23 protein-coding genes and 1 pseudogene (1 of these 24 cut by a window edge) are annotated in these 47,046 nt (G+C 34.6%); 14 read left to right on the top strand and 10 right to left on the bottom strand.

What is annotated here, in order from left to right; all coding sequences use genetic code 11:
* From ABI657_RS03375 to ABI657_RS03350, 6 genes and pseudogenes are all read right to left on the bottom strand, one after another.
* Positions 1-197, bottom strand: a pseudogene (locus ABI657_RS03375) (F0F1 ATP synthase subunit beta); the annotation flags it as partial.
* Positions 198-432: 235 nt separating this feature from the next.
* Entirely contained in the window at positions 433-1,890 is a 1,458-nt protein-coding gene (locus ABI657_RS03370) for a G-D-S-L family lipolytic protein (protein ID WP_348095825.1), read from the bottom strand.
* Between the two features lie 89 nt (positions 1,891-1,979).
* Positions 1,980-4,784 carry a carboxypeptidase-like regulatory domain-containing protein gene (locus ABI657_RS03365; RefSeq protein WP_348095824.1) on the bottom strand — a complete coding sequence of 935 codons (2,805 nt, stop codon included), beginning with the start codon at positions 4,782-4,784 and terminating at the stop codon, positions 1,980-1,982.
* A 297-nt stretch (positions 4,785-5,081) separates the two neighbouring features.
* The gene (gene glmS / locus ABI657_RS03360) at positions 5,082-6,932 is read right to left on the bottom strand and encodes a glutamine--fructose-6-phosphate transaminase (isomerizing) (protein ID WP_348095823.1); all 1,851 of its coding nucleotides are present in this window, start codon (positions 6,930-6,932) and stop codon (positions 5,082-5,084) included.
* A 4-nt stretch (positions 6,933-6,936) separates the two neighbouring features.
* Positions 6,937-8,613, bottom strand: coding sequence for a DUF4270 domain-containing protein (locus ABI657_RS03355; RefSeq protein WP_348095822.1), 1,677 nt, complete (start codon positions 8,611-8,613; stop codon positions 6,937-6,939).
* 19 nt (positions 8,614-8,632) lie between these two features.
* Entirely contained in the window at positions 8,633-9,439 is an 807-nt protein-coding gene (locus tag ABI657_RS03350; RefSeq protein WP_348095821.1) for a glycogen/starch synthase, read from the bottom strand.
* Between the two features lie 78 nt (positions 9,440-9,517).
* On the opposite strand from ABI657_RS03350, the gene panC reads away from it, so the two are divergent.
* The 5 genes from panC (at position 9,518) to ABI657_RS03325 (ending at position 15,458) form a co-directional block, all read left to right on the top strand.
* A complete protein-coding gene (gene panC / locus ABI657_RS03345) occupies positions 9,518-10,396 on the top strand; it encodes a pantoate--beta-alanine ligase (protein ID WP_348095820.1) in 879 nt (292 codons plus the stop codon).
* Between the two features lie 14 nt (positions 10,397-10,410).
* A complete protein-coding gene (gene panD, locus ABI657_RS03340; protein ID WP_348095819.1) occupies positions 10,411-10,761 on the top strand; it encodes an aspartate 1-decarboxylase in 351 nt (116 codons plus the stop codon).
* Positions 10,762-10,958: 197 nt separating this feature from the next.
* Positions 10,959-12,113 carry an alpha/beta hydrolase-fold protein gene (locus ABI657_RS03335; RefSeq protein ID WP_348095818.1) on the top strand — a complete coding sequence of 385 codons (1,155 nt, stop codon included), beginning with the start codon at positions 10,959-10,961 and terminating at the stop codon, positions 12,111-12,113.
* A complete protein-coding gene (gene radA / locus ABI657_RS03330; RefSeq protein ID WP_348095817.1) occupies positions 12,113-13,474 on the top strand; it encodes a DNA repair protein RadA in 1,362 nt (453 codons plus the stop codon). Before ABI657_RS03335 ends, radA begins: the two co-directional genes overlap by 1 nt.
* A 19-nt stretch (positions 13,475-13,493) precedes the next feature.
* Positions 13,494-15,458 carry a biosynthetic peptidoglycan transglycosylase gene (locus tag ABI657_RS03325; RefSeq protein ID WP_348095816.1) on the top strand — a complete coding sequence of 655 codons (1,965 nt, stop codon included), beginning with the start codon at positions 13,494-13,496 and terminating at the stop codon, positions 15,456-15,458.
* A gap of 207 nt (positions 15,459-15,665) precedes the next feature.
* On the opposite strand, the gene ABI657_RS03320 is transcribed toward ABI657_RS03325, so the two are convergent.
* The gene (locus ABI657_RS03320; protein ID WP_348095815.1) at positions 15,666-16,415 is read right to left on the bottom strand and encodes a LytTR family DNA-binding domain-containing protein; all 750 of its coding nucleotides are present in this window, start codon (positions 16,413-16,415) and stop codon (positions 15,666-15,668) included.
* On the bottom strand, positions 16,412-18,226 hold the full coding sequence (locus ABI657_RS03315; RefSeq protein WP_348095814.1) for a histidine kinase: 1,815 nt from the start codon (positions 18,224-18,226) through the stop codon (positions 16,412-16,414). The genes ABI657_RS03320 and ABI657_RS03315 overlap by 4 nt, the downstream gene beginning before the upstream one ends.
* A gap of 188 nt (positions 18,227-18,414) precedes the next feature.
* Between ABI657_RS03315 and ABI657_RS03310 the strand changes: the two genes are divergently transcribed.
* Together ABI657_RS03310 and ABI657_RS03305 are read left to right on the top strand one after the other, a co-directional pair.
* A complete protein-coding gene (locus ABI657_RS03310) occupies positions 18,415-19,575 on the top strand; it encodes a vWA domain-containing protein (RefSeq protein ID WP_348095813.1) in 1,161 nt (386 codons plus the stop codon).
* 25 nt (positions 19,576-19,600) lie between these two features.
* Entirely contained in the window at positions 19,601-20,224 is a 624-nt protein-coding gene (locus ABI657_RS03305; protein WP_348095812.1) for a murein L,D-transpeptidase catalytic domain-containing protein, read from the top strand.
* Positions 20,225-20,292: 68 nt separating this feature from the next.
* Here ABI657_RS03305 and ABI657_RS03300 read toward each other — a convergent pair whose 3' ends face one another.
* Complete coding sequence (locus ABI657_RS03300; protein WP_348095811.1) at positions 20,293-21,330, bottom strand: aldo/keto reductase; 1,038 nt, start codon at positions 21,328-21,330, stop codon at positions 20,293-20,295.
* 472 nt (positions 21,331-21,802) lie between these two features.
* Here ABI657_RS03300 and ABI657_RS03295 point away from each other — a divergent pair, with 472 nt between their 5' ends.
* Positions 21,803-26,029, top strand: a complete 4,227-nt coding sequence (locus ABI657_RS03295; RefSeq protein WP_348095810.1) for a T9SS sorting signal type C domain-containing protein — start codon at positions 21,803-21,805, stop codon at positions 26,027-26,029.
* Positions 26,030-26,080: 51 nt separating this feature from the next.
* Here ABI657_RS03295 and ABI657_RS03290 read toward each other — a convergent pair whose 3' ends face one another.
* Complete coding sequence (locus tag ABI657_RS03290) at positions 26,081-26,539, bottom strand: regulatory protein RecX (RefSeq protein ID WP_348095809.1); 459 nt, start codon at positions 26,537-26,539, stop codon at positions 26,081-26,083.
* Between the two features lie 289 nt (positions 26,540-26,828).
* Between ABI657_RS03290 and ABI657_RS03285 the strand changes: the two genes are divergently transcribed.
* From ABI657_RS03285 to ABI657_RS03260, 6 genes are all read left to right on the top strand, one after another.
* Positions 26,829-27,500 carry a hypothetical protein gene (locus ABI657_RS03285; RefSeq protein WP_348095808.1) on the top strand — a complete coding sequence of 224 codons (672 nt, stop codon included), beginning with the start codon at positions 26,829-26,831 and terminating at the stop codon, positions 27,498-27,500.
* A 446-nt stretch (positions 27,501-27,946) separates the two neighbouring features.
* Entirely contained in the window at positions 27,947-28,810 is an 864-nt protein-coding gene (locus tag ABI657_RS03280) for a T9SS sorting signal type C domain-containing protein (RefSeq protein WP_348095807.1), read from the top strand.
* A 189-nt stretch (positions 28,811-28,999) separates the two neighbouring features.
* A complete protein-coding gene (locus tag ABI657_RS03275) occupies positions 29,000-33,907 on the top strand; it encodes a LamG-like jellyroll fold domain-containing protein (RefSeq protein WP_348095806.1) in 4,908 nt (1,635 codons plus the stop codon).
* A gap of 454 nt (positions 33,908-34,361) precedes the next feature.
* Positions 34,362-40,883 carry a T9SS sorting signal type C domain-containing protein gene (locus ABI657_RS03270; protein ID WP_348095805.1) on the top strand — a complete coding sequence of 2,174 codons (6,522 nt, stop codon included), beginning with the start codon at positions 34,362-34,364 and terminating at the stop codon, positions 40,881-40,883.
* A gap of 389 nt (positions 40,884-41,272) precedes the next feature.
* On the top strand, positions 41,273-44,377 hold the full coding sequence (locus tag ABI657_RS03265; RefSeq protein ID WP_348095804.1) for a T9SS sorting signal type C domain-containing protein: 3,105 nt from the start codon (positions 41,273-41,275) through the stop codon (positions 44,375-44,377).
* A gap of 175 nt (positions 44,378-44,552) precedes the next feature.
* Positions 44,553-47,046, top strand: partial view of a calcium-binding protein gene (locus ABI657_RS03260; protein WP_348095803.1) — the 5' portion only. Its footprint extends 1,361 nt past the window's final position; 2,494 of the gene's 3,855 nt are visible here — the first part of the coding sequence; the start codon lies at positions 44,553-44,555; the stop codon falls past the right edge of the window.

Raw genomic sequence — 47,046 nt, 5'->3', positions numbered from 1 at the left:
TCTGTAGAGTCCATAGAAATGGTACGAACAGTGTTTTCACCAATGTGAGATTGCACTTCTAGAACTAACAATGTTCCGTCTTTTTTAGTGATTTCTAGTGAATCATAAATTTTTGGAAGTTCAACATCCTTACCGTTGAAAACTACGTCAACTACTGGTCCAATGATTTGAGCAACTTTTCCTATTACTTTTGACATTACTTATGTGTTTATTAAATAGCTATTTAGGTTTAACGAAAATACCTCTTTTTTCAGAGCGCAAAGATAAATTTTTAATATATAAAATCAATATTTTTTTTATAAAAAATACCATGTTTTTGTTTGATTCATAAAAGAAATGGTTCAAATAACTAAAAATATAAATTTAGGTGGAATAAAAAAACCACTGCGTTATAATAACGAGTGGCTTTCTATTAAAAAAAACTGGCTTTATTTATAATGTTGCCGGATACTGAATTGGATAAATTCCCAAATCTACATTACGTAAAGTTGATCCGTATTTTGTATTGATAGCATCTATAAATTTATTAGCAATCAACGCATAACCTCTTGGACTAGGATGCACGCCATCTAATGAAAAAGCACCTCCAACTGCAAAAGAACTTGTTAAGTGGAAATTACCATAACGAACTCCCCCGTTAGCAACTTGTGTCAATAAAGCATTTGCATCTACAAAAGCCAATCCTTTTGCATCAGCAATACCTTTTATAATTGTATTGTAACCATCAGTAGCTGTTTTTAGTTCAGCAACTTCGTTTTTAGACAATACCCATCTATCTTGTAAAGGAAATTGAGTTCCATTTCCTGCAGCTAAATGCACTTGGGCAGGAACACCTTGAGAACTTAACACTACATAATCCATTGCTGTAGTTTGTCTTAATTTTATTAATGCAGGACTTACTGCAGTAATATCAGTAAGGTATTCATCAATAATTACCACTGCATTTTTACCTGCTACAAAATTTATAGTTCTTTGTAATCTTTCTGCTTCTGTAATTAATCCTGCATTCTTTGCAGCTAATAAACCGCCATTATAACCAGCATAAGCTGAATTTAAAGCAGTAACCTGAGCGGCTGCTAATGGCACTGGGTTGAATCCAACAGTTGTAAAAAACGGAATAGTATTTACGTAAGGTATGTTAGCAACAACCCCTTTTGCACCAGCAGAGGTTAATGTATTTACTAAAGCCGTATAAGTTCCATCAAATCCAACCCCGGCAGCACCAGAAATTGGCGTTATAGGATTTGTTCCATCTCCACCTGTAGTTGCATAACCCAATACATCATTATTTCCTATCCATAAAGAAAAGAATGTAGGCGTTTGTGACATTGCATAAGCCAAAACAGATGTTGTTCCATTTGGTGCAAAACGAATATAATATGGATTGGCAGTTCCCGTTGCTAAACCAGCAGCACTACCATAGGTTGGTGACAATAAGTGAAAACTTTTTGCTCCGGGAACACCTACATTGTTGTAAGGTCCAGCTGCAACAACAGCAGGGTTAAAAACCTCAGTCGTTGGAACTCCCGAGACTGGAACCGGGCCTACTCCATTAAAAGTTAATCTAGGACCAAATGCTGGATTTGTAGCGCCTCCAAATAACAATCCTCCTATGTTATCATTCATGTAAGGAATTTTAAAATCTCCTCCACCAGCTAATTTGAATTGGGCAGCAATAATATTTGTATAAGAGCCTTCTTGTCCTTTTTTGAAAAGTGCATTGTCACTAAAGCCTGCTGTAAGTGAATTCCCCAAAGAAACAAATTTAGAAAAATCTGCAGTTCCAGAAGTAACGGGAACTTCTACAGGAGTATTATTGTCTTCATCATTATTACAAGCTGCCATAATGGTTAATGAAACCAATAAAAGCCATTTTATATTTTTTTTCATGTTTGTACTTTTAAAATTATTACTTCTTTCCATTTGTTTTTTCTATTGAATAGAATAAAACTCTGCCTCATCAATTATTAGCTGCTTAATTATGGATTAATTGTCCACGAAGCAAACAACATTTGTCCAATTGCTCCAGCTCCAATAACCTGAAGATAATCATCTCCAAAAAGATTTGTAGCACCAACTTTAAGAACTGATTTTAATTTTGGAAAAGCATAATTTACCTGTGCATCCAAAACGGTGTTTTCAGGAATCATACCATCCCCAAAAGAAGATTGCCATAAATATTCTGTATTCCATCTTACATTCACATTGAAACCTAAGTTTTTAGTTAATTTTGAATTACCTAAAGACGCTTTAATTCTATGTTTTGGGGTGTTAAAACCAGCGATGAAACTTGGGTCTTCAGATTGATCAAAATCAAACTGCGCATAGTTGTAATTCGCTCCTAATTCAAAATCTTTATATACTTTTTTGCTTAAACCAACTCCAAAACCTAAAGAAGAAACTTTTGCAGTAGTATTGGTATAAACCTGATATACTCTTCTGTCTCCAAATGCCAATGCCTGATAAGTTTGTTGTACTGCAGGATTTGTAGCATCTGTACCTACTTTTCCGTAGTAAGGTGATATTACTCTGGAGGTATTCATAAAGTCATTATAAATATTATAATAACCATTTAAATCTATTGATAAATCGTTTTGAACTACAGAACGATACCCAACTTCAAAAGCCTGTACTTGCTCTGGTTTTACCAGTCCTATATTGGCTACCTGTAAGTCTGCTGGATTTGCTGACGCAGCGAATGCCTGAACAGAAGCCACAGTATATGCATTGCCATATGCATTTTGCCCTGACATATTTATTGTTGCCGGTTGTCCCGCTATTGTTTGCCCCGCAGCACTTACATTGACTACTTCTTGAAAACGATCTAAATTTTCAGGAGCCGAACCAATTAAAGCAAAAGGGCCTAAATCTAAACCAATATATTGATCTTGTGTCGTTGGGTTACGGAAACCGGTTTGATAAGATAATCTGAAATTATGTCTTTTGCTTTCTCCACCTGAATAAACAAAAGAAACTCTTGGGGAAATATTACCATCAAAATTTTGGCTTTTATCATAACGTACAGATCCTGTAAATTTCAATCTGTCGTCCATGAATTTTTTAGTTAATTGACCATAAGCTCCATATTCCTTGTAATCAATTGGCCCGTCATAATCTGTAAAAATAGTTCCCTGTGAATCCATTATGTACTTTCTCCATGACCCACCCACCTGAATTTCAGCAAATTCAATGATGTCTTTAAAATTATAATTCACATCAGAATGATATAATTTAGACTGATCTATAAATTTAGCTCCCTGAGTTAAATCAGGATTAGCTGTAACAGCTGCAAGAGCTTGATTGAATTGTGCAGAGCCCGGTTCGAATCTTGGTTGTCCGGTTGGTGCAGTTGCAAATTGAGGTAGTGGTACTAAAACAGCCGGTAATTGATTATAATCTGCATAATTTCTGGCGATCAAAGCTGATTCATTTGCATTTGTTCCCATAACAGCTCCTGATAACTGATACGCTGTTGCATAATTTGTAAACCATTCTGTATCTCCTTTTGCTGCCCTGTTTATGTTCCATGCGGCAAATCTCATATCGTATGAATTTCCGGCATCTTCATCGGTTGCATAAAATCTTGCAAAAAAGTTTTTTCCTTTTACCTCAATTTTACCTTGTTGCATCATGAAATCCTTTAAGGCATATCTGTTTGCTCCCTGGTAAATTGTACTTCCTAAACCAATTTTATATTGTAAAATAATTTCTGTTTCATCAGCAAAAGGTTTGATATGAGCAGAAAAGTCTGCCTTAACGTTTTTAACTTTATTATCTGTTAAATCCTGTTCGCGATATCCTGTTCTGCTTACCTGTCCCACATTCGGAATGAAAGTAGTCACTTCGTCTCCGTAAAGATTTAATCCATCGTAGTTTTGGTTTGTTGCATGTCCGATACCTCCACTTGTCATACTTCTGTTGTCGGCAGCAATCCATTCCGTTGCTTCCATGTAAGTAAAGTTTGCTTTAAGAGCAAAATGCTTTGTGAACGCTTTGGCAGCTCTAATTCCAAAATCATTATAATCATTTGTTCCTGCTGCATTTTGTGTTGTTTGTCCGTATTTGTAATAAACACTAATTCCTTCATTTGTAAAAGGACTTTTACTATTCATAAACAAAATACCATTAAAAGCATTTGCTCCGTAAAGGGCAGAAGAAGCTCCGGGTAAAAGTTCTACGTTAGCAACGTCTAAATCAGAAATACCAATTAAATTGCCTAAAACAAAGTTTAGCGCAGGAGATGAATTATCCATACCGTCAACCAATTGCATAAAACGGGTGTTGGCTACGGTAGCAAAACCACGCGTATTGATTGATTTAAATGAAATACTGCTTGTGTTAAAGTTTACTTCTTTTAGATTTTCCAGTCCATCATAAAAAGTCGGGGCAGTTGTATTTTTGATTTCCTGTATTCCCATCCTCTCAATTGTAACAGGAGATTCAATTACTCTTTCAGGAGTTCTGGAAGCAGAAACAACAATTTCATCTAATTTTGTTTCTTCATCCTTTAAGACAACATCTATTTTTTGATTTAAAGAGGTAACTCTTATAGACTGTGCTTCAAAGCCTACTGCTGATATTTTAATTGAAAATGGTAATTTCTCAGTAGTACTTAGTTTAAAAGAACCATCAAAATCTGTTGAAGTTCCACTTGAACTTCCTACAACATTTATATTGGCACCTGGAATAGATTCTTTGTTACTGTCTGTAACTGAACCACTAATTGTATTTTGCGAAAAGGAAATTCCGCAAGAAAACAACATAATTAGCAAATACACTCTCATTGGAATTGATTTTTGTTAGTTTATGTAGCCAAAATACAAATAATTTTGATATTATTAAAAAAACGTTAAATAAATTTCATATTTCATATAAATATATAGTTTATTTTAACTATTTACTAGATGTGTTTATTAAATTTACATCAAGAAAGTGTACTTAAAAAATATAAATACTATGCATACATATAAATTTTAAGAGAATTTTTAAGGATAACATAAAAATACTACTAAAATTTAAAATATAAGGAATAAAAAAAAGCGGAACTTAAATCCCGCTTTTTTTTGACATAAAATTCTATTTTATTCTACTGTAACTGATTTAGCTAAGTTTCTTGGCTGATCAACATTACATTTCCTCATTACAGCAATATGGTAGGATAAAAGCTGTAAAGGTATAGTAGTAATAAGTGGTGATAATGCATCTGAAGTTTCAGGAATTTCAATTACATAATCAGCTAAATCCCTAACTTGTGTGTCGCCTTTAGTAACTACCGCAACAATTCTGCCGCTTCTTGATTTTATTTCCTGTATGTTGCTTACAATTTTATCATAATGTCCTTGTTTAGGAGCAATGACAATAACTGGCATATGTTCATCAATTAAAGCAATTGGTCCATGTTTCATTTCAGCAGCAGGATATCCTTCAGCGTGAATGTATGATATTTCCTTAAGTTTCAGGGCTCCTTCAAGGGCAACTGGAAAGTTATAGCCTCGTCCAAGGTACAAGCAATTAGGAGCATCTTTAAAAGCAGCAGCAATTTCTTTTGCTTTATCATTTGTTTCTAAAGCTTCTGCTACTTTTTCAGGAATTATTTCTAATTCTTGCAAATAAGTATGGAAGTCAGTATTTGATAAAGTTCCTTTGGCTTTACCTAAACGCAATGCGATCATTGCCAAAACCGTAATTTGGGTTGTAAATGCTTTAGTTGATGCTACCCCAATTTCCGGACCAGCATGAGTATACGCTCCGGCATGGCTTTCTCTTGAAATAGAAGATCCTACAACATTACAAACACCAAAAACAAAGGCACCATTTTCTTTAGCCAACTTAATAGCAGCCATTGTATCAGCTGTTTCGCCAGATTGAGAAATTGCAATAACAACATCGTTTTTATTGATGATTGGGTTTCTGTATCTAAATTCAGAAGCGTATTCAACTTCAACAGGTATGCGGGTAAATTCTTCAAAAATATATTCGGCTACTAATCCGGCATGCCATGAAGTTCCACAAGCCACAATAATAATACGATCTGCATTCAGAAATTTTTCAAGATTGTCTTCAACACCTGCTAACTGAACAATTCCTTTATTTGCATTAAGCCTTCCTCTGTAAGTATCCTTAATTACGCTTGGCTGTTCATAGATTTCTTTCAGCATGAAATGATCATATCCGCCTTTCTCAATTTGCTCTAAATTCATTTGAAGCTCCTGAATGTATGGATCAACTAAAGAATCGTCTTTTATTTTTCTAACTTTCAAAGGCTTGTGCAATCTTATATTAGCCATTTCACCATCTTCTAAATAGACTGCATTAGAAGTGTATTCTATGAATGGAGAGGCGTCAGATGCAATAAAAAACTCTCCTTCTCCCACACCAATTGCTAATGGGCTTCCTAATCTTGCCGCTACAATTTCATTTGGATTTTTTTTATCAAAAACAGCTATGGCATAAGCTCCTACAACTTGATTAAGAGCAATCTGTACTGCTTTTCCAAGTTTTAATTTTTCTTTTTTCTGAACTTCTTCAATTAAGTTGACCAAAACTTCTGTATCGGTATCTGAATGAAAAATATAGCCTCTTTTTTTTAATTCTTCTTTTAAAGGAGCATAATTTTCTATAATCCCATTATGGATTATAGCCAAATCTCCTGAGTTTGAAAGATGCGGATGTGAATTTACATCATTTGGTACGCCATGGGTTGCCCAGCGTGTATGCCCGATTCCGATGGTTCCGTTAGAGGTAAAATTTGATTTTGCTTTTTCTTCAAGATCAGAAACCTTACCTTTTGTTTTGCAAAGCTTAATGCCTGATTCGTTATCATATAACATAACACCAGCACTATCATATCCTCTGTATTCGAGCCGCTTTAATCCTTTTATAACGATAGGATAAGCCTCTCTGTAGCCAATATATCCAACAATTCCACACATATATTTATAAATTTGGTTTCGTGTAATAAACTTGAAGCTTAACTCTTTTATCTGCTGATGCAGCCGTTCCTCCAAATAAAACTGTTCCTAAAGGACTCATTACAGACGCAGTAGGGATTTCTGTAAAACTGCTGCTGTTTACACTTTTAGGATCTAATTTGTTTGATGTACCAATTGCAATGTTTTCGGTAACTACTAATCCTAATTTAACATTTTCAACAGTACTGTTTTTCAAAATATTACGGATATGATCCGTTATTCTGACTTTATATATTTTATATGTATTGCCCTTTTGAGTTATTTTTTGAATCATACCATCAAAAACATATTTATTCTTTTTAGGAATAGCGCTAAAAGTGCTGCCGTCAGTAAAATAGTCTATTATTGGGGTATTGTTTGTGGCATCATATAAATAAACTCTTTGAGGTAAATACGGTTTTCCTGGAGGAACGATTCCGGTATTCATTTCGGTTTCATCAACGTAGAAAATCAAATTAGCCTCATTTACCAACCATTTTTTATCAATAACATTTTTTCGAATATCAGCCAATTGGCTTTCAAATTCAGAAAGTTCAATAATTGCCATTGAGCCCTGACCTCCTTTTAAATATAACTTTTCATCTTCGACAGGAACCTGATTACTCAAATCATCTTCAGTTGCTGCGGAATATTTTTGATTGGGATTACTTTCTTCAAGAAGACTTGTTGTATTCCCATTAAGATTAATTACAAGAGTTTTTGATTCTGTAGCCGTTGCTGCATCTGTAGTTATGGCTGTTTTTGCTCTGTAAAAAACATTTATTTTTCCTTTTTTAAAGTCAAGCATAGCCATACTTCCTGGCTCACTTCCTGAATTTTCTACCTTAAAGTACAGACCTCTAAAATAATTTTTAAAGGCTTCTGCACTCGCTAATTTTCCAGCAGGAGCATTGAATATCTTATTTCTAAAAAATATAGTATCCAAATGCAATCGCATTTCAGGTTCAAATCTTTTAAAGGTTTTTGGTGTTGTAGTTGTTGCTTCAGTTGTTTCGAATAATTCTTTTGAGTTAAAAAAGAATATATCATTTTCCGATTCATCGATATAAGAAACACCATCCTTATTTACTTTCGTGGGCTTAAAATTATTTAATCTTCCTCCTACTGCTTTTAATTGAAATTCACTGTTTTTATCCGTGTAATAAAAATTACTTGTAACAGGGTCATTAGCTTTATAATCATTCAGAAAAATTCCGGATTCGTACACGCTTAACTTGATTTTGCCAGTTTCCGGACCATAAATAGAATCCAGTACATATTTTGTTTTTCCGGCATCGGTATTGAATACAGTTTGGGTTCTGTCTAAAAAATACGGGATGTGCAAAGTGACACTGTCAATAATAACACCTTCTCCCAATTCAGAGCCGTAAGTGTCAAGTGCAACCTGAGTATTAAAATTTGCAGTTGTCAAACCAAATGCAGGATTATTATATATTCCTAATGCATTTATTTCCAAATTGTTTGCAATTACCGGAGTGACTTTTTGGTTGTATGCTTTTACTTTATAACTTGTTGAATCCAAACCAAAATGATTGTCGCCAATTATATCGTCGCCTATGGCATTAAAATCTTTATCGCAGGAATAAAAAACAGCAACTGTTGCTATTAAAAGAATTTTCTTAAAAAAAGAAGTATTATACATGTTTAATAATAATGTTAATTTAAAGACCCATACTTTTGTAGAAATTTGTATACGCCTCAGCGAATGCATCTTTCGGTGCGAAAGGTAAAAAAGGTTTTCCTGAAGATTCTATAAATTTTGTTAAACTTGGCGATACGTTTTCTGAAGCTATAATGACCGCATCAGAGTGTAATATGCTGGTTTTTAGTATGTTTTCATAATTAGGCGTTTCTAAATCCGTAATAGATTCATGCGGAACACCATCAAATTTTACCTTGTTTATCATTTCCAGATCTAGATTTTCATCAAAAGACTGACCATAAACTGAAGTCACAATTTTAGTTTCAGAAAATAAAGCTTCGTTTTTATAGTAATGTTTCATGTAGATAGGCAACATTGCTGCCAGCCAGCCATGAACATGAATAATATCCGGAACCCAATTCAGTTTTTTTACAGTTTCAACGACTCCCTTTGCAAAAAAAATAGCTCTTTCGTCATTATCAGGATATAAAACACCTTCTTCATCAGCAAAAGTTGCCTTTCTTTTAAAGTATTCATCGTTATCAATAAAATACACCTGAATTCTCTCTTTCGGAATAGATGCTACCTTGATAATCAATGGCATATCTAAGTCATTCACTACCAAATTCATCCCTGAAAGCCTGATTACTTCGTGTAATTGATGTCTTCTTTCGTTAATATTTCCATACCTTGGCATGAAAATTCTTATTTGTCCGCCCTGATCATTTATCATTTTCGGAACGTCATAAGACATTAAAGAAACCTCATTTTCAGCCAAATAAGGCACGACTTCAGATGATACATATAATATCCTCTTATCTTTCATAATAGTATTTTACTTAATTTTTGGTAATAAAAACGTTGCAAAATTACAAAAATTTATGCAGTTTATAACTAATATATTATGTTTGCACTAAATTTTAATAATCCTGCCATGCATATTTTCTACGGTAAAGTAGCCTTGATAGCCTATTTGAAAACTATCAAAATTGCAAATTCTACCATAGGGTTTGTACCTACTATGGGTGCTTTACATAAAGGTCATTTGGCTTTAATGCAACGTTCATTGAAAGAGAATGACGATACCGTTGTGAGTATTTTTGTTAATCCAACTCAATTTAATAATCCCGAAGATCTGGATAAATATCCCAGAACCCTTGATGAAGATGTGAAAAAAATGCGTGGTTTAAGTGATAAAATCATTTTATATGCACCTAGTACGGAAGATATTTATGAGGGAAATACTGTTTCACAGTCATTTAATTTTGACGGGCTGGAAAATCAGATGGAAGGAAAGTTCAGACCAGGACATTTTAATGGAGTTGGCACAATTGTAAAAAGACTATTTGAAATTGTAAATCCAACCAATGCTTATTTTGGGGAAAAAGATTTTCAACAATTACAGATCGTAAAAAAAATGGTTGAAAAAAATCATTTGCCTGTTAACATTATAGGTTGTCCTATATTTAGAGAAGAGAATCAACTGGCGATGAGTTCAAGGAATGAGCGTTTGACATCAGAAGAACGAAAAGAAGCTTCCATTATTTATGAAACACTTACGGAGGCAAAAGAAATATTTAACACAAAAAGTATTGAAGAAACCATTCAGTTTGTGGAAAATTCATTTAAGGATAACCCAAGATTCGATTTAGAATATTTTGTAATTGCTGATGAATCTACATTAATACCTATTGATTATAAAAGTAAAGATAAAAATTACCGCGCATTTATAGCAGTATTTGTTAATTCTATAAGGCTCATAGATACCATTTCATTAAATTAATTTACCTTTGCACCATGCAGATTCAAGTTATAAAATCAAAAATACACCGTGTTAAGGTAACCGGAGCCGATTTAAATTATATTGGCAGTATTACTATTGACGAAACCTTATTGGAGGCTTCTAATATTATTGAAGGTGAAAAAGTATCTATTGTTAATATCAATAATGGAGAGCGTTTTGAAACGTATGCTATTAAAGGTGAGAAAAACTCTGGTGAAATTACACTAAACGGCCCTGCTGCCAGAAAAGTTCAAAAAGAAGATATCATCATCATCATATCGTATGCAACACTTGATTTTGAAGAAGCAAAATCATTCAAGCCATGGATAATTTTTCCAAATGAGAATGATAATTCACTGACTTAAAAAATCAACAACACTTTTTTATCTGTAATTGGCCCATTTCATCAGCCAGATTATATTTCTATTGATCAGAATTAAATTTTGGTTTGCCTCTGAAATTGTATTGCTTTTTAAAATTTCACTCTAACAAAAAAGCAAATAAAGTATTATATTGCTACACTATTTTAATACTTTTTTAATTTACTGAAATGCCCAAAATCATGAAAAAAGTTTTCCTTTTATTCCTTCTAATTTCTTTTTCTGCTTTTTCACAAAAAACATTTGATAATATTCAATCAGAAAAACTGGGTGAAGAAAGAAGAATAACCATTGGACTCCCGGATTCTTACGAGGCCAATCCTAACAAAAAATATCCTGTTTTGTATTTATTGGACGGAGATTATCTTTTTGATCCTTTTTCAGGAGCTGCAAAATATGGTAATTACTGGGATGATTTGCCCGAAATGATTATTATTGGGATACATCAAAATAAAGATGGAGAACGCTATGAGGATACTACAATTGATCAAAATACCGGATTGCCATTTGAAAAAGGGGCAGATTTTTTTGAATTTATAGGTGCAGAACTTATTCCGTATATTGAAAAAAAATACCGTACGGTTCCTTTTCGAATCATAGCAGGTCACGACACCACAGCTAGTTTCATCAATTTTTACTTATACAAAGAACAGCCGCTTTTTAAAGCTTACATATGTTTGAGTCCTGAACTGGCACCAAAAATGGAAGTGCGGATCCCAGAGCAGATTGCTAAAATAAAGGAACCTTTCTATTATTATTTATCAGTGGCTGACGGCGATATCAAAAAAATCAAAGAACCGGTAGAAAAGCTGGACAGTAATATTAAAATCGCCAACAATTCGTTAGTAAATTATAAATATGATTTGTTTAAAGGAACCACACACTACACCGAAGTGCTGCATTCGATCCCAAGTGCATTATACCATATTTTTGAAGTCTACAGGCCTATTAATTCTACTGAATATAAAGACAAAATTGCTGTTCTTCAATCGGGTTATGCGGATTATTTAGAGAATAAATATGCAACAATGTCAAACGTTTTAGGCGTTCAGATTCCGGTACGAATGAGTGATTTTAAGGTGATAGAAAATCTGATACTAAAGAACAACGCTTACGATGAATTAGGTAAAATGGCAGAAATTGCCAATGTACAGTATCCAAAAGCCATGTTGGGAGAATATGAACTGGGATTGATGTACGAAAAAATGGGAGATCCTAAACGTGCTTCCAAAAGATATCAAAATGCTTCGCAAATGGAACCAATTGGTGAATTAAACAAGGATTTGATGTATGAAAAAATGGAGGAAATGAATACGCTTGCCAAACAAAGTAAATAATGTCAAAAGTTAAAACTACTTTTTTTTGCCAGAATTGCGGAACACAATATGCCAAATGGCAGGGACAATGCAATGCGTGTAAGGAATGGAATACTATTGCCGAAGAAATTATTCAGAAGCAGGAAAAAGTAGCGTGGAAAAGTGAACCTTCTTCAACAAGCAAAGCGCCACGGCCATTAAAAATTAATGAAATCGACTCGGCTCAGGAAATCCGTATGGATACTACTGATGGCGAATTGAATCGTGTTTTGGGTGGAGGAATCGTTCCAGGATCCTTAACACTTTTGGGTGGAGAACCAGGGATTGGAAAAAGTACACTTTTACTTCAGATTTCTTTAAAATTGCCTTATAAAACGCTTTATGTTTCCGGAGAAGAAAGTCAGAAACAAATAAAAATGCGTGCCGAAAGAATTACGCCCAATAGTGACAATTGTTATATTCTGACCGAAACCAAAACGCAAAATATATTCAAACAAATTGAAGCCATACAGCCTGAAATTGTAATTATAGATTCCATCCAGACTTTACATACGGATTATATTGAATCAACAGCCGGGAGTATTTCCCAGATTAGGGAAACTACTGCCGAATTAATCAAATTTGCCAAAGAAACCAATATCCCAGTTATTTTAATTGGACATATTACCAAAGACGGAAACATAGCCGGACCAAAAATCCTGGAGCATATGGTCGATACCGTCCTTCAATTTGAAGGTGATCGGAATCACGTTTACCGAATTTTACGTTCCCTAAAAAACCGTTTTGGTTCCACTGCCGAACTTGGGATTTATGAAATGTTAGGAAGCGGTTTGCGCGAAGTAAGCAATCCGTCAGAAATATTGATTTCACATAAAGATGAAGAGATGTCAGGGACTGCAATTGCCACCACGATGGAAGGCATGCGTCCGCTGATGATTGAAATACAATCACTCGTAAGTACGGCAGTTTACGGAACACCACAACGAAGCACAACAGGTTACAACGCCAAAAGACTGAATATGATTTTGGCAGTTTTAGAAAAAAGAGCCGGCTTTCGTTTAGGAGCGAAAGATGTTTTCCTGAATGTAACCGGAGGAATTTCTGTTGATGATCCTGCGATTGATTTAGCGGTGGTAGCTGCTATTTTATCTTCCAACGAAGATATTCCCGTAACAAAAGGTTTTTGCTTTGCCGGAGAAGTTGGACTTTCAGGAGAAATTCGACCCGTAAATCGTGTGGATCAACGTATTCAGGAAGCCGAAAAATTGGGATTCAATACTATTTTTGTTTCCAAATACAATAAAATTGCCTTAAAAAATACTGGAATCAAAATTGAACTCGTGGCTAAAATCGAAGATGTAGCCAGTATTCTTTTTGGTTAATTTTTTTATAACCTAACTTATGAAATTTCCAAAACAAAAAATAATAAAAGCAATAGCGATACTTGCCCTGGTATTAATAGTGCTTTTTTTAGGATTTTACTTTTTTCGGGATTCGCTTTTAAAACAGGCTATTGCAAAAGTTACCTTGAAAATGAATACCGAATATAACAGTAAATTTTCTGTAAAATCCGCTTCTTTTGATGGTTTGTCAGGAATTAAATTAACCGACGTAATTTTGGTTCCCAATAATGCGGACACACTTTGCAACATTCAAAAAATAGAAACCAGCATTAGTTTGTCTAATTTATTTATTGGAGATGTTCAGGTGGGAACTTTAAAAATTAATAACGGCTATATTCAACTAGTCAAAAAAGGGAAAGTCCGCAATTTTGATGCTTTCCTTAAAAAAGACAAATCAGATCCGGACACCAATGAAAAACGTAAATACGCCACTTTTGCCTATCGGATTATTTCAAAACTTTTGAATTTGGTTCCGACAGACATGAATTTGGAAAATCTGAAATTCAAAATTGATGATAATGGCAAAAAAGCTTCAATTGCCATCAGTAAACTGGTTTTAAACAACAAACAACTCGAAACCAACCTTCATGTGCAGAGCAAAAATTTTGACCAGAGATGGAATATAAAAGGGTTTGCTGATCCAAGAAGCAAAAAGGCCGATATCCGGTTTTTTAATTTAGATACAGGAGCGATCCGGGTTCCGTATTTAGATGAACGTTATAACTTAAAAGCAAGTTTCGATTCAATTCGCCTGAATGTTGCCAACATTGAAAAAGACGGGAGTGAACTGCATATTGACGGGTACACTTCCATCACGAATTTAAAAATCAATCACCCGAAAATTGCCAGCAGGGATGTCATCATTAAAAATGCGCGTTTTGATTACCGATTTTTATTAGGTGACGATTTTATTTCGATAGACAGCACCTCAGCAATGCAGCTGAATAAGATAAAAGTTCGTCCTTACGTTTCCTATAATACCGAAAAAGATACGGTTTATACTTTGAAAGTCGATATTCCGAAAATGCATGCGCAGGATTTTATTGTTTCATTGCCCGATGGTTTGTTTACGCATTTTCAGGGTATGGAAGCGACTGGAAATTTCGATTATAAACTCGATTTCAAATTCAATAAAAACAAACCGAATACTTTGGTTTTTGACAGTAAGCTGAACAAGGAAAACCTGAAAATTACCAAATACGGAGAAGCCAACCTGAATAAATTAAACGGGGAGTTTGTTTATCGCGCTATCATTCAGAATGTATTGCAGCGTCCGGTTTTGGTTGGAAATTCCAATTCGAATTATACACCTTTAGACCAGATTTCACCTTATTTGAGAAAATCTGTCCTGACAACTGAAGATCCTTCTTTCTTTTCGCACAGAGGTTTTATCAATGAAGCTTTCAAACAATCGATTTTAAAGAATATCAAAACCAAAAAATTCTCACGAGGCGCCAGTACGATTAGCATGCAGCTAATTAAAAATGTCTTTTTGACCCGCGAAAAAACACTTTCACGTAAACTCGAAGAAATTTTATTGGTTTATATCTTAGAAAACAACCGCGTAGTCAGCAAAGAAAGAATGCTGGAAGTGTACTTTAATATTATCGAATGGGGACCAAATGTATATGGAATTGGCGAAGCAAGCCATTTTTATTTCCAGAAAAGCCCTTCGCTATTGAGTTTAGATGAATGTTTATTTTTGGCAACGATTATTCCAAAACCTAGAAAATTCATGTATCAGTTTAATGATGAGGGGAATTTGAGGGATTATGCTGTGCAGAACCAAAAATTCCTAAGCAACCTGATGCTTCGTCGCGGGGTTTTGGTTTCTGAAGATACAATTGGAAGAATGCCGGTTTATGTATCCGGGAATGCGCGTTCGTTATTGCGGATTAAAGCTCCTGATTCTACTGTGGTTCCAGTTGATTCTTTATCTATTGATGACGAATTTGATTTGTAGAATTTGCAATTAAGGCTTAAAAAAAGATTTTCAAGTTAAAGTTATAATCTCGCAAAGACTCAAAGTCGCAGAGTTATTCTTTAAGCTTTTAATATTCCGAAATTGAGTAAAGTTCCAAAGTTAAAAGATTGAATAAAAAACATAATAAGCGCAATGTCAATACTGGGTTTTAAAACTACCTGGGAGATTGACTTATAAACAAAAATGTTATTTAAAGTTTTTCAGGAATTCTTCTTTGTAAGTTGGAGAAACTTCAATTTCAGCTCCATCATTTAAAGTAATGATTCCGCCTTTGTTATAAGACTTCACACAATTCATATTGATGATATGCGATTTGTGAACACGGATAAAAGGCAGCGGCAGAATCTCCGAAAAGTGTTTTAAAAACCGGCAGACCATTTTTTTATCACCGTTATTCAAATACAAATCGGTGAAATTTCCATTTCCGCGAAGACGGACAATTTCTTCCATTTTTACCACTTCAAATCCTTCAAGGGTTGGCAGAATAACTTGCTGTTTTTCGGGTTTTGATTCATGAAAATTTTCTACAATAATTTTATTTCTGTTGAATATTTCATGATTCATGATCTGATGATGCACTTTGTTTACGGCTACAATCAATTCTTCGATACTAATGGGTTTCAGTAGATAATAGGCAGCACTTTGATTTAGTGCTTTCAAAGAATATTCAGAAAAAGCCGTTACAAATATCGTTTCAAACTGCAGGTCTTTGCAGGCTTCCAAAACATCAAAAGCATTTCCGAAAGGCATCTCCACATCCAGAAAAACCAGTTGTGGCTGTATTTCATGCAGCAACGGAACAGCTTCTTTAATATTCTGCGCTTCGCCGACAACTTCAACCTGCGGGCAATATTTACTCAAATAATTCTTGAGCACTTCGCGCGCTGCCAGTTCATCTTCTACAATTACACTTTTTATTTTTTGAAACGCCATCATAAACTAATTATTAAAGGAAAAATGATGTGTACTGTCGTTCCTGTTTCCGGAAATTGTTTTTCGTGAATTGCAAAAGAAATCTTTTTCCTGTACAATTCATTCAGCAGGCTTATACGTTCTTTGGTGTTGCTCATTCCGCGTGATTCATGGGCTTTTTGATTGTCGGTTTTAAGTTCTGCACTTTTGGTTAAACCAATTCCGTTGTCATCAATGCTTACCATCACTTTCTTGTCCTGAAGTTCTACTTTAAGATGCAGAAAACCTTTTCCGTCAAGGTAACGCAAACCGTGCCAGATAGCATTTTCAAGATGGGGCTGAATGAGCATATTGGGAATAAGGACACTTTCAGGATCCAGTTCTTTACTGACTGTAATTTTAAAATCAAATTTATCCTGAAAACGCAGATGTTCCAAATCGAGGTATTTCTTCAGTTGCTCAATTTCCTTGTCCAGTGTTATAAAATCTTTATTGGAATTTTCCATCATATTCCTCATCAGATTAGAATAGGAGGTTAGGTATTTGTTGGCTTCCAATTCTTTGTTTTCAGAAATAAACTGGTTGACGCTGTTTAAACTATTGAAAATAAAATGCGGGTTCATTTCGCGTCGTAACGATTGCAAGGCGATTTCCTTATTTTTTGTTTTGATAGAATATAAAGCCTTCACAATAAAAAGGAACAAAAGTAAAAGCAGTAAAATGGATCCCAAAAGAAAATAATTGAAGGTGTTTTTCTTTGAAATTAATTCGTCTTTCAGTGTTTTTTCCTTTTCCAGCTGCCGGATTTTGCCTTCTGTGAGCTGAAAAGTTTTCGCATCAATCAGACTCGTGTCAGATTCGATTAATTGATCGAAGTTTTGAAAGAACTGCTCATAAAGCGCCATGCTTTCTTTTTCATTTCCTTCCGATTTATAATAGCTGATCAGGGCTGATAAACTTTTTTTGGCTTCCGCCGAATTTCCTTTTTCAGAAGCCAGATCATAGGCTTTCTTTAATGAAAAAAGGGCTTTTTTAGGTTCTTCTTTTTTAAAATAAAGTGATGCCAGCGACTGTAATTGCTTTATTTGGTTGTTAAAATCCAGTTTGGTTTCGGCTTCAGCCAAAAGCTTTTCGTTGATAACAATTGCTTTGTCAATCTGATTGTCTGAGGCATAGACATTGGCAATTTCATTTTTGATTTTAATAACCGTTTCGGGTTTGTCTTTTGCGTAAGCCAGTGCATTTTTATAACTCTCAATAGCAACTTGCTTGTTTCTTTGCTGCAATGAATTTTCAGCTTTTTGCACATAAGCCGCGGCAACTTCATCAGTTTTATTGTCTTTTTTAAGTAATTCGATATTAGAATCTACATAAACCGCTTGCGATTTTGGATTTGCCTGTGTTCGCAGCCTATTGGCATCATTTGAATTAATTTCTTCAACCGTTTTATCTGCTGCAATTGATCCTGCAACTTCATAATTCTTAATAGCAGACTTAAACTTTTTTTGATTTTCCTGTGTTTTGGCCAGGCTTCTCGTTACCCTTGTCTTATCTTCAGTACGATTTAATTTGGTGTAACTTTCTAATGCCTTCTTATAGTATTCTTCTGCTTTTGCATTATCTCCGTTCTTCTGGAATTCATTGGCCAAACGTTCATAATTCTGTCCTATCTGTCCTTCGTCATTTACTTCTAATGATTTTTTTAAATCTTTGGTTACCACTTTCATTTTTGAAGCCGGAACAGCTTTCTTTTTAGAAACAGAATCCTGTGCGGTTATTCCCAAAGGAAACAGCAACACTATAAATAAAGAAATAAGTATTGAGTATAAGCGCATTATAGTTCTTTTGAAAGTGGTCAAACCCAATTCGTTTTCAGCCTGAAGATTAATAATGTAAAGTAAAGTATTTTAAAATCCTTTTACAACCTCTTTCACCAAGTCAAAAGCGGGTTTTACCATTTCTGCAAAAAAGGAGGTTTTTTAGTTTTTAAGTTTGGTCTGTAATCAATTAAAAACCAGCAATTATGAAATCAAATATTTTTATCTCGGCACTTTTTGCAGCTGCAATTTCTTTAGCAAGCTGTAATTCTTCGAATGCAACTCCAAAAAAGAATACCATCGAAGGAAAACCTTTAAATGCAGAAAAGACCAAAATACAGGTGGCTCTTTTATTGGATACTTCCAGCAGCATGGACGGACTAATTGACCAGGCAAAATCAAGGCTTTGGAACATCGTCAACACCTTAACAACATTAAAATATGATGGAAAAACTCCGGATATTGAAATTGCGTTGTACGAATATGGAAATGACGGATTATCAAAACAATCCAATTACATCCGACAAATTACGCCGCTTTCTACAGATCTGGATTTAATTTCAGAAAAACTATTCGCTTTAACTACAAATGGAGGTAATGAATATTGTGGAGCCGTAATTCAGGATGCCACGAAACAATTAAATTGGGCGAGAGAAAACAATAATATGAAACTCATTTATATTGCCGGAAATGAAGATTTTAAACAGGGAGGAATCGATTATAAAGAAGCGATCAGCGACGCGCTAAAAAATGATATTTACGTCAATACTATTTTTTGCGGCGATAAAAACGAAGGTATCAACACGAACTGGAAAGATGGCGCCGATTATGGAAAAGGAAAATATTTTAATATAGATTCTAATGAATCGGTACGTTATATAGCAACTCCTTATGACGATGAAATTTCAAAATGTGATGAAAAAATGAATGATACTTACATTAATTATGGCTCAAAAGGACATGAGAAAAAAATGAATCAAACTACTCAGGATAAAAATGCAAAAAAAGTTTCGGTATCCAATTATACGGAACGTGCCGTGAGTAAATCAAAAGCGGTTTATAAAAACGAAAGTTGGGATCTGGTCGATAAAGTAAAAGATGATGCCGCCGCCATTTCAAAAATTAAAAAAGAAGAATTACCTGCGGAACTTCAGAATAAATCGACAGAAGAATTAAAAACTTTTGTAGCTCAAAAATCAAAAGAGAGAGAAACGATTCAAAAAGAAATTGGTGTATTGGCTAAAAAACGTCAGGAATTTATTGATAATGAATCTAAGAAAACCAAAAAACAAGATGATTTAGGGAATGCCATTACTTCATCGATAGCTGGTTTTGCGAAGGTAAAAGGTTATACGGTCGAAAAATAAGCTGGTGTATTTCAATCTGCATAACATGAAAAAGAATAGTTGCATGCTGCTTTTGATTGGAATTTTTGGCTTGGGTTTTGCTTGCAGAAACAATAACGATAAGCCATTAGTAACTACAAATTCGAAACCGGTTTATTCCCACGGGGAGAAACTAAAAAGTGAGGTAACTGAGATTCGGAAATTTTTGGGGAAATTTCCTAAATACAATTCAGATTTTGCGTTCTTTTTAGACATGAAGATAGGATCAGGAAAAAACCGGTTTTTTATTTACGATTTAAAAGATAGTAAGTTACTTGACAAAGGTTTAGTAGGACATGGTTCCGGTTCTGGAACCGGAATTACCGGGAAACTGAAATTTAGTAATGTAAAGGATTCAAATCCCAGTTCTTTAGGAAAATATGCTATTGGTGGTTCTTATTCTGGAAGATTCGGAAAAGCCTATAAATTATATGGTCTGGATAAAACGAACAGCAATGCCTTTGACCGAAATATTGTTTTGCATAAATATGCAGACGTTCCGTTTGAAGAGCAGGAAAATCCGATATGTAACAGTCTCGGATGCCCGATGGTCAATGAAAAGTTTTTTGGAGTCATGGAAAAACTGATTGATAACTCAAAAAAGAAAATTATTCTTGTCATGTACTATTAAGTAACCTAAAACATAAAATCCCGATAATTTCGAGGTTATCGGGATTCTTTTTTTTGTAAAATTATAATTTATGGTGCCGGATCAGGAATAATAGTCTGTACTTCCTCAATTTCGGCTAAGATTTCCTTCGAAAGTGTAATGTCTATTGTGGCAATATTTTCTTTTAATTGCTCCATTGTTGTTGCTCCAATAATTGCGCTGGTTAAAAAGGGCTGTTGTAACACAAAACCTAAAGCCAATTCGGTTAATGTTAAGCCATGTTTATGAGCAATTTCCTGATATAAATGAGTTGCTTTCCTGCTTTCGTCACTATTATAGCGTTTATATTGAGGAAAAAGATTAATTCTGGTATTTGGATGAGGTTCACCAGTTAAGAATTTACCGGATAAAACGCCAAAAGCAAGTGGGGAATAAGCCAACAGCCCCACATTTTCATGAATAGAAACCTCTGAAGAACCTACTTCAAAAAGGCGGTTCAATAAATTATACGGATTTTGAACGGTTTTGATTCTTGGCAGGTTTTGATATTTGCTTTCTTCCAAAAAACGCATCATTCCCCAGGCATTTTCATTGGAAACGCCCAGATGTTTTATTTTTCCCTCTTTGATTAACCCGTCAAAAGTTTCCAGAACTTCCCTAAAGTTATCTTCCCAGGCATCTTCATAACCATTAAAAGCCCTTTGTCCGAAATTGTTGGTTTTACGTTCCGGCCAATGCAGTTGGTACAAGTCGATATAATCAGTCTGCAGGCGTTTTAAGCTGTTTTCTAAAGCATATTTAACACTTGCTGGCGAAAAGTCTCCTTTTTCACGCATGTAGGTAAAATTAGGATTGGGCCCTGCAATTTTCGAGGCCAGAATTACTTTATCACGATTGCCTGTCTTCTTTAACCATGTTCCGATAATGTTCTCCGTGCTTCCATAAGTTTCTTCACGAGCGGGAACCGAATACATTTCGGCAGTATCAAAAAAATTGACGCCTTTTTCAAGTGCGTAATCCATTTGAAGATGTCCTTCTGCTTCTGAGTTCTGCTCTCCAAAAGTCATGGTTCCCAAACAAATTTTACTCACTTTTATATTGGTATTGGGCAGGATAGTGTATTTCATGTTGATGGTGCGGTATTATTTTTTTCAAATGTACAACCGTAATCCTTTAAATGAAAAAAATCAAAAGTTAAAAAATAGCCAAGCTTATTTTCAAATTTTGAAATACTATTTTGAAATAAACATTTTTTTTAAAAATAAATTTATGACTATATAATTTTTATTGTAGCTTTTAACTTATAATTACTTGCTTTGCTGCTCTTTGAAAAAGTAAGACATTTCGTTGTTATTGTATTTTTAGTATTGATAAAAATGTAATTCATCGGTTAAAATCCCTCTTCATCTAAAACCTTTAAAATTTTACAATAATCAACTGATTCAGAACTAATTTTGCCCGTTCTTATTTAAGGATGATTAATGGAAATTATTAAAAACCAGCCTCTTAATTTTTGCGTATCTAGGGCTAAGTTGATAATTAAAAAATATAATTTTTGTCAAATTGTTTTAAAGAATTGTTATAAAAAATAGAGAAATCATGAGAATAAAATTACTTCTTTTATTACTATTACCTTTTTTTGGTTTTGGTCAAGTTGATTTGGTTAAATGGAATGGACCATATAATGCTACGCCAACAATATCTGCTGCTGCTGCATCAGCTGTTTCTGCAGGAAATATTACTGGGAATAATATAAATTTACAACTCAACAGCAGTAACGAAGGTTTTAAGACTTTTCCATGGCCAACAGAATTTAATATTGATGAAAATAAATATGTTGAATTTTCATTAGGTGCTCAAACTGGTTATAAGGTGAAGCTTTCTTCATTTAATTTTACTTACAAAGCCAACGCTAATATAAAAAGATATCAGGTTAGATATTCACTTGATAACTTTGCAACTAGCTTCCTGCTTATTGATGAAGCAGCAGCAACTTCCTTTACCAACAAATCATTAAGTTTATCAAACGTGACTTTGTATCCTGGTGCAGCAGCAGTTCCTTTAAAAATAAGAATTTATGCATACAAGTTGACACCAAATACGTGGAGCGATTCACCAATCGACTTTTGGACCCCAAATTTAACAGCTGGATCCCAAAACACTTCACCAAAAATAACAGGTACAGTTTTGCCATACGAAACAAACGAATTAAATGCTAATGATGATGTTATTGAAACAAAAGAAAAAAAAGCAATTTCTTTCAATGCCTTAGCAAATGATACAAATTATAATGGTTCTGTAGTTAGTTACACACAGCCACTCTCAAGTGCGGGAACAGTTGCTGTAAATAATGATATTTTTATTTTTACTCCTGCAGATGGTTTCACAGGAAAGACGTCATTTACATATACCTTAACAAAAGGAAATAAATCATCAACAGCTACAGTTTACGTTGTTGTGAATCAGATAGTATCAAGTTTAATTATTTGGAATGGTGCAATTCAGACGCCAAAAGCGGTTGTAACTGATAGTAATATTACAGGAAATGATCTGATTACTTCTTCATCCAACTCTTTATCAATTTATGAAAATTATTTTAATATTTTAAATGTAGGATCAACTAATCTTGATTTAAATAAATATGCTCAGGTAAGTATAACAGCAAAACTTAATAAAAAACTAGCACTTTCAAAATTTGAGTTCATTTATTTTTCTCCAAATAACAGTCAAGGGGCAACAAAATATCAGGTACGCTATTCGACAGATCCCAATTTTTCTGGCGGCGGAATCATTTTAGCGGGTGAAACAATTGCAGTAAAAGGGGTAGACACAAAAATAACATTATCTTTTCCAGCGGGAACTACAGTTAGTAGTACTAATGCTCTTCAAACTTTTTATATTCGTATTTATCCGTACGCAATGTTGGATGTGAGTAATAATAATAATATTAATTTTCGAATTAAAAATGATTATGGCGGAGATATTGGGCCCACTATTTCAGGTGTAGTTGATTCTGCAAATGTACTGACTGCGAATCCTGATATAGTAACAACTTCTTCAAATACGGCTATAACAATTCCAATTCTGACAAATGATGAAGGATATTCAGCATTACAGACTATAACGGTTATTCAACCATCTGTTTCGCAAGGAAGTGTTACAGTAAATGGTATTACTGGTGTTACTTTTACTCCAGCAACAGGTTTTACAGGAGCAACAAACTTTACGTATACACTTTTTAACGGAACAGCTTATTCGTCAGCAACAGTAACTCTTACTGTAACACCTCCTCCTTGCGTAGCATCATCCACACCAGGAGTTAACTTTTGGAAAGGGTACGTGTACACTTACACGGGAGGAACACCTGCTGCCACAACTTATGTGGGTTCAATAGCTGAAAAAGCTAATTTTGATAGAGAAATAGCTGAAGGTACAATAACAGGAGATGCTTCAGTTGAAGTTAATAATTTTTGTGGAACAATTCCAAATGATAATTTCTTTGTAAAGTATTTAATGAACGTTTCACTTACTGAGGCAGGACTCTACACTATAAAAGTTGGCGCAGATGATGGATATCGTTTGTATATTGATGATATTTTAGTGCCTGAAATCAATAATTGGTCAGATCATAGTTATTCAACTTCGGTTGTTAATAAAACGCTAACTGCTGGAAACCATGTATTTAGATTAGAATATTATGAAAAAGGAGGTTCTGCAAGAGTGAGTTTTTCTTACGGATTGCCAAAAGGAGATCCAACTTTACCTTTTGGAAAGAATGTTTGGAATGTTTATGGGTTTACAAGAGCGAATTTAGATTTTGCAAATACAGAATTAAGAGACAGTTATGCAGGCTATTATGTTGATCCGGCTATAAATATCAATTCACAAACTTTTTGGAATAAAGGTCAGTCACCATCTGTAAATAATAGTTCATGGAATGGTATGCCAATTCAGATTGATAATTTTACATTCACCTACAAACGTAAAGGCTTTCCTTGTGGACGCTATCAAATTCAATTGGTAAATTGTGATGATGTTGCCCAGGTTTATCTAAACGGAACTTTAATTTTTACTCAGACATATACAGTTAATGGGGGTATAATTAACAATAATGCTTTTTATACACTAAACAAAGATTCAGAAATAGAAGTACGACTTAGAGAAGATGGCGGTGATGCTAATGTTGCTTTTAATTTTATAGAAGTTCCTTTTGTTTATGACGGTACAACGACACCACCATCAGGAAGTTCAATAACAGTGAACCAGAATTCGAACTTGGCTAATAATTTGGATGTCTGTTCCTGTTATATCAGTACTGGAAAAACCTTAACAGTTCCTGCAAATAGTACCTTAACTGTACACGAAAATATTGATATTAAAGCTAATGGTAAATTAATCATAAAAAATAATGGATCTCTTCTGCAAGATGATAATGGAATTTTTACTGGTGCAGCTGATTCATTTATTATGGAGCGTACTTCTTCCCCAATGAAAAATTTCGATTTTACGTACTGGTCATCACCGGTGGCGGGGCAAACTTTAGTAGGTTTGTCACCTAATACATTATCTGATAAGTATATGTCATATTCAGGATCTGGATGGACACAAGAAACGCCTTCAAACATAATGAAGCCGGGAATTGGTTATATTATCAGAGTTCCAAAGCCTAATTTTTGGCCAAATCAAACAGCCGCATCTTATTCACAGCCTGTAGAGTTTAAGGGAATACCAAACAATGGAAATATTACCAATAGTCAGGATATGACTCCAGGAAAATTCTATCTGGTAGGGAATCCTTATCCTTCAGCACTTGATGCAGATGAGTTTTTATTTAAGAATGTCAATAACAGCAATATTTTAAAAGGTACCATATATTTCTGGACCCATAATACAGGTATTACACAAAGCGGTTCACAATATGTATATGCTTCTAATGATTATGCGAGTTATAATTTAACCGGAGGAGTCGGTACGTCAGCAAGCAGTTCCGGAAATAAAACGGAACCACAAGGTTTCATAGCGGCAGGACAATCATTTTTTGCCAGCACAAAAGGCACAGGCAAAGTTGAATTTAATAATTCCATGCGTATTGAAGCTAATAATAATCAATTTTTTAAACCTGGAAAAACTTCAAAGAAAGCAGGTTTAGAGAAACATCGTTTATGGTTAAACCTGACCAATGAAAAAGGAGCTTACAAACAAACGTTAATAGGATATGTTGAAGGAGCCAGTAATGATTTTGATGATAACTTTGACGGAATGAGTTTTGATGGAAACAGCTTTGTTGATTTTTACAGTGTGAATAATACGGATAACCTTACCATTCAGGGGCGTGCTTTACCTTTCAAAGATAGTGATGAAGTGCCTTTAGGCTATCGGACAACAGTTGCAGGAGATTTTACCATTTCTATAAATAATGCTGATGGAGTACTTGCCAATCAAACCGTTTATTTGATAGACAAACAAACCAATACCGTAAATGATTTAACGGCTAGGAATTATACTTTTAATACTGCAGCAGGAAAATTTAATAATCGCTTTGTTTTAAAATACACGAATAAAACATTAGGGACAGGTGATTTTGAAGTTACAGATGATGCTGTTTCTGTAGTAATTGAGAACAAGAGCATTACGGTAAATTCAACTTTAGAGAACATCGAAAATATCTTTATTTATGATATTTCCGGAAAATTATTGTATAAAAAAGAAAAAACACAAGACCTTCATATCTCTATTCAAAATTTACCATTTGCACAGCAGATTTTAATAGTAAAAGTAATTTTACAAAATGGCAACACCATTACAAAAAAAGTAATATTTAAATAATTTTCTTTTGATATATTAAATCCGACAGTAAATGCTGTCGGATTTTTTATTTTAAGCCAATTCTAATTGTTTCATTTTATCGTAAACGAAACTGCTTTCATATCCTCTTCTCAACATATAATCGCAAAATTTTTTTCTTTTTTTTAGAACATTTGACTCTCTTAAATTATCCCAGCATCTTTGCGAAAGCGCTTCAAATGTCGTTTGGTATTCTTCCGGTGAGATTTCTTTTAATGCTAAATTTATATTAGTTGCAGTAATATGTCTTGCTTTTAGTTCATTTACTATTCTAATTTTCCCCCAATGTTTAATGCGGTGTTTTCCGCGCGCAAAACTACAGGCAAAGCGTGTTTCGTTTAAAAAATTATCCGAAATGAGTTTTACAAGTATCGTGTCAATCTCTTCAGGAGACATTTTTAATGCATATAGTTTTGATATAACTTCATCATGACACCGATCCTGATAGACACAAAAATGTTCTAATTTTTGAATTGCTTCCTTGATAGTCATAGACAGTTTATTTATAGATGTTCAATTCGAACAAATGTAGAATTTTATAAAAATGATACCAATTAAAGTTTTACAAAACGAATAAAATACTTACAAATTAATAAAGAATTGTTTTTTTTATTATATTTGATATACTTAAAATCCTAAACTTCAGGTGTTTTAAGATAATATAATTTTTGAGAAAAAGCATTACTTCAGAAAAAACCCTATTCTGATTGCTTTTACTTTTTCAATACCACTCATAAATTGAAAGAATTAATTGATTTTTCTAATCTTTAAATCTGCTGTTATGAGAATAAAATTGACTTGGTTGTTATTTTTTGTTTTTTTTTCAATTAATGCTCAGATCCCTTATGCTTTTACAGATCCTTTATCAGGTTCTTTTAAAATCATTTCTGGTGTAACTTCACACTCTTTTTTAGTATTAGCCAAAGCATCACGCAGTATTGAATTTAATAAAGGCATGCGAATTACAGGTGAGAACAATCCGTTTTTTAAACCTGAAAAAACGTCCAAATCTGCTTTGTTAGAAAAACACCGTTTATGGCTTAATATGACCAATTCAGGAGGAGCTTTTAAACAATTACTGATTGGATATATTGAGGGTGCTACTAACGGCTTAGATAGTGATTTTGATGGAATATCTTTAGACGCAAATCCCTATCTCGATTTTTACAGTATAAATTCAGAAAGTAATCTGGTTATTCAGGGACGTGTCTTGCCCTTTACCGATAAAGATGAGGTTCCATTAGGATATCGTACCATTTTAACAGGATATTTTACGATTTCTATAGACCATGCTGATGGACTATTAGAAAATCAAGCTGTTTTTATCGAAGATAAATTTACCCATACTATTCATGATTTGAGGCTGAGTGATTATACATTTAATACCGTTTCCGGAACTTTCAGAAATAGGTTTGTACTTAAATATACCAACAAAATTATTATCATTAAATGATTATGAAGGAGCTATTATTAAGAATTAAATAGTTGATGTAAAAAAAAGAATTTTGCTCCTAATAACCCGTTGGGTGTAATATTAAAAACGTCAGTTCGAGTGTTTATTCTGTAGAGTAACGGAACAAAAAAATATATTGAGAACGGTTTTTTTAATATTATTTGTCTATTCGATACAATTTTCTATCGAAAATCCCTCGAACTGAAGAAAAATATTATCAAAATCTAATTAGACCCTAGCGTTCCTATAATATAATGATATAAATTTTATATACCAACCTTAATTTCAATATAATTCTATCAATATCGTTGTATATTTGATAACAAAGGGTTTATTAGATTAATATATTCTTCTTAATCTTTCTTTTTTTGTGAGAATTTAACATGTTAAACATTCTCTTCCGATTACAAAATAATTGATTGGTTTTAACTTAATACTAACTAACTATGAGACTAAAATTATTTTTATTATCCGTTTTTACCTTGACAAATGTGTTTTCTCAAAACACAAATTTAAGTTCTTCTAATGACAATGGTAGTTTCTATGATTATAACAGAATAATTAAAAACGACAAATTGTCCAATATTCACAATAAAATAAGGGATAATCATATCACTGGAAAGGCAAGTTTATTAGAAAGACATCGTTTATGGCTTAATATGACCAATACAGAAGGTGCTTTTAAGCAACTACTAATTGGATATATCGAAGGCGCAACTAATGGTTTGGATAGTGATTTCGATGGTATCTCCCTGGATGCGAATCCATATATAGATTTCTACAGTATGAATTCAGGAAGCAATCTGGTTATACAAGGTCTTGCATTACCTTTTTCTGATACTAATGAAGTCGAGTTGGGATATCGTACCATAATAACCGGAAAATTTACAATTTCTATTGACCATGCTGATGGGTTACTAACTAATCAGGCTGTTTTTTTAGAAGATAAACTTACCAAAATAGTTCATGATTTAAAGGTGAGTGATTATACTTTTGCAACAACAGCGGGAACATTTAAAGACCGATTTGTTTTAAAATACAAAAATCAATCATTAACCACTCATGACTTTGAAAACCAAAACAACCCTGTTTTGGTTTGGCTTGATAATGAAAGTATTAATATAAATTCTGCTTTTCAAAACATAAATAGCATTTTTGTTTATACTATTTCTGGAAAATTGATATATACTGATAATCCCGTTTCAACTAATAAAATCAATATTGTTGATATTGAACATAATAATCAGGTTTTAATAATAAAAATTATATTAGATAATAACCATATAGAAACAAGGAAAATTATTTATTAAAGCCAATGGAGTAAAGGCTATAAAGCTGTTAAAGTTTATAAGTACGCAATTCTATTTTATGTATTTCATCGATTATATTGGTATTTAGGCGATTGTTCAAAAACAATGTATTAGATTTGCGACCCTATGTATTTGGTAATAAATACTTTAATGCATGTGGGATAAAATTTACATTTTAAATTAATTGAAATGAAAAAACTTTTACTTATAACATTTGGAGCTTTTTTAACTTCTGTCTCGTCTTTTGCACAGTCGGTAAATAATTACAATTTTACTGCCGTTCAGGGAAATTATATACCTCTTACCGGTGTTCCCGGAGTTACAGATACTTCATTAGGCGCAACTGCTGATGATGAAATTTCAACTGCAATTGCTTTACCGTTTACTTTTACTTTTGCAGGTACAGCCTACAATTCTATTAAAGTTTCCTCTAACGGCTGGCTTTCTTTTGCGACAGGAACGCTTAACGATGCGAATGATAATACTCAGGCAAATGCCGAATTAAAAAAACCAATTTTATTTCCTTTATGGGATAATTTAAAGTGTACGGTAAAACCAAGATATATAACAACAGGTATTGCGCCTCACAGAAGATTTAAAGTAGAGTGGAGTCAGCAAAGCTGGAACAATGGTGTTGCGGGAGATGTAATTTCTTTTCAGGTCTGGCTATTTGAAACAACGAATGTTGTAGAGTTTTTATATAGCCAGGGAGCTGTAACTGTCAATAATACAGCCACTGGGGGAGCATCAATAGGTATTTATGATGGAACCAGCAAGTTCTTAACACTAAATAATTCAGGGTCAACACCGGTCGCACAACCAGAAGTTTTTACAACCAATATTTTGACTAAACCGGCAACCGGTCAGATTTACAGATTCAGTCCTCCTGCAGCTGCATCAGCAAGTTTACAAGTAAATAATTATTGTTTTTCAACTTCTACCGCAATATATTCAAATCTTTTATCGACTACAGATTTTCCCGGATTAGGAGCAAGTGCAGATGATAACCTTTCCGGTTCGGTCACATTACCTTTTAGTTTTAATTTTGGAGGGACTTTTTATTCAAATGTACGGCTTTCATCTAATGGCTGGCTGACATTTGCGTCACCTAACACTTCAGCTGCTCAAAGCTACAATAATAATTTAACCAATGCCAATCTTATAAAGCCTGCCTTGTTAGCATTATGGGATGATATAGAATGTACAGTAGTACCTAAATATACTGTTTCCGGAACAGCACCAAACCGGATTTTTAAAATAGAGATGTCCAAACAAAAATGGAATTATCTCTCTGCTGCTGATGTTATTTCTTTTCAGATTTGGTTATATGAAAAAAGCAATATCATTGAATATATTTATAAACAAGGTGATACAGCAGTAAATAATACAACATTAGGCGCTTCAATAGGTTTATATGATGCCAATGGTAAATATTTATCACTTAATAATACAAGTGCAAATCCAACTGCTTCCTCAACAGCTTTTACAACTAATATAAGCCAAAAACCCGCCACAGGACAAGTGTATAGATTCGCCCCTCCACCTGTAATTTCCTATCCTGGAAATGCATTTATTGCAATCGGTAAAGTAGGGGTAACGCAAACTGGTGTAACCGGAGGTACTTATTCAGCAAGCCCTTCCGGATTAAGTTTTGTCAGTACCACCACTGGAGAGGTAGATCTGGCTGCCACTGCAGGAGGTACTTACACTATAACATATACAGCCCCGGGATGTGTAAATGCTACTACTGAGATGACTATTTTCTCTTTGCTGCCACAACCAACCGCCACTATTACAGTAGCTTCTTGTGCCATTGGAAATGATGGCGCTATAACATTAACGAACATGAACCATGTGGTTAAATTTATAGCTGCGGAGAATGACTATATTAGCTTAGCAAATAGTTTTCTTTCTAACAGAGGTGCTTTTACCATAGCCGGGTGGATAAAATTTAAAGCATCTGATATAACAGGAAGAGCAAGTTTATTTGGTCAGAATGATGCTTTAGAATTTGGGTTCTCCTCTGCTTCAACTCTTGAATTGTGGAGTTCAGTAACAGGTGCTGTAACAGCAACATTTACACCTGCATCATTTGGAAATGAGGCATGGCATCATGTCGCTGTAACGGGTGATGGTGCGAGTATAAAAATTTATATTGATGGTGTGAGTATTCCTGTTACCGGCGGTATTGTTAATACGGTAAATTATGGGACATCTGCTTTTACTGCCAAAATTGGAGGTCATGTTTTTAGTGATACAAATGCAGAAAATTTTACCGGCAGTATTTTAAAAACAGTATTTTTTAGTATAGCTCTATCTGCATCACGTATTCAGAGTCTTGCTTTTGGACCTGCAATTTATTCGGGTTTTGAAACAGGAATAATTGCCGGATATAACTATTATGATGGTGCGGGAACAACTTTAACCTCAACTCCGGCGGGTAACAATGGTACGTTTTTTAACACACCTGATTGGACAGATCCTTATAATTACTATTGGCAAAAAGCAAGTGATGGGTCTTTTATAGCGAATTCAAAAAATTTAACAGGATTAGTGCCTGGAGATTATAGGGTTACCGTGTCGTTGTTAGGAGTGAGCAGTCCAAATGCGAAAACATTTACAGTAGGTTCTGCGACAGATGTTGTGGCGACTGTAGGAACTGGCGCTAATTGTACAACTACTATTAATGCCAATTGGACTGCATCTGCAGGAGCCGTTACATATTCATTAGATGTAGCTACTGATGCCGCTTTTACAAACTTTGTAACGGGTTACAATAATTTAAATGTTGGGCTTGTAACAACATATGCTGTTAATAATGTTCCTCCCGGACCCATATATTACAGAGTCCGTAAAAATAGCAGTTGCGGTGTGAGCGCCAGTTCAAATACTATTTCTTATCAGACCTTACAATCCCAATCCCCAGTTGCAGCCAATTTCAGCAATTTAGTATGTAATGGCTTTACTGCCAACTGGAATGCTGTTGCCGGAGCTACAAATTACTTTTTAGATGTGGCTACAGATGCGGCTTTTACAAGCTTTGTCACAGGTTATAATGATAAAAGTGTTGGTAACGTAACCAGTTCGGCTGTTACGCTATTAACATCAGGAACTACCTATTATTACAGAGTAAGGGCTGCTAATGCAGATTGTGGGTCTCAGTTAACACCTTCTAATACGATTACAGTATTGATAAGTGTAGGGCCAACAGTTCCTGTTGTTGGTACTATAACACAGGCAACCTGTGCTAAACCATTAGGAAGTATTGTTATAACGGGTCTTCCTGCAGGAGAATGGACATTACAACTTTATAATGGAAGCACCTACAGCTATTATTCCGGTACCGGAACAGGTATAACCATATCAGATCTTACGCCTGGATTTACCTATACAGCGTCAGTTAAGTCTGATGTGTGTTTTTCTGCTAACACAGGCAGTATACCAATTAATCCTCTAGTAATTACAACATCAACCTGGAACGGATCTTCGTGGTCCAATACACCGAATATTAATAATTATATTGTTTTTTCTGGAAATTATTCTACAACTGATGACTTAAGCGGATGTACCTGTAAAGTAAATTCAGGTGTTGCTGTTATCGTTAATTCAGATCATACGCTTACTATAGCAAATGGGGTAACAACTACGGGAGGAACATTAACTTTTGAAAATAATGCCAGTCTGTTGCAGACTAATGATGTTAGTAATACAGGAAATATCATTTATAAGCGAATTACACAACCCATGAAAAACTTCGATTATACTTACTGGTCTTCACCAACAAGAGCCCAGGGATTGCGTATTTTGTCACCTAATACATTACCAGACAAATATTTTTCATATAATTCTGCTATAAACAATTGGAAACAGGAACTGCCAAATGCAACGATGACAACTGGTAAAGGTTATATTATCCGTACTCCTAAAGCTGGTATATGGCCTAATAGCGAGGTTGTGGCATTTCCGTATTCGCAGAATGTTCAGTTTGTTGGGGTTCCAAACAATGGAAATCTTTTTGGGGAAAATATAACTGCGATTACAGCAAACCGCTTCTTTTTAATTGGTAATCCTTATCCGTCAGCTTTAAATGCAGATTCATTTTTATTGGCTAACACAACAATTTTACAAGGGACTATTTATTTGTGGACACATAATACAGGAATTACTCAAAGTGGATCTCAATATGTATATTTATCTGGAGATTATGCAAGTTATAATACTACGGGTGGAACCGGGACAACTTCTGCTGCACTTAACCCTGGCAACAATAATGCAGTGCCTTTAGGCAGAATTGCTGCGGGACAATCGTTTTTTGCTAATGCAAAAGCTGAAGGAACAATAGCATTTACAAATGGTATGCGTATTGCAGGCAATAATAATCAGTTTTTTAAACCTGGAAAAACAGGTAAAACAGCAGATTTAGAAAAACATCGTGTATGGTTGGATTTAAGTAATAATGGTGGAGCTTTTAAAGAAACCTTAGTTGGGTATATAGAGGGCGCTACTAATGGTTATGATGATAATTTTGACGGGCTTAGTTTTGATGCCAACCCTTATATCGATTTTTACAGCATCAATAATGATACTAAATTAGTAATTCAGGGACGTTCACTGCCTTTTGAAGATTCTGATATTGTGCCTTTAGGATATAAGAGTACTATTGCCGGTAATTTTACAATTGGAATTAATCAAACAGATGGAATTTTAGCAAATCATGCCATTTACCTTGAAGATAAACTAACTCAGACAGTACATGATTTGCGATTGGCAAATTATTCTTTTACAACTGCAACAGGAACTTTTAATGAACGTTTTGTGTTAAAATACACCAACAAAGCGTTAGGTACTCATGACTTTGAAAATAAAGGGAATAATATATTAGTTACTGTTGTCAATAAAATTATTACAATCAGTTCCTCTAATGATAACATCAGTAAAGTTTCTATATATGATATTTCAGGAAAACAATTATACAAAAGAAACAACATTAAAAATCCAAAACTGATTATAGAAAATCTTCATTCGCCTGATCAGGTCTTGATGGTAAAAATAGTTTCGGAAGACGGAACTTCAGTAACCAAAAAAATTATATTCTAAAAAGTAATATTTTAACTCTAATATAAATCCGATTGCGAAAGCTATCGGATTTTTTATTTATTTCCAAAAATAAAAATTGTGATGGTCAAAAACACATCAGTTATTTAAAATAAAAAGTAGGTTTTTACACAGTTAATATTTTTATTTAAAACAATAATACGTAATACATCGGCATTATAAGTTTTTAATCGAAAAGTTTTTCTTTTGCCATAAAAGACTTATAAATCTGCCTATTTTTGTTTCTTAGCAGTGATATTTTAGTAAGACTTTAATGATGTAGATTTTGTTAGTTTTTGATAGTCAAATCATTATATTATTGTCTTTGAAAAGTAAAATACTGTTCAAATACCAATTTTTAATTTACCAAAAACAAACAAAAAAGAATAGCCTGTAAGTTCTATATATCAATTTATTGCCCCGTAAATTGCTTTTTTTAATTTAAAAAAATACCACCATGACTAAAAAATTACCTACAATTATTAGTTTATTATTTTCAAAACAAAACCAAAATACCACAAGAATGTTACCAACAAAGTCATTTGGCACTGCTGCTAAATGGCTTTGTTTTGTTTTGTTCTTTATGGTTTCGTTTGCGAATGCAGCAAATCGCTATACTGTTGCCAATGGAAATTGGAATTCTACATCAACTTGGTCAGCAACTTCTGGTGGAACTTCTGGTGCTAGTTTTCCTGTAGCTGGTGATGTTGTATTTATAGAAGCAGGACGTACCGTGACAATTACTGCCGATGCAGCTTGCACAAATTTAAACATTGCTTCGGGCTCTACTCTTATTGTTGGAGGTTTTAGTATTACTGTTTCTGGTACTACTATTGTTTCTGGTACTTTAACCCATAATAGTACAGCAGGAACTAAGACATACACAGGCTTAGTTACAGTTAATGGCATTTGGAATAATTCTGGAAATTCTGCTATAAATTTCAGAGGAGGTCTTACAAATAATGGAACATTTACAGCGGGTACAGGACTTCAAACATTTAATACTAGTGCTCAAGCAGTCTCTGGAAATATTACAATACCTAATGTAGTAGTTACAGGTGTCACTTTAACTAATAACGGCGTGCTTTCTGTTTCTACATTACTTTCGGGGAGTGGAACATTAACTAATGAATCTGGAAGTACACTATCAATTGGTGGTTCTGGTACCAATATTATGACGATTACAACTCTTGCAAATGCAGGTACCATGAATGTTGGAGGTTCAGGAATTGTAAATACTGCATTGGCTAATTTTACGAATACAGGGACACTTAATCTTGGGGGTACAGGCGCAATTACTGGAATTACAAATAATGCTTCAGGAACAGTAAACCTTGCTAGTTCAGGTGCTATAGGCACATTTAATAATGCTAATGCAACGAGTGTTTTGCAAATTACTGCAGCTTCTCCCAATATTACTACTCTTACAGCATCGACTGCCGGTAATACTGTAAATTATAATGCTGCAGGAGCTCAAACGATAAAATCTAATGCCTACAGTAATCTTACATTGTCCAATTCTGGTACTAAAACATTAGGGGGAGCTGTTACTACAGGTGGAGCTTTGACGCTGAATAATAATACAAGCTTAGACATGTCAACTTATTTGTTAACTTTAAACGGAAATCTTATAAATGGCGGGAGCGGGACAATAACAGGTACAACAGGAGGAGTTACAATCTCTGGTGGTAATGCTCAAAGCATAGGTGGATTTACGACTACAGGAAATGTTTCTATGTTAAAAACAGGTAACACTACTACGTTTACAGGAGCTGTAAATGGCGCAGGGTTAACTATAAATGGGTCCGGAGCAACACTTAATTTAGGGATTTCATTAACACATACCTTTACAGGAAACTGGATTAGAACTGCCGGAACTTTAAATGGAGGCTCAAGTGTATTAAAAATAGGTGGTGATATTAGCGGTAACGGAGGAACTTTTACTGCGGGTACAGGTACAGTAGAATTTAATAGGGCTGGCGCACAAAATTTGGGAACGGGTGCTATAACGTATAATAATCTTATATTATCTGGTTCAGGAACAAAGACTTTTGGAGCAATTGCAACGGTAAGCGGCAATTGGTCTATGGTGTCAGGACCTCTGGCTAATTTAGGAGGATTTACACACACAGCAGGAACACTTGTTTTGGGTGGGGCAGGTCCACTTTTAAATTCATGGGGATCAACAGCATCAGGTGCTGTGAATACAACCAATGATTATTTTACCGGGACAGGTATAATAAATGTTTCTGGTGCGCCATATCCTGCAATTGATAATAATTATGCTTCCTATTCGGGTAGTGGCGTTAGCGGTCAAGTTGCGGGTACATCTGGAGAGTATGCAGACCCACCAACAAATTCGTTACCAGGGTCACTAACACTTGCTGCTCCGGCAGGTTCTGCATTTATCAATGTTAAGTTTGCAAGTTATGGCAGCCCTGGAGGGACCTCTCCAAATTTTACGATAGGAACTTGTCATGCCTTTAACAGCCGAACAGTAACTACGGGTTTATTAGGTAATAATATAGCGACTATTCCTGCATCTGGTTCTTTCAATAATACATTTGGAGATCCTTGTTATGGTGTAGTGAAATCCTACAATGTAGTGGCAACTTACGCAGAACCATTTTGTACTACTTCTCCAATTTCTTCTTTTGTTATAGATGGTTCAACACCAACAGGAGGAAATAATACATATGCTTTTTTATGGGAGGTAAGTACAGCACCTAATAGTGGTTATATTCCGGCTTCAGGAACAAATAATGCTGAAGATTATACAGTTCCGGCAGGTATATCACAAACTACTTATTATAGAAGAACAGTAACTTCAGGTATTTATTCTGATGCTACAATTGTTATTGTACAAGTGACTACAGGTCCCCCTGTTCAGCCTACAGCATTTACTTCTGCTATAAATTGTGATGGTACCGCTACACTTTCGGTTAGTGGAGGTTCGCTTGGATTAGGAGGTTATGTTGAGTTTTATTCTGGTTCTTGTGGTGGTACGGTTGTGGGAACATCAAATGTTATTCCTGCTAATTTAGTCGTTAGTCCAAGTATGGGTAATACAACTTACTATGTGAGATATAAAAATAGTTGTGATAAAACCGCTGCGTGTAGAAATACAACAGTATCAAATACAACGGTTTCTATTTCTGCAGCGGCAAGTACAACTTCAGTTTGTTTTAGCACAACTTCACAAAATGCATCTCTGGCTTATACCGCGACTACTGGTACTCCTGATAGATATAGTATAACGTGGAATGCAGCTGCAATAACAGCTGGATTAGTAAATCAAACAGATGTTACTTTTCCTTTTGTCACAGGTGCAGGAACATTAAATACCATTGCTATTCCAGCAAATGTTGCTGCTGGGACTTATACGGGAACACTTACTGTAAAAAGAAACACTACAGGATGTGTGAGTTTTATGAATGTTTTTACAGTAACAGTTAACACTACGCCAACGCTTACTACAATTTCTGCACCTGCAGCATTATGTTCAGCAGGTTCAATCAATCCTTCAGTACCAACAGTTACAGCTAATGGTTCACCAGTTACCGCATCTGGCTGGCAATTGGAAACAACCGTAGGAGGAAATGTATTTTCCAATATAACAATTCCTTACACCGTTTCTTTTGCAGACAATGGTAAAAGAATTAGATATTATGCGACGAATAGTTGTGGCACCACATACAGTAATTTAGTATCGGTAACAGTTAACGCTGCACCAACGCTAACTACAATTTCTGCACCTGCAGCATTATGTTCAGGAGGTTCTATCAATCCTTCAGTACCAACAATTACAGCAAATGGTTCAACAGTAACAGCATCAGGCTGGCAATTGGAAACAACCGCAGCAGGAAATGTATTTTCCAATATAACATTTCCTTACACCGTTTCTTTTGCAGACAGTGGTAAAAGAATTAGATATTTTGCTACTAATAGTTGTGGTACTACATACAGTAATTTAGTATCGTTAACGGTTAACACTACGCCAACGCTAACTACAATTTCTGCACCTGCAGCATTATGTTCAGGAGGTTCTATCAATCCTTCAGTACCAACAATTACAGCAAATGGTTCAACAGTAACAGCATCAGGCTGGCAATTGGAAACAACCGCAGCAGGAAATGTATTTTCCAATATAACATTTCCTTACACCGTTTCTTTTGCAGACAGTGGTAAAAGAATTAGATATTATGCGACTAATAGTTGTGGCACCACATACAGTAATTTAGTATCGCTAACAGTTAACGCTACACCAACGCTAACTGCGATTTCAGCAATTGCACCATTATGTTCAGGAGGTTCTATTAATCCTTCAGTACCAACAATTACAGCAAATGGTTCAACAGTAACAGCATCAGGCTGGCAGTTGGAAACAACCGCAGGAGGAAATGTATTTTCAAATATAATAGTTCCTTACACGGTTGCCTTTGCAGACCTTAATAAAAAAATCAGATATTTTGCTACTAATGGTTGTGGTAGTATATATAGTAATGAGGTTGCCTTAACAGTTAATGCTGCTCCAACGATTACTTCAATTTCAACACCTGCTTCATTCTGCTCAGGAGATTCGCTGAACCCTTCAGTAACAACAGTTACAGCCAATGGTTCAACAGTTACAGCATCCGGTTGGCAATTAGAAAATACAGTTGGTGGAAATGTTTTTTCAAACCTGACTGTGCCCTATACAGTTGTCTTTGCAGACCATAATAAAAAAATCAGGTATTTTGCTACTAATAGTTGTGGAACTACCTATAGCAATGAGGTTACCTTAACAGTAAATAATGTCCCGACTATTTCTGTAATTTCAACACCTGCTGCATTGTGTTCAGGAGAATCGTTAAATCCATCTGCTCCAACTGTTACTCCTAATGGTGCGGCAGTTACGACATCAGGCTGGCAATTGGAAACAGCTGTAGGAAGTCTGGCATACTCAAACATAACAGTTCCTTACACTGTTTCTTTTGCAGACAATGGTAAAAAAATTAGGTATTATGCGGTTAATAGTTGTGGTACTGCAAACGGTAATTTGGTTAGTATTGTTGTTAACCCAATACCTACAGCTCCAACAGTAGGTACGGTAATAAATATTAGTTGTACAATAAATGCAGGAAGCATTCAATTAACTGGTTTGCCAAGTGGTAACTGGACGATTAATCAAACTGGAAATGCAATTGCAAGTTACGGAGGGAACACCCCAAATTTTACTGTGACAGGTTTGTCAGCTGGAAGTTATACTTTTACCGTTAATTCAAATGGATGTTCTTCTATTGCAACAGCTCCACAGACTATAGTAGATGTTTCTTCTACAACCTGGAATGGAACTGGATGGTCTAATGGAATTCCTAATACAACCAAAAATGCTATTATAGCATCAGTAACACCTAATTCTCCTTTTACATCAAATATAACGGCTTGTGCCTTAACAATTAATACTGGTGTAGTGGCAACAGTATCTACAGGGATAACCTTAACAATAATTAATGCCGTAACAACAAATGGACAATTAATATTCGAAAACAATTCGAGCCTTGTACAGGATCCTGCTACTATAGTAAACATTAATTCAGGAAGTATTATTTATAAAAGAGTTGCGACGGCAATGAAGAATTTTGATTTTAGCTATTGGTCATCACCGGTAGTTGGACAAAATTTATTGAATTTGTCGCCTAACACATTATCAGACAAGTATTTCTCCTACACAGGATCCGGCTGGAAGCAGGAAATAGCTTCATCAACTACTATGGCACAGGGTATAGGGTATATTATTAGAGTTCCAAAACCTAATTCTGTATATCCAAATACTAAAGATTTCTGGACCGGAAGTAATTATGCCCAGCCTGTTGAGTTTGTAGGAAAACCCAATAATGGAACTATTTCAGGACAGGCAGTAACAGCAGGAAATTTTTATCTTATAGGTAATCCATATCCATCAGCAGTTGATGCAGATGAGTTTTTGTATAATACTTCCTTAAATGGTTATAACAATAGTAATAATGTTATCTTAAATGGAACTATTTATTTTTGGACACACAATACTGCTATTCAACAAAGTGGATCACAATATATTTACAAATCGGATGATTATGCCAGTTACAACGGTACAGGCGGAACCGCTACTCAACCAGCTGCATCAGGCGGAAGTGCACCATCAGGGTATATAGCTGCTGGCCAATCTTTTTTTGGGAGTGCTAAAGCGGCGGGAACAATACAATTTAAAAACAACATGAGAGTTGCCAATAACAATGGACAATTTTTTAAACCCGCTAAAACATCTAAAAGCGCAAAATTAGAGAAAAGCCGTTTATGGCTTAACATGACCAACAGTGAAGGTGCTTTTAAACAAACTCTGATTGGTTATGTTACAGGAGCAACTAATGATTTTGATGGAGACTTTGATGGGATAAGTTTCGATGGAAACAGTTTTATAGATTTTTATAGTGTTAATAAGACAACTAAGTTTGTGATTCAGGGACGTTCTCTTCCTTTTGAAGAAAGTGATAGTGTTCCATTAGGATTCCGATCTAGTATTTCAGGAAATTTTACAATATCGATAGGTACAGCAGATGGTTTATTAGAATCCCAAAAAGTGTATCTTGAAGATAAGCAGACCAATATTATCCATGATCTGACAGAGAACAATTATGTTTTTAGTACAGCAAAAGGAACATTCAACGAAAGGTTCGTTTTAAAGTACACCAATAAAACACTTGGAACAGGAGATTTTGAAACTCAAGCTGATGATGTAGAAGTACTAGTCAAAAATAAAATTATCTTGATAAGTTCCGGAAAAGAAAACATTGCAAAAGTATTTGTTTATGATATTTTAGGAAAACAATTGTACCAAAAAGAAAAAATTTCTAATGTTGCACTGGAAATTGAAAATTTAAAATCTGCCCAGCAAGTCTTATTAGTTAAAGTAATTTTAAGCAATGGTTACCAGACAACAAAAAAGGTAATTTTCAAATAATTATAGTAGTACTTAAACAATCCGATACCGAAAGTATCGGATTTGTTGTTTATAATAAAAAAACAGAGGCACATCTTGCTTATAAATCACATAAGATTTTACTTATATAAATTTTCAAACCAAAAAACGTGCAGTAGTACATCGTGTATATTTGTTTTTAATCGAATATGTTTTTTTGGGTTAAAAAATATATTGCAGAACTATTATTTTTGTTTACTATAAGCATCTTATTTACATATAGATAAGATATTTTTCAAGATTTTAATCAGATAAATTTTTCTGAACAATTGAAAATATCGAATTTAAATACCATAGTAAATAATAGAAAGTTGCTTATAAAAACAAATTTAATACTATAAACTTACACAATGATTCAAAAAATATTTTTGATGAAACGCCCTTTATTATTAATAACATTAGGAATACTTTTTTTTATTACTCCTAAAGGAATGGGTCAGACTTCTGTAACACGTATTTATACAGACTGGAATGGATACTGGACATCAAACTCCACGAGTACTAATGTTGCAAATCAACCGAATAACGAAAACAATTTATTGGCTTTTTCCTGGAATGGAAAAACGTATGCCACAGGAGCAAATAATGCTGCATTAACAGCAAACTCGGTTTCATTTGAAAATTCGCGTTTCAGGGCTCTAAAAATACAATCCCTGCCTTCTGATGCAAGTTCCTATTACTTACAAGGTTCTAATATTGATGGTTCATTAACCAACAGAATATTAACTCCCCCAATTTCCGGAAGTGTATCTACACCGGCAGAGTTAGCCTCAAGACTTACAGATGGTATTAATGGATTAGCATTAGGCACCGGAATTGCAAATATAAAATCAGGTATTTCTGCTGAATTTAAAGTGGGTACCAATAATATACAATTGGGTGTGATTGGAGACGGTATCCCGGATATTATTGTTAGTCAGGTGGCTCAGCCAAATTCGGTAATTGATAACTTCAAGTTTGTCAATGCTTCAGGAGTTATTATTGGTAATGCTGTAAATGTCGATTTTAGTTCTATTCCGGCAATGGCAACTTACAGATTAGATTTATTTAATACTAATAATGGAACTCCGGCAACTGGTTTCAATGCAAATGATACCCGCGATATTAGGCTTTTGGCCATAGACTTAAATTCATTTGGAATTACAGATGCTACTGCGTCTCAGGTAGACCGGTTTATAGTAACTTTTTCAGGTAGTTCTGATTGTGCTTTTATTGCCTTTAATACGAATTCCCTAAAATTAGCCCAATTACGTTTAGTTAAAAAGGGTACTCTTACAGGATGTGGAAAATTAGGAGATATTATCAATTATACATTTGAAGTTACCAATACAGGTGACGTACCCATTACAAACATTAATGTAACTGATTTAATGCCTGGAGTGACAATAACAGGAAACCCGGTTTCATCATTAGCAGTTGGTGCAAAAACAACATTAACTGGTACCTACACTATTACAGCAGCAGATGTGGCAGCAGGAAGAGTCGTTAATTCAGCTAAAGTTACAGGATTAGATCCTTCATTAAATATAGTAGAAGACCTATCAGGGGACAGCAGTGTAAATGATAATGATATAGCAACGGTTACTAATTTATTAACCCCTCCTTCTGTAGGAACAATAACAAATGTTACTTGTAGCGCATTAGGAAGTGTTGTTTTAAGTAATCTTCCATCTGGAAACTGGTCATTACAAACAACTCCCGGAGGAACAACGTCAGGTTCCGGAACAACGACTACCATAAGTGGTTTAACAGCCAATACCTATACTTTTAAAGTTACGGCCACTGATTTTGGTTGTACATCTCCTTCGAGTGCAAATGCAATTGTAACAGATGCTTCTTCTACAACCTGGAATGGCACTTCCTGGTCTAACGGAGATCCTGATGCAAGAAAAAATGCTATTATAGCAGCAACAGACTATATATTTCCAGCAGGATTCAGAGCTTGTGCTTTAACTATAAATGGTGGTGTAGTGGCAACAGTACCTTCAGGAGTTACAATAAACATAACGAATGCTGTAACTGTTAATAATGCATCAGGTGCAAAATTAATCTTCGAAAACAATTCAAGTCTGGTTCAGGATCAAACTACTACAGTAAACATCAATTCAGGTAGTATTGTTTATAAAAGAATTTCTTCTCCCATGAAGAATTTTGATTTCAGTTATTGGTCATCACCAGTATCTGGACAAAATTTGTTGAATTTGTCACCTAATACCTTATCAGACAAGTATTTCTCTTATACAGGATCAGGATGGAAACAGGAAGTGGCTTCAACAACGTCTATGGCAGCGGGAATAGGTTATATTATTAGAGTTCCAAAACCTAATTTTTGGCCAATACCCACAGCTTCTTCTTATGTACAACCAGTTCAGTTTATAGGAAAACCTAATAATGGGGATATTACAGGACAGGCAGTTACCACAGGAAAATTTTACCTTATAGGAAACCCATATCCATCTGCACTCGATGCTGATAAATTTTTGTATGGCAATACTAATAACAAAAATATTTTAAACGGAACTATTTATTTCTGGACACACAATACCGCTATTAAAAAAGTAGGCACTCAAAACATTTATGTATCTGATGACTATGCAAGCTATAACGGAACAGGTGGAACCGCTACTTCAGGAGCGGCATCAGGTGGAAGTGCACCAACAGGATATATAGCTGCAGGCCAGTCTTTTTTTGGAAGTGCTAAAGCCGCCGGAACGATACAGTTTAAAAACAATATGCGTACAGCAGCCAATAATAGTCAGTTTTTTAAACCTGGTAAAACTGCCAAAACCGAAGAATTCGAAAAAAACCGTTTGTGGCTTAACATGACCAACAGCGAAGGAGCTTTTAAACAAACACTTATTGGGTATGTTACGGGAGCTACAAATGAATTCGATGGAGATTTTGACGGAGTAACTTTTGACGGAAATAGTTTTATAGATTTTTACAGCGTTAATAATACAGATAAGTATGTAATTCAGGGACGTTCACTGCCTTTTGAAGAAAGCGATAATGTTCCATTAGGATTCAGATCTTCTATTGATGGTAATTTTACAATAGCGATAGATAATGCCGATGGTTTACTAGAGTCTCAGAAGGTATATCTTGAAGATAAACAGACCAATATCTTACATGATTTAACAGAGAATGATTATACTTTTAATACTGCAAAAGGTACTTTTAATGACCGGTTTGTGCTAAAGTATACCAATAAAACTTTAGGAACAGGAGATTTCGAAAATTCAGAGGATGGTGTAAATATTTTTGTCAAAAATAAAATCATTTCGTTAAGCTCTGAAAAAGAAAACATTGATAAAGTATTAATGTATGATATTTCAGGAAAACAATTGTATCAAAAATTAATGATTTCGAATTTATCATTGGTAATTGATAACTTAAAATCTGCCCAACAAGTCTTATTAGTTAAAGTTATTTTAGAAAATGGACATGTAATTACAAGAAAAATCATTTTCAGATAAAATCCTGTAGATATGTAATAAAAAAATCCGATAGGTCTCTATCGGATTTTTTTGTTTTTATGAGTAAGTAAATATCACTAAATATTGGTATTGTAATGTTGCACCGTTAACAATATATTGCGAGTTAATTCGTATTAATTAACTTATTGCTTACCTTAGCTAATCTCCAATTCTAATGTCAAAATTTTACTTTGCTACATTTTTTTTTATTTTATTAAGTGTGAATAATTTTGCACAACAAGGAAAATTAGATTCTAATTTTAATACATATGACGATGGCACTTCAGGAGATGGGTTTGACAATGCCGTTAGAACTTTGGCATCACAGACAGATGGTAACCTCATAGCAGGCGGAGATTTTTTAAACTTTAATGGCAAGCCGCTTCCGTATTTATGCCGTCTGGAATCAGACGGAACTGTAGATCCAACTTTTGATACCGGTTCTGGTTTTAATGGAAAGGTATATGCATCTCATATTCAGCCTGATGGAAAAATAATTGCAGGCGGCAATTTTACAAGTTTTAATGGAGTACCAGCAGGAAGACTTATACGGCTGAATAATGATGGTTCTAAAGATACTTCCTTTAATACTGTAACGGGAGCAGCCAATGGCATAATATATCAAATTGCACAGCAAACAGATGGGAAAATTATTGTTTCAGGGAGCTTTACTAACTATAATGCAACAATAGTAAACAGAATTGCAAGGATTTTACCTGATGGAAATTTAGACCCTACATTTGTGACTGGTTTGGGTACATCTTCTAATATCACCAACATACAGATTCAATCAGACGGTAAGATTATTGTAGCGGGCAATTTCAATATGTTTAATAGTGTTAGTGCAAATAAGATAATTCGTTTAAATCCTGACGGCAGTATAGATCCTGATTTCTATTCAGGAACAGGCTTTGATGATGATTGTACTGCAATGATTTTACAAAATGATGGTAAAATTTTAGTCGGCGGTAAATTTACACAATATAACGGGGTCACAGTAAATCATATTACCCGGTTAAATTCTGATGGAAGTATTGATTCTGGGTTTTTATCAGGAACAGGATTCAATAATGGGACAGTTTATGCCATAAAAACAGATATTTCAGGTAATATTATGTTAGGAGGTTCCTTTTCCGATTTATATAATGGTTTAGAAGTAAACAGACTGGTTTTATTAAATCCGGACGGAACTCCTAAATCGGATTTCAATATCGGGTCGGGTCCAGCTTCTGCCTCTGTTTTTGCCTTAAATAATACTTTGGATGGATCTTGGTTTATTGGAGGATCCTTTTCGATTTTTGATTCTAAAAATCAGGGAAGGCTTGCAAAAATAGAAGCTGATGGGATACATGATATAGGGTATCTTACTGCAGGTGTTGGTTTTGATAATTCGGTTTTAAAAGTTTTATCCTTAGGTGTTACTAAATCAATAATAGCAGGAAATTTTTCCAAATTCAACGGGATTTTATCATCAAGAATTGCCCGGATTTTTTCAAATGGCGTTTTGGACGCTACTTTCAATGCAGGTAAAACAGGTGCTAATAATACAATAAAAACTGTAGCTCAACAGCTTGATGGTAAAATGGTATTAGGCGGAAGTTTTACGGCCTACAATGGCTCAATCTCCAATAGGATTGTCAGGATTTTGTCAGATGGAGAAATTGATAATGACTTTATCACAGGAGATGGATGTAATGGTCAGGTGTTGGCTGTAGCAATTCAGTCTGATCAAAAAATTATTGTTGCAGGCAGCTTTACAAAATACCACAGCACCACTTCAGGCAGAATTGTACGATTATTGCAGAACGGTTCAATTGATACCAGCTTTAATACTGGTTTAGGTTCAGATGCTTCTATAGAGGTAATTTTAGTTTTGCCTGATGGAAAAATTCTGCTGGGAGGAAGGTTTAATACTTTTAATGGACAGCCACATTCACGATTAGTGAGATTAAACAGTGACGGAAGTATGGATACCGGTTTTACTATTGGTACAGGATTCGATAAAAATGTATATGCCATGGACTTGCAATCTGATGGGAAAATTATTGTGGGAGGTTCATTTTTAATTTATAACGGAATATCACAAAAACGTATTTTACGCTTAGAGAATAACGGAATTTTAGATTCCACTTTTGAATCCGGAACAGGTTTTAGCAATGGCGATGTCAGAAGTATTTTGGTACAGCCAGACAATCGTATTTTAATAGGAGGAACATTTTCAGGGACTTATACCGGCCATTCTTCCTTACGATTATTACGATTGCAGGCAAAAGGCACTTATGATCCATCATTTGTTGTATCGCTAAATAGTACATTATATACCATGGCTTTTACAGCCGATAAAAAACTTATGATTGGGGGAAATTTTAATTCGGTTTCAGGAATTGCCAAACACCGCATTGCTCTTTTGAAGTTATGCAATAATAGTTCGAATTGGGATGGCTCAAACTGGTCTAACGGAATTCCTTCAGACGGAAAAGAATTGACATTTCAGGAACATTATACAATTTCTGCTTCAGTAAATGCATGTAGTTGCAGTATAGATTCCGGTATGACAGTAACAGTTTTGAGTGGTAAAACTTTAGGATTAAGTCATAATTACACAGGATCAGGAATCCTGGTTTTAGAAAATGAAGCATCTTTATATCAATCAGATGATGAAATGATTA

It is taken from the genome of Flavobacterium sp. (assembly GCF_039930565.1).
GTDB lineage: Bacteria > Bacteroidota > Bacteroidia > Flavobacteriales > Flavobacteriaceae > Flavobacterium.
This window is presented reverse-complemented; position numbering and strand designations above follow the sequence as displayed.

What these genes read in the sequence shown, in the direction of transcription:
- ABI657_RS03370 (WP_348095825.1), bottom strand. Translation starts at nt 1,890, where the DNA reads ATGAAAAAAAATATAAAATGGCTTTTATTGGTTTCATTAACCATTATG.
- ABI657_RS03280 (WP_348095807.1), top strand. Translation starts at nt 27,947, where the DNA reads ATGAGACTAAAATTATTTTTATTATCCGTTTTTACCTTGACAAATGTG.
- ABI657_RS03320 (WP_348095815.1), bottom strand. Translation starts at nt 16,415, where the DNA reads ATGATGGCGTTTCAAAAAATAAAAAGTGTAATTGTAGAAGATGAACTG.
- ABI657_RS03335 (WP_348095818.1), top strand. Translation starts at nt 10,959, where the DNA reads ATGAAAAAAGTTTTCCTTTTATTCCTTCTAATTTCTTTTTCTGCTTTT.
- ABI657_RS03270 (WP_348095805.1), top strand. Translation starts at nt 34,362, where the DNA reads ATGACTAAAAAATTACCTACAATTATTAGTTTATTATTTTCAAAACAA.
- ABI657_RS03325 (WP_348095816.1), top strand. Translation starts at nt 13,494, where the DNA reads ATGAAATTTCCAAAACAAAAAATAATAAAAGCAATAGCGATACTTGCC.
- ABI657_RS03350 (WP_348095821.1), bottom strand. Translation starts at nt 9,439, where the DNA reads ATGAAAGATAAGAGGATATTATATGTATCATCTGAAGTCGTGCCTTAT.
- ABI657_RS03290 (WP_348095809.1), bottom strand. Translation starts at nt 26,539, where the DNA reads ATGACTATCAAGGAAGCAATTCAAAAATTAGAACATTTTTGTGTCTAT.
- radA (WP_348095817.1), top strand. Translation starts at nt 12,113, where the DNA reads ATGTCAAAAGTTAAAACTACTTTTTTTTGCCAGAATTGCGGAACACAA.
- ABI657_RS03305 (WP_348095812.1), top strand. Translation starts at nt 19,601, where the DNA reads ATGAAAAAGAATAGTTGCATGCTGCTTTTGATTGGAATTTTTGGCTTG.
- ABI657_RS03275 (WP_348095806.1), top strand. Translation starts at nt 29,000, where the DNA reads ATGAAAAAACTTTTACTTATAACATTTGGAGCTTTTTTAACTTCTGTC.
- glmS (WP_348095823.1), bottom strand. Translation starts at nt 6,932, where the DNA reads ATGTGTGGAATTGTTGGATATATTGGCTACAGAGAGGCTTATCCTATC.
- ABI657_RS03365 (WP_348095824.1), bottom strand. Translation starts at nt 4,784, where the DNA reads ATGAGAGTGTATTTGCTAATTATGTTGTTTTCTTGCGGAATTTCCTTT.
- ABI657_RS03295 (WP_348095810.1), top strand. Translation starts at nt 21,803, where the DNA reads ATGAGAATAAAATTACTTCTTTTATTACTATTACCTTTTTTTGGTTTT.
- panD (WP_348095819.1), top strand. Translation starts at nt 10,411, where the DNA reads ATGCAGATTCAAGTTATAAAATCAAAAATACACCGTGTTAAGGTAACC.
- ABI657_RS03285 (WP_348095808.1), top strand. Translation starts at nt 26,829, where the DNA reads ATGAGAATAAAATTGACTTGGTTGTTATTTTTTGTTTTTTTTTCAATT.
- ABI657_RS03315 (WP_348095814.1), bottom strand. Translation starts at nt 18,226, where the DNA reads ATGCGCTTATACTCAATACTTATTTCTTTATTTATAGTGTTGCTGTTT.
- panC (WP_348095820.1), top strand. Translation starts at nt 9,518, where the DNA reads ATGTTTGCACTAAATTTTAATAATCCTGCCATGCATATTTTCTACGGT.
- ABI657_RS03300 (WP_348095811.1), bottom strand. Translation starts at nt 21,330, where the DNA reads ATGAAATACACTATCCTGCCCAATACCAATATAAAAGTGAGTAAAATT.
- ABI657_RS03355 (WP_348095822.1), bottom strand. Translation starts at nt 8,613, where the DNA reads ATGTATAATACTTCTTTTTTTAAGAAAATTCTTTTAATAGCAACAGTT.
- ABI657_RS03310 (WP_348095813.1), top strand. Translation starts at nt 18,415, where the DNA reads ATGAAATCAAATATTTTTATCTCGGCACTTTTTGCAGCTGCAATTTCT.
- ABI657_RS03265 (WP_348095804.1), top strand. Translation starts at nt 41,273, where the DNA reads ATGAAACGCCCTTTATTATTAATAACATTAGGAATACTTTTTTTTATT.